Here is a 57,671-nt window from a genome sequence, read left to right as displayed (position 1 = left end):
ATTGATTTCGATTCGAAACAACATAATTGAAAGGACTATAGTTATTCCATCCATAAAGTGAGTAACCATTCCCCCAGCCATTGTTAAAATACATTCCCTGGTAACCGTAGCTCCAATATGGATTGTAATAAGGCCAAAACATACCATTATTAGAAAAATTATTATATGGAAATCCAAAGCCGGCAGACCCCCAACTATTCCAATAATCAAAGCTGTTAAACCCATAACGTAGACTAAATCTGGGTGAGTTATCAATTACATAAATATTATTATTTTCATTTTCAGACTTAGAAACTATTTCATTTTCATTTTGAGTTTCATTTGAAAAGTTTTTAAAATAATTTTCATAATAACTTGATGATTGATCATTTACCCTATTATTTTTCTCTTGTTTAGATGAGAATGATTTTTCGTTGTTGTAGATGCCATCCGTTGAATAATATGAAACACCTTCAAATGAACCACAGCTTGTTGATAAAAATAAAAGGGAAGGTATTGTAATAGAAAATAAATTTTGAAATAACTTGTTTTTATTCATAAAATTTTTTTTAGCTGCTCGGTTAAAAATAGTAATTTTGTATCAAACTAGTATTACATAAATATAAAGGCAAATTCTGTGCCAAAGAAAAAATGGCTGAAAAACTTACAACAAGAAATCAAGATTATTCCAAATGGTACAATGAGTTGGTAGTCAAAGCAAATTTAGCAGAATCATCTGCTGTAAGGGGTTGCATGGTAATTAAACCTTATGGATATGCAATTTGGGAAAAGATGCAAGCGGAGTTAGATAAGATGTTTAAAGCTTCTGGACATGAAAATGCGTATTTCCCTCTTTTTGTTCCAAAGAGTTTGTTTGAAGCTGAAGAAAAAAATGCTGAGGGTTTTGCTAAAGAATGTGCAATTGTTACTCATTATAGATTAAAGAATGATGAAGATAATCCCGGAAAATTAATAGTAGATCCAGACGCTAAGTTAGAGGAGGAATTAATTGTTCGTCCAACCTCAGAAGCAATAATTTGGAGTACCTACAAGAAATGGATTCAGTCATATCGAGATCTTCCGATATTAATAAATCAGTGGGCTAACGTTGTAAGATGGGAAATGAGAACACGACTGTTTTTACGAACCGCAGAATTTTTATGGCAGGAAGGCCATACTGCTCATGCAACAAAAAAAGAAGCTATTTTTGAAGCGCAGCAAATGAATGATATATATGCAGAATTTGCTCAAAAATTCATGGCCATGCCTGTAATTAAGGGTTTGAAGTCAGAATCAGAAAGATTTGCTGGTGCAATTGATACATATTGTATAGAAGCCTTAATGCAGGATGGAAAAGCTCTTCAAGCAGGAACAAGTCATTTTTTGGGTCAAAATTTCGCGAAGGCATTTGATGTTAAATTCGCAAATAAAGAAGGTAAATTAGATCATGTATGGGCAACATCATGGGGAGTTTCTACAAGATTGATGGGTGCGCTAATCATGACCCACAGTGATGATAACGGGCTTGTATTACCCCCTAATTTAGCACCAATCCAGGTGGTTATTGTACCGATTTTTAAAGGGGACGAAGAATTAAATAAAGTGTCAAATGTTGCAAATAAAATAAAAAATGAACTTGAGTCTAAGGGTATTAGTGTAAAATTTGATGATCGAGATAATTTTAAACCTGGTTTTAAATTTAATGAATACGAACTAAAGGGAGTCCCAATAAGATTAGCTATAGGCCCCAGAGATATTAAGAATGATTCCATTGAAGTCGTCAGAAGAGATACTTTAGAAAAAATTAAAATTAAAATATCCATTGTAGTTGAAACTGTTGAAAGTTTATTAAGAGAAATTCAAAAATCACTTTTCAACAATGCACTTGCATTCAGAGATAAAAAGATAACTCTTGTAGACTCGTTTGATGATTTTCAGAGTGTTTTGAGTAGTCATGGAGGTTTTATTTCTGCTCATTGGGATGGGACTATCGAGACTGAAGAGTTTATAAAAAAGAAAACTAAAGCAACAATTAGATGTATACCTTATAATAACAACTATGAGGATGGTATTTGTGTGTATTCTGGAAACCCTTCTAAACAAAGAGTTTTATTTGCGAAAGCTTACTAAATTTTTTAAATTATTCTCTGTAAAAAATATTTTTTTTAAATTTTAAATAGAAAAGTTGTTCAATTCTATTTTTGCGTTAAATTTGCAAACTGATTTACGGCCCGTTCGTCTATCGGTTAGGACGTTAGGTTTTCATCCTAGAAAGAGGGGTTCGACTCCCCTACGGGCTACAATAATTAAAAAATAAAAAAAATAATTTATGGCAAATCATAAATCCGCTTTAAAAAGAATACGTTCTAATGACAAAAAACGTTTACGCAATCGATTTCAACATAAAACAACACGTAACGCTATAAGAGTCTTTAAGGCTATTACAAAGAAAAAAGAGGCCCAAAAAGAGCTTCCAGTTGTTGCTTCATTGATTGATAAGTTAGCTAAGAAGAATATAATTCATTCAAATAAAGCAGCGAATCTTAAATCAAAACTTTCAATTTTCGCAGCGTCACTTTAAGAGTTCATCAAAAAATTTAAGAGTTCATTGAAATAAGAAACTCTTCATTATTTTCTGTTCTCTTGAATCTATCTATAATAAACTCCATAGCCTCAACAGGGTTCATGTCTGATAGATATTTACGCATTATCCACATTCTTTGAATAGTAGCCTCATCAAGCAATAAATCATCTCGTCTAGTACTCGAAGAAACTAAGTCAATTGCAGGAAATAATCTCCTATTTGATATTTTCCGATCAAGCTGAAGCTCCATGTTTCCTGTCCCCTTAAATTCTTCAAATATTACTTCGTCCATTTTTGATCCAGTATCAGTTAATGCAGTAGCAATTATTGATAAAGATCCACCATTTTCTATATTTCTTGCTGCTCCAAAAAATCTTTTAGGTTTGTGAAGTGCATTTGCATCTACGCCTCCACTAAGTATTTTTCCAGATGCAGGTTGTACTGTATTATAAGCTCTTGCCAGTCTGGTTAAAGAGTCAAGTAGGATAACTACATCGTGACCACATTCAACCAACCTTTTCGCTTTCTCAAGAACAACATTAGCAACTTTAACATGTCTATCAGCAGGTTCATCAAATGTTGAAGCAACAACTTCTCCATCAACATTTCTCTGCATATCAGTTACTTCCTCTGGCCTTTCGTCAATAAGTAAAATTATTTGATATACTTCTGGATGATTAGCGGCAATTGCATTTGCAATATCCTTTAAAAGCATGGTTTTCCCTGTTTTTGGTTGAGAAACAATCATACCTCTTTGTCCTTTTCCAATTGGTGAAAAAAGATCCATAATCCTTGTAGAAACTGTATTTTGCTTTTCAGCTAATTTAAATTTCTCTTGAGGGAATAATGGTGTAAGGTGTTCAAACGAAACCCTGTCACGAACTACTTTTGGATCAAGACCATTTATTGTATCTACTTTGATTAAAGGAAAGTATTTTTCACCATCTTTAGGAGGTCTAACCGCTCCTATTACCGTATCTCCAGTTTTTAAACCAAACAGTCTCACTTGTGATTGTGAAACATATACATCATCAGGAGAAGATAAATAATGATAATCAGATGATCTTAAAAATCCATAACCCTCCTGCATTTTTTCTAAAACCCCCTCTGTCTTAATAATTCCCTCGAATTCAAAATCAGGGGCACGGTATCTATTTCTGTTATCTTTATTGTGGTTTGGATCTTTTTTATGGTTTTTATTTTGAGAATGCGGTCTTGTTTTTTGATTTTCACTTTTTTTGTTAGCTTCATTTCTCACAAACTTTTTTGCATTTGGATTTTCATTAGAAACTTTTATTTTTGAACCTTCTGATGTTTCTGATTTATTTTCCTTTGGAATTCTAGGTATTCTTTTTTCTACTGTATTTTCATTTTTACCAAAATTAGAATTTGGAATAGGTTTTTGTTTTGTGTCTTTATCTATAACTTTTTCTTCATTTTCTGAAGGGTTAGCAGATTGGTGATCAACAATTTGATATACTAGATCCTGTTTTTTTTGAGAAGAGATACCTTTTAAACCAATTGATTTTGCAATTTCTTGAAGATCAGATAGTTTTTTACTTTTTAAAGCGTTGAGTTCGAACATAATTTTTTTGATATTTTCAAATCTTAATAGTGGGATTTGACATTCAAAACTTCTAAGTATTTGAGTTTTGATTTTCTGTCGATACAATATTACAAATTATTATTTTAATGTGCTTATATAAAAATGTAATTTTGTGCAAACATATTGATATGATTCAAAGAATTCAAAGTCTTTATATGGTATTTATTATTTTTATAAATGTCATTTATAAAATTGTTTTAGATACTTTTCAAATTTTTATATTTCCAGAATATTTGTTATTTATTAATGGTTCAATACCTATCTACGAGTATTTGATTCCCACAATATCAATTACATTGATTTCTATATTTTTTTTTAAAAAACGAAATATTCAGTTAATTTTAAATAAGATAAATATTTTTTATCAGCTTGTACTCATACTAATAACTCTCTACAATTTTTTAAGTTTAGATTTTTTTCATGTTATAGCAATCTCTAATATTATACTTCTCATTTTGGCCAATCTTGGAATTATTAATGATAAGGATCTAATTAAATCGTTAAATCGCTTCAGATAATACTAGATCTATTTCCTAGTTCAATGATAAAAAAATTATTGATTTTTTTATCATTGATTTCAAACTTTATCATTGTTCTCTTTTTATGAAATCCAATAACACCTGACGCTCCTGGGTTTAAATGAAGAAGATCATGTTTTTTATCCTTAACAACTTTTAGAATATGTGAATGCCCCGAAATGAAAATTTTGGGTTGATGCATGGATAATAACTTTGGAATTCTTTTTGAATACCTTCCAGGATACCCCCCAATATGAGTAATCATTATCGGAATGTTCTCGCAATTAAAAAAAATATTTTCTGAATAACTTTGTCTGATTATTTGGTTATCAATATTTCCATATACAGCTCGAACCATACTGTGTGATTTCAAACAATCTATTACATTTATATCTCCAATATCTCCTGCATGCCATACTTCATCTGACCATTTTGCATACTTAATAATACTTTCGTCAATATGACCATGGGAATCAGAGAGCAAAAGGATTTTTTTCATTTTCAAAAATAGAATAATTTATTTTCATTGATGAATAAGTTTTAATAGAATCAAATATATTTACAGGAAAAAAAATGCGGTATTTTATTGAGTTTTCATATAACGGTTCAGAGTTTCATGGTTGGCAACGACAAAACAATGCCCTAACTGTTCAACAAATACTTGAGGAATCACTGTCATTAATCCAAGGGGATCTTTTAACAGTAGTTGGAGCCGGAAGAACTGATTCTGGCGTTCATGCAAGATTAATGGTTGCTCATTTTGATGTTAATGAATTATCTTATGAAAAAATAAATTTTATATTCAAATTAAATCAGCTTTTACCAAAGTCTATCGTAATATTAGATTTAAGAAGCGTTAAATTAGAAGCTCATTCTCGTTTTGATGCTATTTCAAGAACATATTTTTATTATATCAGTCTAATTAAAAACCCTTTTGATTATCCTTTACACTATTTTTATAATGGAAAACTTGATTGGAAATTAATGAATCAAGCATCTGAAATTTTGACAAATCACAAAGATTTTAAGTGTTTTTCAAAGTCTAACACAGACGTTAAAACATTTTTATGTGATATTGACAAGGCAATATGGAATTTAAATGATAATGGAGCTGTTTTTGAAATAACTGCTAATAGGTTTTTGAGGAATATGGTTAGAGCTATCGTCGGTACTTTGATTGAAATAGGAAATGGTAAAAAGAATATTAATCAATTAGAAAAAATATTGGCAAGTAAAAAAAGAGCAAATGCTGGTTATTCAGCTCCTGCAAATGGACTATTTCTAACAAAAATCATATATCCAAATTCAATTTACTTAGATGACTAAAAATAAAGGTAAAATTTTTGATTTCAACTTGTTTAATAAGTTAATGGACTATGTAAACCCATATAGAAGCAGTTACTATCTAGTAATTCTTTTTGCAATTTGCTTGTCTTCATTTTCAATTTTAACACCATACTTACTTAAAATAACAGTTGATGATTATATAACGAAAAAAGATTATGATGGTATGCTTTTTTACCTAGGGCTTATGCTAGTAACTCTAATTCTTGAAGTTTGTTTTCAATTTCTTTTTGTTTTTTATGCAAATTTTTTAGGTCAGCGGGTGATTAAAGATTTAAGAGTTTCGTTATTTAACAAAATTATTAATTTTAAAATGTCATATTTTGACAACTCAGCTGTAGGAAGATTAGTAACTAGAGTAGTAAATGATATCGAAACAATTTCAAGTATTTTTTCTCAAGGGTTATTTATGATAATTGCGGACTTTTTAAAAATGTTATTAGTTATTGTAATTATGCTGATAGTGAATTGGAAGCTTTCTTTAATTGTTTTTTCAATTCTCCCTATAATTTTATATGCAACAAGATTGTTTCAAAAGTCAATGAAAGTAGCTTTTGAGGATGTAAGAAAAGAAGTTGCAAACCTAAATTCTTTTGTTCAAGAAAGAATTTCAGGAATGAAAATAGTTCAAATATTTCATAGAGAATTATTAGAATACAAATCATTTGAAGACATAAATAATAAACATAAAAATGCTTGGTTAAAAACAGTTTGGTTCAATTCTATTTTTTTTCCAGTTGCTGAAATATCTTCATCAATTACAATTGGATTATTAGTTTGGTATGGCGGAGTTAATGTTATTAGTGGGGGTGGAGTTACTCTGGGAGTAATTTTTCTTTTTATTCAAATGTCTCAAATGTTGTTTCGTCCCTTAAGACAAATAGCTGATAAATTTAATTCTCTTCAAATGGGTATGGTATCTTCATCAAGAATCTTTGAAATCTTAGAGACAGATAGTTCTATTTCAAATACTGGTATTTTATCTCCAAAGAAACTTAAGGGATCAATATCTTTTAAAGATGTCAGCTTTTCATACGTATCTAATGAACATGTTTTAAGGGGTATTAGCTTCAAAGTTAATCCTGGAGAGAAAATTGCTATTGTTGGCCCTACTGGTGCTGGAAAATCTTCAATTATAAATTTGCTTTCACGTTTTTATGAATATCAGAGCGGGCAGATTAAAATAGATGATATATCAATTGAAAAAATTAAATTAGATTCATTAAGAAAACATATATGTACCGTTAGTCAAGATGTATTTTTATTTGCTGCTTCAATATATGATAATATTACACTATTTAATTCCTCTATTAAAATAGAGAAAGTAGTTAATGCTGCAAAAGAAATAGGAGTTCACGAATTTATAAGTAAACTTCCAAAAGGATATTTTTATGATGTCAAAGAAAGAGGGGTGATGTTATCATCAGGACAAAGACAACTAATTGCTTTTTTGAGAGCCTATATTGCAAATCCTACAATTTTAGTTCTGGATGAAGCTACGTCTTCAATCGATACAGAATCAGAGAGCTTAATTCAAAAAGCTACTGCAAAAATAACAGAAGGTAAAACTTCCATAATAATAGCTCATCGACTTGAAACTATTCGAAAAGCTGACAAGATAATTGTGATGGATGAAGGCAAAATAATTGAGGAGGGTACTCACCGAGAACTCTTGAAAATAAATTCAGGAAAATATTCTCAACTTTATAATGTTCAATTTTCTACTTAATTAGATTGTTTTATAATTGAAATAAATTAATAACTTAAGTCTTCAATTATTAATTTGTTTAGCTCTCCTTGGGAATCATATTTTACAAAATCACCATCTTTGAAATAAGACATTTTACCGGTTTGCTCCGAAATAACTATGGCTGTTGCATCAGTTTTTTCACTAATACCCATACCTGCTTTATGTCTTAATCCAAATCTGTGAGCTAATTTTTTATTATCTGAAACTGGTAAAACTACTCGTGTTGCTGTAATATAGTTGTCTTTTATCACTATTGCTCCATCGTGAAGGGGAGCATTTTTAAAAAAAATAGTTTCTAAAATCTGGGATGATAAAAATATATTTACATCATCTCCAGTATTTTTTACAAAATCTAGATTTGTATTTCTCTCTAAAATTATAATTGCTCCAGTTTTTTCTTTGGACATTTTAATACACGAATCTAAAATCATCTTCACATCTGTTTCATTTTGAACTTGAGGTTGATTAAAAAATTTAAAATATTTTAAAACATTTTTTCGCGATGTAAAATTTGATGATCCAATTAAAAGAAGAAATTTTCGAATCTCTTGTTGAAAAACTACTATAAGAGCAAAAAAACCGACGCTTATAAAGTTTCCAAGAATATTGCTTAGAACATCCATATTAAGCAGATCAGTTAGCTTCCATATCATATAAACAATAACAATACCTAAAAAAATATTAATTGCTACTGTTCCTTTTACCAATCTATAAAGTGAGAATAATAGTAAAGCAACAAGACTGATATCAAAGAGATCAATGAAACTTATATTTAAAAAGTCAAGTGTTTCCAATTAATTAGTTTTTGTAAAAGTATAAAACTAACTCAGGGCTTGCAATAAATCTATACATTCTTTAGCGCTTTTAACATCATGAACTCTAAGTAAATTGGTCCCACCTTGTAATGCGAAAGCATGCAAAAATGTAGTTCCGTTTAGAGATTCTTCAGGTGAAATATCAAGATATTTCCATATCATTGATTTTCTTGATATACCAGATAAAATAGGGCAATCTAGAGATTGGAAGAGATGTATATTTTTTAATAAATCAAAATTATTTTTAATGGTTTTGCCAAATCCAAAACCTACATCTATAATAACATCATTAATACCATTATCATGTGCAATTCTAACTTTATCAGATAAGTGTAAAATTATTTCGGTAACAACATTATCATATTTAGGATTGGTTTGCATTGATTTTGAATCTCCTTTTCTATGCATTAATACAAAAGGAGAATCATATCTACCTACAACACTCAACATTTTTTCATCAAAATCTCCGCCAGAGATATCATTAATTATTGATGCCCCCATTTTTAAAGACTCCTCTGCTACCTCTGAACGAAAGGTGTCAATAGAAAACAAACAATCGGGAAATTCTATTAATAATTTTTCTAAAATTGGTAAAAGTCTTTGTTTTTCAATTTCTAAAGTTAATTCGTTTGCCCCTGGGGCAGTACTTATTGCTCCAACATCTACAAAAGAAGCACCTTCCTTTATTAATTTTTCACACTGCTTTAAAGATGAGTCGATTGAATCGTATTTTCCACCATCATAAAATGAATCAGGAGTAATATTTAAAATCCCCATAATTTTAGGGCTACTTAAATCAATTAACTGTCCTCGACAATTTAAAGTCATAGTTTAATATTTTGTTTTGATAACTTTTATAAAAGTTACTACTTTGTATTAAAAAATTTTAGAAATTTAGTATAAATTTTGTTCATGGTATCTACACAAGACCAATACATCGAAATAATAAGTAAATGTAAAGAATTGTTCACAAAAAAAATGAAGGATTATGGCTGTGCATGGCGTATTTTAAGGTTAGAATCCTTAACCGATCAAGTTTTTATTAAAGCTCAACGAATAAGGGGTATACAAACCAATAAAAAACAGAAAATATCCGAAGGTCAAGAAGACGAGTTTATAGGTATAATTAATTATTCTATTATGGCTCTAATCCAAATTGAACTTGGAGTTTCAGATCAGCCAGACCTTAATAATAAACAAGCACTCGATTTATATAACAAACACTCTAAAATTACATTCGATTTGATGCTTAAAAAAAATCATGATTATGGCGAAGCTTGGCGTGAGATGAGAGTCACGTCTTTAACGGATTTGATTTTACAAAAACTACTTAGAGTAAAACAAATTGAGGAAAACAATGGTAAGACTATTGTTTCCGAGGGTATTGACGCCAACTACCAGGACATGATTAATTATTCTGTTTTTGCAATGATTCACTTAAAAAATTAACAAACTATGAGGAAAAAAATTATTGCGGGTAACTGGAAAATGAATAATTCAAATATTGAAACTCTATCCCTATTAGATGAACTTTTAAAATGTAATTTTTCCAAAAAAGTAAGAATTATTGTTTCCCCTTCTTTCACGCAGTTGAGTCTTGTAAGTGAAAAATTAAAAAAATCTAATATTGAGGTTGCTTCACAAAATATGCACTCCGCTAATAAGGGAGCTTTTACCGGTGAAGTATCGTCTTTAATGATAAAAAGTTCAGATGTCTTTATTTGTATTCTTGGGCACTCTGAGAGAAGAACTTATTTTAATGAAACTAATGAGATATTAAAAGAAAAAGTTGACCAAGCAATAAAGGAAAATATAGAGATTATTTTTTGTGTTGGCGAAAAATTATCTGACAGAAAGTCTAAAAATCATTTTGAATATATAAAGCACCAATTAGAAAAAACAATTTTTCTCCAATCGAAAGATTCATTGAGAAATATTATAATTGCTTACGAACCCATATGGGCAATAGGAACTGGAGAGACAGCATCTCCTGAACAAGTTCAAGAAATGCATTTATACATACGAAATTTAATTTCAAAAAAGTACAATACAATTCTGGCAGATTCTGTCTCTATTCTTTATGGTGGAAGCGTAAAACCATCAAATGCAAATGATATTTTTTCTCAACCAGATGTAGATGGAGGATTAATAGGTGGAGCGTCTTTAAATTCAAAAGACTTTGCAGCGATAGTGAATGCATTGTAATGCCAATAAGATATCGTTTACTTTCATTTAATATAGATCCTATAAATATTGGTTCTGAAATTTTGATAGCGGAGTTGTCTGAACTTGGTTTTGACACTTTTGAAGAAAAAATCTATGGTGTTGATGCATGTTTATTGGATGAAAAATGGGAAACAAATCTCTTATCCAAACTCAGAATACTTTCAAATCCAAAATTTAAAATCACGTACTCTTCTAAAATAATTTATTCCAAAAACTGGAATAAGATTTGGGAAAGTAACTTTAAGCCTATTTTTATCAATAAAGATTGTGTTGTAAGAGCAGGCTTTCATGCTCCTTTAGGATTAAAATATGAAATTATAATTACTCCTAAAATGAGTTTTGGTACTGGCCATCATGAAACCACATCATTGGTCATGAATTATATTTTGGATCTTAAATTGGATGATTCAATTATTCTGGATATGGGCTGTGGAACAGGTGTTTTGAGTATTTTATCTGAAAAAAAAGGAGCAAAACATATTGATTCTATTGATATTGATCAATGGAGTTATGAAAACACCAAAGAAAACTCTCAATTAAATAATTGTAAATTTATTAATGTTTTTTGGGGAGATATAAATTTACTTTTAGAAAGTAAATACGATATTATTTTGGCTAATATTAATAAAAACATTATAATAAAGGATATTTCTATTTATAATAAACTGTTAAATCATAATGGTCAGTTAATTATAAGTGGTTTTTATGATTTTGATATAATTGATATTGATAAAAAAGCTAAGTCTTTAAATTTGAAATTAGTTTCTCAAAAAGTTAAAAATTCATGGGGATCAATACATTACATAAAACAATAAACTGTTCATCTCAGCCAAAAATTAATCCTGAGGAAAATATTGAACAAATTGTTCAAGTAAAAAGAGAACACGAGCTTATTTTGTATAATGATGAAGTAAATACCTTTGATCATGTTATAAATACTCTGATATCAGTTTGTGATCATTCGATTATGCAGGCTCAACAATGTACTTATATTGTTCATTTTTCAGGTAAGTGTGTAGTTAAAACTGGGCAAATAAAAGATTTAGAGCCTCGATGTATCTTGCTTCACGAAGCCAGCCTTTCGGCAGAAATAATTTAAGTGCTCTTTTCAAATTAAAAATTGTAATTTTATAAAAAATAACTTGTGAAACAATTAGCTTTTTTCTTTCTATTTCTTTTCGCTATTTATGCAAATGCTCAAATTATTGATAAAATGGACAAAACAATATATCAATTCACTGTTGAGGACTTATATGGTGAAAACTTTGATTTTTCAGATCTGAAAGGAAAAAAAATAATAATTGTTAATACTGCTTCAAAATGCGGTTTAACCCCACAATATAAGTCTCTACAGTCCTTATATGAAAAAAACAAAGATAACAACCTTGTTATTATTGGATTCCCATCTAATAATTTTTTGTGGCAAGAACCCGGTACAAACGAAGAAATTGCTGAATTTTGCAGGCAAAACTATGGGGTAACTTTTCCAATGATGAGTAAGATTTCAGTTTTAGGACCCAATCAACACCCGATTTATTCTTTCTTAACCAGTAAAGTTTTGAATGGAAATATTGATTCAGTTGTCACATGGAATTTTCAAAAGTTTTTAATTGATGAAAACGGATATGTTATAAAATCAATTTCACCCAGAAAACAAATAGACGATATTGAAGTCCTAAATTGGTTAAAAGGATAGTTATGAGTCAGAATAAAATTGAGACTATTTGTCTTCATTCTGGCACTCTAGAAGATCCAATTTATAAAGGTGCTATTTCACCTATTTATATGTCAACTGCATATCAATTTAATGATGTTGATGAAAAAAGATATCCTAGATACATAAACACTCCTAATCAAGAAGGTTTGTGTAAAAAAATTGCTGCTATCGAAGGAGGCGAACATTCTTTGATATTCGGATCAGGTATGGCAGCGGTTACTACCTCTTTATTGTCTCATCTTAGTTCTGGAGATCATGTTATTTTTTATAATGATATATATGGTGGAACAAGAAACTTGATTAAAAAGGAGTTTTCTAATTATAATATTTCTTACAGCTTTGCATCTGGATCAAATGTTGAAGATTTTAAAGCATGCATAAAGCATAATACAAAAGGAATATATATTGAAAGTCCCAGTAATCCATTACTTAAAATCGTTGATATGAAATCTATATCTGATTTAGCTAAGTCAAACGATTTGTGGACCATGATTGATAATACTTTTGCTAGTCCAATTAATCAAAATCCAATTGCTTTTGGTATTGACATTGTCATTCATAGTGCGACCAAATACTTAGGAGGACATAGCGATATTTCTGCTGGAGCAGTTATATCTTCTAAAAGTCATATTGATAAAATTTATGAATTAGCGAAGAATCTTGGAGGAACTATCAGCGAGTTTTCAGCTTGGCTCCTTGAAAGAAGTATAAAAACTCTTCCTATTCGAGTTCGTGAACAGAATAAAAATGCTATGGAGTTAGCATTATTTTTAGAGAAACACAATCTGATTTCAAAAGTTTATTATCCAGGATTAAAATCACATGATGATCATGAAATAGCAAAAAAACAAATGAGCGGTTTTGGAGGTATGCTTTCAATTGAATTAAGTTCTAAAATTGAAGCTAGTTTATTTTTAAAAAATCTTAAAATTATTAAACCAGTGATGAGTCTTGCTGGTGTTGAAAGCACTGCAAATTATCCAAAAATTACCTCTCATTATTCTCTTACTCAAGACGAAAGAATTAATCAAGGAATATCAGATCAATTAATTAGGTTGTCGGCTGGAATTGAATCTGTTGAGGATTTGAAAAATGATATTGATAACTCTCTAAAATTATCATTAAATGAAAGTTGATATTTTAGCTTTTGGTGCGCATCCTGATGATGTTGAGTTAGGCTGTGGGGGAACAATAGCCAAAAGTATTTATGAAAAAAAATCTGTAGGAATTATTGATTTGACTCAAGGTGAGATGGGAACAAATGGATCTGTTCAAATAAGACACGAAGAAGCAAATAAAGCAGCGACAATTTTAGGAGTTAATTTTAGAAAAAACTTAAAATTTAAAGATGTTTATTTTAAAAATGATGAGGCTCATCAAATAAAAATAATTGAATTAATTAGATTACATAAACCTGATATTGTTTTGTGTAATGCAACCCAAGACAGGCATATTGACCATGGAAGGGGGTCTGATTTAGTTTCTCATTCCTGTTTCTTGAGTGGGTTAAGTAAACTTGAAACATCTGATAATTTAGGTCATAAGCAAATACCTTGGAGGCCAAAAGTTGTATATCACTACATTCAATGGAATGAAATTGAACCAGATTTTGTTGTTGATGTATCTGGGTTTATAGATAAAAAAATTTTGGCTGTAAAAGCATTTTCAAGTCAATTCTATTCTTCTGACGATTCAAGAGAATCAACTCCTATTAGTTCTTTGAACTTTATTGAAAGTGTCAAATATAGATCTCTAAACTTAGGAAGAATAATTGGTGTAGAGGCTGGTGAAGGCTTTACTTCTGAGAGGTATCCTTCAGTTAAAAGTATTTCGGACTTGATTTAAAAATTATTTTAAGCAACACTTGTGTCCAAAATAAAATAGTTTAAATTTGCATCCCTAATGGTGGTTGTAGCTCAGCTGGTTAGAGCGCCTGGTTGTGGTCCAGGAGGTCGCCGGTTCGAACCCGGTCTTCCACCCAAGATTAACCTTCGAGAAATCGAAGGTTTTTTTGGTAAACGACAATCAATAAAATATATCATTTTAATTTGTGGATCAATATTTTTTGAAATTCATTTCGGAAAAGTGTGAAATTAAATTTAAGATTCTATTATTGATCTGAAAATATCAGGATCAGTAGCTCCTTCTGTTCCAAATAAAAGAACAATACTTTCTTTATTTAATCCTGTACTTTTAATAATATCTTCTTTTTTCATCAAGTCTAGAAGGCCTGCTAACCCTGCAACAGAGGATTCTCCGGCTTCTATTTGTGGTTTGTTTTTAAATAACAACTTCATGGTTTTTGGTATTAATTCGTCATTGATTGTTATAAAATGATCAACCGATTGATCTAAAATCTGCCAACCTAACAATGAAGGTTCTCCACATGATAATCCTGCCATAATTGTTTCTTCGGTGATATTATGTGATACCATTTTATTGTTTTTTGCACTTTTTATTAAGCAAGGTGCTCGTTCAGATTCAACTATTATAATTTTCATATTGGAATTATATTTTTGCCATAAATAACTACAAATGGATGCAGGAAAAGATCCAACTCCTGCTTGAAGAAATACATGTGTAGGAATTAACTTATTTTTAAATTGTTTATCTAATTCTTGCGCCATAACTGTATATCCAGCCATTATGTATTTTGGATACTTTGTGTATCCTTCGTATGATGTATCAGAAATTATATGCCAATTATTTTTAAACGCCTCCTTCTTACAAACATTTAATGATTCATCATAGTTTCCTAAAATTCGAACAACATTAGCACCAAGCTTTTCCATTGCTTCTTGACGTCCATTACTTACTTGTGAATGAACAAATATTTGACATTTACAACCAAAAATTTTTGCACCAAAAGCTATTGCCCTACCATGATTACCGTCCGTAGCAGTAGTCACTGTGTATTTTGAAATTAAATTTTTATAATCCCCATTTTTGATTTTATCAAACGTAACCTCATTACCAATTTCTTGTTTTAGTTGGTTGTGAATAAATTTTAAAACACCGTATGTTCCTCCAAGTGCTTTAAAACTTCCTAGACCAAATCTATCACTTTCATTTTTAAAGTAAATATCTTTCAAACCAATCTCAGTTGCAATATTTTCAAGCGATAGAAGTGGGGTAGGAGAATAATTATCCCACGTCTTTATTTCTTCATATGCCGATTTACAATCCTCTTTATTTAAGACAGACTTTAATTCTTCAGGATAACTACTTTTATTTTTTTTAGCATTTTTAAAGTATTGAATTAGCATCTAACTGTGGGATTTATTTTCTTAAAATTAAGAATTAATTCAAATAAAAAATATAAATTTACTTTCATTACACAATTATTATTAATTTATAAACTAATTTAAAATTTAAATAAAATGAAAAAAATATTATTTACTACTCTCATACTTTTATTTAGCTTGAGTTCATCTGCTCAAAACTTATATTGGCATAATATCTCAATAGAAGCTCCTCTTTCGGAAAGAGATCAGGTTGCAAGTCTAATTGACGGTTACTATTCAAGTATCGAGATTCCTAGTGATGTTAATGCCTCACTAAGAGTTATAACTTTTAAAGGGTCTAATGAAAAAGCAACTCATGAATTAAGTTTTTCATCTTTATCTGCAAAATCTTTAGCTGATTTTAGAAATTCATTAAAGGGTCCAGCTTGGGACTTGTATATATCTAAAATAACAAAATATATTAAAACAAATGCCAATGCAGGTAAAACTTTAATAAGAGCTGGGGTTTCAGATAAAGAACACGAAGTAGCTCAAAACTGGCAATTTAAAGTTAAAAATCCTGAAGCTTTTGTTGGTGCATTTTCTAATCTATTGAAGTCATTCAAACCTGACGGATATGTTTCAATTGGTCAAATTATCCATGGCACTCAAAATGGAGAAAATATGTATGTATACTCTTCATATAAGGACTTAGAGACGGCTTATAGTTTTGGAGCTAAAAACGAAAGTGAAGCTAAGGCTTGGAGTGAGTGGCTTAAGGCTATATCCAAAGAAGAATACACTAGAAGTACTACTTCTGTATTGGTAAAAAGCTGGTAAATTTTTTTACTTAATTATTAAACCCCCTTTTTGGGGTTTTTTAATTCCCAATATTTATAGAGCCAATTCCGTTTGTTGCCTCCCAAAAATTGTAAGATGAATATTCGTCTGCTCCTTTAAATGAAAACCATTCCGCTGCATTATTTATGGAAGTCCATTGATTATCAGTTAAAGGGTTATCAGTTAAAACAATAAGTAATAAGTCAAATTCTTTTTGAGAATCAGTCGAGCTTGGTGATCTTTCTCCAAGTAAACTTTCCAACTCAGCAGGTCCGAAGGTAAGCCTGTTAGCTGTAAAAGTAAATTTATTATTAGTTATCTCTAGTGAAGTGATATTATTAAATAAATCGAATTGATTGACAGAGTTAATAGATGTCATCCCCATTAAGTACAATTCTAATTCATTATAGGGAACACTATTTCCTCCATTTGCAAAAGGTCCAAAAGAATCAACAGAATACATATTATCACCGAACTCCTCTAAAGTACTTTGCTTAAAACCACCTAGTTGGCCCCTTGTACTTCCTCCAGTAAATCCCCAATGTCCATAATATGAATATGAGGTTAGATTGGAACCTGTTTGATCTACATTTTCTGTAGGTAAAGCATAGTTACCCCAATTATGCATTAATTCATGAAGTGCAGGTCCGTTTTGAAGAAAACTTAAACTAGACAATTGCATTACTGATTTTAATTTTCCCGATGATCCATAATTAGAAGTGTAGTTATAAATTCCACCACCAATTCCAGTAATATTATTAGATACTCCTACATTTTTTCCATAATAATTTATTCCTTCAGGAATCTCTTCTTCATTTAATACAAGAAATATAAAATCATATTTATCTGAAAATTCTTTATAAATATCTTTTACTATTGCCTCCCTATATGAAGCTTCTGAAAAATGATCCTCACTTTTCCAAGAACTGTATTCACTTGAAGCCATTAATAATGAAGAGACTTTATTACCGGAATAAGTTGTTATTAGGTGATCTGAATTTTGACTTGATACATTGTTAAAGTTTTCTTCTGAATCAATAACAACTTGTGAATCATTTTGTGCGTCATCATCACTACTACAAGATGAAATTATGATTAGAATGGTTAGAATAAAGTATACTTTATTAAGCTTCATTTTGATAATATTGTATTAAACTCTTAAAAAGATTTTCTTTTTGTATAATAAATATAAAAATATCCATTGAACTATCAATAAACAAAAGACATAAACAACGGAATCATAGGGTTCGCCAATTATATGAAATAACCATTTGAATATTGAATTTGTTGTATAATTCCAATTAATAAAAATTAATGACATATATATTAAAATTGAATTCATCCCAATAACTTTAAAGAAAAAAGCCCATTTATTATATCCTAAAACATCGATTAAGTAATAAAAAATTGACATAAGTATCATGCTTATACCCCCACACTGAAGAACAAATGAACTGGTCCATAAGTTTTTATTTATTGGAAAATATAAATTCCATATTTGAGCAATGATTATTAATATGGAACCAATTACAATTAACCCAATACTTGTTTTGTTTTCTTTACCTTTTTTGGAATTAATTAAAATGTTTCCAGTAAAAATACCTAAAAGTGCAGTTGATATGGCAGGAATAGTTGAAAACAGGCCTTCTGGATCATGTATTGTTAGAAACAGCTTTCCAGGCATTATAAGACGATCTAAGTATGAAATTATATTTCCTTCAATTGACAAATCTCCAGAGGAGAATCCAGGAGCAGAAAAAGATAAAAATATTCCCCAATAACCAATTAGTAGTGAAAAAAACCAAATAATTTGTGTTTTTTTATTTGCAAATAGATATATAATATTTGCAAACATGTATGCCAAACCAATTCTTCCAAGAACACTTCCAAACCTTATTTCTTCAATTGATTTTATTTCAAGGCCATTATTATAAATTACTCCGAGTAAAACAAGTATTAGTCCTCTTTTGACTACTTTCTTTAACAAATAGCTTTTCTTTTTACCTTTTGATATTTGATATCCAATAGAATATGGTGTTGCAACTCCTGATAAAAATAAAAATAAAGGAAAAATTAAATCATAAAACACAAAACCATTCCATTCGGGATGAGTAAACTGATTTGATAAGGAATTCCAAAAGGTATTGGATTTTATTTCAGACATTTTATGAAATATTTCTTCAGCACCTATAATCCAAAACATATCAAATCCTCGAAGGGCATCTAAAGAAAATAAACGCTTACCGTTTGTAAAATATTCCATTTCAGTTATTTATAATGAATTTTAAAATTTCAATAATAACAATATATCAATTTAAATTTATATGAATAATAAATCTTAATTAGATTCGAAATTTGATTTTGAATAAAAAATTATATATTTAGGATCCAATTAATCAAAATGAGAAGATGTATTTTAGATATTGAATTTCCGTCTGGCGTTAAGCACCTGTACATTAATGGCAAAAGATTTACTAAACAAGAGTTTTTAAAAGCCAAAGAATTAGAAGGGAGACGAGGAAAAAAAGGTAGATTTATTTCTGTAAATAAATAACATTAACTAATCAGTCTCCTTAATACATATTGGGAGTTTTTACTTAAACCAAATGAATGAATCAATAAAATATATTCTAATATTTTTGTTTTTCTCATGTTCATCTAATAATGAAAATGATAAACCCAATCAATACGAGTTTATAACAAAAAATAAAAAATTTATTGGTGAAATAAGTAAAAGTACATCAGGTAAATTTATTGAGTTAAGTAATGGTTTTACTTATTATGAATTAGCTAATGAAAATAAATCAGGACCAGTTTTGGTTTTAATTCACGGATTTTCAGTTCCTTCCTATATTTGGGAGCCTACTTACCAAAAAGCAAAAAATCTAGGTTACAAGGTTTTAAGATTTGATTTATTTGGGAGGGGTTATTCGGAAAATTTGGATACAGATTATACCGATGAATTATTTGCCTCACAAAGTTGGGAGCTTATGGATTCTCTTTCAATTAATAAGTCAGTTTTAATTGGACTTTCAAATGGGGGTAGGGTTATTTCAAAAATGGCACAAATTGATCCTGAAAGAGTTGAGAAGTTAGTTTATGTTTCCTCTAATGGATTTAATGATTTAACAGAAAAAAAAGATAAAACAGTTAGTCAAAACGAAATTCGTAATTATATAAATAATTATGAATCTATTTCCAAAGGTCAAAAAAATGATTTTAAAAATCCTGATCAATTTAAGGATTGGGATATAAAATACTCCGAACTTCAAAAATATAAAGGATTCGCTAAAGCCCTAATTTCAACTTTAAAAAATCATGTATCGTTAGATAGTATTCACACAGAACTAGCTAAAACAAATATTGATATTTATACACTTTGGGGTGAATATGATACAGTAGTTAATTATGATAAGTTTGAGGACAAGCTTAATAAAATGATTCCTAATAGGCAGGAGTTCTTTTTTAAATCTGCTGCACATCTCCCTCAAATGGAATCACCAAAGGAATTCAACGCTGTCTTGTTTGATTATATCCTTGATTCCACTGATAAAAAATAGGACAGAAATAATTCCTAGTATAATAAATTGTATGTAAGAAAAATATTTAGAGTTAATGTTAATAGGGCTTTTACTACCCAGATGAGATGCTATAATTGAAACAAAAACAAAAATTAAAAAAGCAATAACTATAAATACTATTCCGAGAATTAAAAATTGATATGTAATAGATAATTTATCATGAAAAATGAATTGAGGAAATAAACTAATAAAAAAAAACATAATCTTTGGGTTAGAAAGATTCATTATTAGTCCATCAAAAAAAGGATTATTTTTTTTCGAATTTACGGATTTAATAATCCTACTTATAGGTAATTCTTTATATGCTAGAAATCCAATGTAGACTGCTCCACATATTTTAATCCAATAATAAAATTCAGGAAACCCTTTTAAGATTAATGAAAGTCCAAAAGTGGAGGCTAGAGTATATATAAATAGTCCAGTAACTAATCCAAATGAAATTTTAAATCCGTATTTGTAACCTTTTTGTAGGCTTTGAGTTATAACAAAAATAATATCAGGACCTGGGCTAAAAGTAAGTATTAAAACCGTGATACAAAACAAAAGAAAAATTGAAATATCCATACTATGATGAAGAATATTACTTATTCAATTTGATTCTGTTTTTTTGATTTGCTAATTTCCATGCAGTATAAAAAATTAACTTACTACGTTTTGCTAATAAAGGATAATTAATTTTTTCAGGAGTATCTGTTGATTTATGATAATCGTTATGAGTCCCATTAAAATAAAAAATTATTGGAATATTTTTTTTTGCAAAATTATAATGGTCACTTCTGTAATAAAACCGATTTGGATCTTTTTCGTCGTTGAAAGTATAATCAATTTTGAGATTAATATAATCGTTATTAACTTTTTCAGAAAGTACGTGTAGTTCTTTACTTAGTCTATCAGAGCCTATTAAATAAATATAATTAGGGTCTTTGTCTTCTCTTTTTGGATCTATCCTACCTATCATATCAACATTTAGGTTAGCTACAGTCTTTTCAAGCGGATATAACGGATTTTTTGTGTAATATTTAGAGCCAAGTAATCCTTTTTCTTCTCCAGTAACATGAAGGAATACAATAGATCTTTTTGGACCATCCCCATCACTAACTGACTTTTGAAAGGCTTCTGCTATTTCTAATAAGGCAACAGTTCCCGAGCCATCGTCGTCTGCACCGTTAAATATTTCTTCATTATTTTTCCCTACATGGTCCAGATGAGCAGAGATAATAATGTATTCTTCTGGGATTTCACTTCCTGTTATTATTGAAACTACATTTTCAGTGCTAACTTTTTTATCTTTTATTTTAAGAATCATTTTTTGAAAAAAGTTATCAGTATTTTTAGCTGGAGAAATTTCTTGATTAATGTAATAATCTCTTAAAAAATCAACTGCAATTTTTTGACCTTTTTCACCAGTTTCTCTTCCTGAAAAATAATCAGAAGCATAAGTATATAATAGCCCCTTCAATTCCTCTGAGCTTATGCTTTCTGCATATTTTCTTGGATTAGTCTGGGCAGATATCATTAAATAAGAGAATGACAAAGTTGTAATAAAAATTTTTTTAATCATTTCACTAATCTATAACTTTCTTTAATACTTTTATTTATTGAATCCCATAAATTAATTCTCATTTGAAGTGCTTGTTTAGAAGCATTTATCACTTCTAACCATTTTGATTTTTCATTTCCACATAATTCTGTAATCATATTTAAGGCCATAGGTCCATGTTCATCTCCATCCAATTCAATATGTCTTTTGAAATAATACATTATATCATCTAGGGAGTTAGGATGTTTGTTTTGAAGTTGTTGTAAAAGTTTTACAAATAAATCAGGAAGTAGATCTTCTCTTCCAAAAGTAAATACAGCAGCTATTTTATGAATTTTATTTTCTTTTATTGTTGAAAATGAAAAATTAACAAACTCTTTAACTTCCTTAGGTATTTCTAATATACTTAGTGCATTATTTACACTTAAACCACTATTGATGTTATCTATAAAATTATTTATGTTATGTGTGCTAGCTCTAATACTTACCATTGAGTCGATATACATTTCAAAATGACTCATTGGAATGTTATTCTTGTTTATATCAGTTTCTTCTCCCCAAACAATTTCATTAATTAATCTTCCTGCTATTGGATGTTTCGAAGGGGTCCATGGTATATTAGTATTAGTTAGATCTATTTGAAGTTTTTTAACCAGTGACATAAAATCCCAAACAGCGAAAACATGCTGCTCCATAAAAATTCTTATATCACTAATTTTTTTTAAATTATTGTATAAATCATGGTTTACTAATTGCTTTTTTAATGGAGCTAATTCTTTTTCAATTCGAGTAATCATATAATTTTTATTTTCATGCAAATATAATTGATGATCTATTTATTTTAAAATAAAACTTTAAAATAATTCGCTGTTTACAAGATTTAATTTAAACCAATGTTCAATCAATATTTTGAAATTATTTTAGTCTAATTGATTTAGAATAAATACTAAATTTTAATTTTGTAAATTTGTATGCAATTATATTCTATATAAATTGCAAATGAAATCCAACAAAATTTTAGACCAAGGTTTAACATACGACGATGTGTTGTTAGTTCCTTCATTCTCAGATGTACTTCCCAGAGATGTATCAATCGTAAGTAACTTTACTAAAAAAATTAAACTTAACGTTCCCATATCTTCAGCTGCAATGGATACAGTAACGGAGAGTAAAATGGCAATTGCAATTGCACGTGAGGGAGGTATTGGTGTTCTTCACAAAAATATGACAGTAGCTCAACAAGCTGAAAAAGTTAGAAAAGTCAAACGTTCTGAGTCAGGGATGATATTAGATCCAGTTACTTTAACTTTAAATTCTCGTGTGTCTGACGCCAAATCATCAATGGAAAAACACAGTATTGGAGGAATACCAATCATTGATGAAATTGGAAAATTAGTGGGTATTGTCACTAATCGGGATCTTCGTTTTGAAAGGAACAATAAAAGACCTATAACTGAGGTTATGACTTCAAAAAACCTTGTAACCGTCAAGGAGGGAACTTCTTTGGATGATGCTGAGCAAATTCTTCAAAAGTATAAAATTGAAAAGCTTCCTGTGGTTGATTTGAACTATAAATTAGTTGGTTTAATCACATTTAGAGACATAACAAAACACAGTTCTAAGCCTATTGCTAATAAAGATAATTACGGTAGACTTAGAGTTGCAGCTGCAGTTGGGATAAGTGGGGATGTTATGGACAGGACTAAAGCACTAGTAAATGCCCAAGTTGATGCTATAGTTATTGATACAGCTCATGGACATACTAAAGGTGTTTCAGAGGTTGTTAAAAAAATTAAGTTAGCTTTTCCAGATTTAGAGCTTGTAGTTGGTAATATTGCTACGGCGGAGGCAGCTATTTATTTAGCTAATTTAGGAGTAGACGCTGTTAAGGTGGGAATTGGTCCAGGGTCCATATGTACTACTCGTATTATTGCCGGTGTAGGATATCCTCAGTTTACAGCTATTTTGAATGTTTCCAAAGCGCTTGAAGGAACTGGAATTCCTGTTATTGCTGATGGAGGAATTAGATACACTGGAGATATTCCAAAGGCTCTTGCAGCCGGAGCTGATTGTGTTATGTTAGGTTCTTTATTGGCTGGTACAAAAGAGTCTCCTGGAGAAACTATAATATATGAAGGGAGAAAATTTAAATCTTACAGAGGTATGGGCTCGATTGAAGCAATGGAAAAAGGATCTAAGGATAGATATTTTCAAGATATAGAATCAGACTTAAATAAACTTGTTCCTGAGGGTATTGTCGGAAAAGTTCCATACAAAGGCGATTTATATGAAAGTATTCATCAATTTATTGGTGGGCTTAGGGCAGGGATGGGTTATTGTGGAGCAAAGGATATAGAGTCATTAAAAAATAATAGTAGTTTTGTTCAAATTACTTCTTCAGGAATTCGTGAAAGTCATCCTCATAACATTAGTATAACAAAAGAGGCGCCAAATTACAGCAGATAGGATTTTATGCTATAATCTTGAAAATTTTCACTGTATTATTGGAATGAATTTGAATTATAAACATGTTACCGGTTTTAAGATACATGGGTATATTTTTGGTAAAATTTAAATCGGACAATTCTTTTGAAAATATTTCATTTCCGATAATTGAGTAAACAGTTATTTTAGTAAGTCCTTCAAAACCATTAACTTGCAATACTCCATTTTTATAAAAAACGCTTTGAATAGAACTTTCAGTAGAATTTTGAAAATAAAATGCTTGGCATGGTTGAAAAGTACCAAAGGAAAATAAAAAAATATAAATAAATAATTTTGTTCTCACCCTCAATTATTTCTTGCAATTTACAAATTTTTATTTATGTCATAAATGTCTGTAAAACAAGTTATTACAATTTTATAATGTATGTATTTTTGAATACTTGTTCTTACTTTATAAAATTTTACAGACTTTTGCTTTCCATTATGTAATATTTATAAATAATTAAATGAAATTAAGGAGAACCATTATATTATTAATTATCCTATTTATATATGGATGTAATGAATTAAATAATTCAGTTAATAACCAACTAATAGCTAGAGTTGATAATAATTACTTGTACAAATCTGATATTGAAAAATTTAATTTAAAATTTTCATCAGAATCAGATAGTATTATCAAAACCCATAATTTTATTAATGAATGGGCAAAAACACTTTTGCTGCTTGATAGATCCGTTTTAAATATTGATGATGAAAATAAAAAAGCACTCGATAAATTAGTTAATCAATACAAAATAGACCTTTATAATAACAGCTATAAATCATCTATAATTAAGTCTCAAATAGATACATTAATAACTGTAAATCAATTGCAAGAATTTTACGCTAATAATAGCTCTATTTTTCTATTAAAAGAGCCTTTATTTAAATATAGATTTATAGAATTTCCAAAATATAATATTAATAGGTACGAGATCAAAGAGCGTTTTAATAGAAATTCTGATTTAGATAAAATATTTCTTGACTCTTTGTCATTTCAGTTTTCTAACTCATTCAGAAATGACAGTGTATGGTTTTCACAAAAAACACTTGTTAATAATATTCCATTTCTTTCATCTGATGATTTGTTAGATATAAAAAAATCACAATTATTTGAAGTTGAAGATACAATCCAAGTATATTTGCTTAAAATAAAAGATTTTTTATCTAAAAATAAAATAGCTCCATTATCATCAGTTGAGAATACGATTAGGAACATTGTTTTTAATCAACGAAAGCTAGAATTTTTAAAAAACTTTGATCAAGAAATTATAAATGATGCAATACAAAATAAAAAATTTGAAATATATAGATAAATTTTTGTTGATAATATTGATGTTTAACTTGAATGTTTTTTCCCAATCTGTTAAATCAAAAATTAAGGTTGACGGTGTAGCTTCAGTTATAGGAGATTTTGTGATACTTGACTCAGATATTGATAGAATGTATGTTGATATGGAATCTCAAGGGCTATCTGTTAAAGATGTTACAAGATGTGAGCTTATATCTAAATTAATGGAAGATAAACTGTATGCTCACCATGCAATTCAAGACAGTCTGGAGGTCAGCGATCAAGAGATATATGATTATGTTGGTCAAAGTATTGATTACTTTACTGAACAGCTTGGAAGTATAGAAAAGGTATTAGAATTTTATAATAAAGCTGATGAAGCTAGTTTCAGAGATGAATTATTTGAGATAAATAAAATTCAAAAACTATCTGCAAATATGCAAGAAAATATTATTGAAAAAATATCTATTACCCCTGAAGAAGTTAGAGAGTTTTTTGAATCCATTCCTAATAATGATTTACCCATATTTGGAACTGAACTTGAAATAGCCCAGATTGTAATGTCCCCCTTAGTTTCTAAAGAGGAAGAAACTAGAATTATAAATCAACTTAAATCATTTAAAGTTGACATTTTAGAAGGTGGATCTAGTTTTGCATCTAAAGCAATCTTATATTCACAAGACCCAGGTTCTCGATCTAGTGGTGGAAAATACACACTTCAAAGAAAAAGACCGAGAATGGTCAAGGAATTCAGAGATATTGCTTTCAGGCTGCCAGAGGGAGACATTTCTGAACCTTTTAAAAGTGATTTTGGGTGGCATTTGCTTAAGGTTGATAAAATTAGAGGGCAGGAGGTGGATGTCAGGCATATACTTTTGACCCCAAGAATTGACGATAATGATCTCCTGCAAACAAAAAATACTATGGATACTTTGCGTAAAAGAATTGTTGATGGAGAAATTAGCTTTCGAGATGCCGCTTTATATTTTTCCTCTGAAAAAGAAACAAAGAATAATGGTGGAGTTTTAATTAACCCAATAACTGCCGATACTCGTTTTGAATTAACGAAAATAGATCCAGTATTATATAATCAAATAAGATACCTTAAGGATAACGAGATTTCTGTTCCATTAGTAGAAGAGGACAAGTCTGGTATAAAAAAATACAAAATTTTAAAGGTAACCAACAGGTTTGATGAACATGCTGCTGATTATTCAAGTGATTATATCAAAATTAAAGAACTTGCACTTAAAAAAAAGAAACTAGATGCAGTTGAAAAATGGATGAAAGATAAAATCATATCAACATATGTTAACATCAATCAGGATTACAGATCTTGTAGCTCAAGATATAACTGGTTGAAAAAATGATTTATTTAAAATATTTCAGGGGCACCCAAAGCATTCCAAAACACTCACCACCATCTTTATGTATATTTTTGTGATGCATTTTATGAGCCCGTCTTAATCCTTTTGCATATCTATTATTCACTTTTCTAAATATCTTGAATCTTTGATGAATAAAAATATCATGAACTATAAAGTAAGAAAGTCCATATGTAAAAATTCCAATTCCAATTGGAAGCCCTGCCCAAAAAGAATGCTCCCCCCAAGCATAAACATTTAAAATACTTACAACTGCATAAAAAATAAAAAATAAATCATTTCTCTCAAACCATGAATCGTGATTTTTTTTGTGATGATCTTTATGTAGATTCCACAAAAAACCATGCATAATATACTTGTGACTAAACCACGCCATAAATTCCATAACTAAGTAGGTGATAAAAAACGTTAAAAAAAATAATAATATTTTTGTCATTTCACAATAGGTTTAATTTAAATTTAATATAAGACTTTGCTAAAACAGCTATTTTCTGATAGTTGGGTACGCGGATTCTGGTTTTTTTAATTTTTAATGAGGGTGTATTTTTTAATTTTTTTAAAAGTTTATTATAATATTTAAATGCAGTATAAACCCCAAATCTAGCCTCTTTTGGTAATTGAAATATTCCATCTAAAGCTGATTTAAAATCTTCTTCGATTTCTAGAATTATTTTATTTTTAGATTCTTCATCAAACTTATCCACATTTACACCTGGGAAATATATGCGATTTAATCCTTCATAATCAAGATTTAAATCTCTTAAAAAATTAACTTTTTGAAAAGCAGAACCTAATGACATTGCTGGCGTCTTAAGTTTAGAATAATAGTTTGGATCGCCTTTGACAAATACAGTTAGACACATTAACCCTACAACATCTGCTGATCCGTAAATATACTCTTTGTATTCATCATCTGTTTGGTATATTTTTTTTTCTAAATCCCATCTCATACTTTTCATAAAAGCTTTGATTAGATTTTTGTCTATATCATATTTATTTACTGTTTTTTGAAAAGAATTTAATACTGGGTTAAGGCTAATGTTCTCATCTATTGATAAAAAAAGATCATTTTCAAATCTGTTAAGTAAATCTTCTTTAGGATAGTCATGAAATGTATCAACAATCTCATCGGCAAAACGAACAAAACCGTAGATATTGTAGATATCCTGTCTTATTGACTTGTGCAGCAGTCTTGTTGCCATGGAAAACGAAGTGCTATAAAGCTTAGTGACATTCTGGCTGCATTGTTCCGAGACTACATCAAAAGTTTTTTTCATAATTATTAAAAAAATAATTCAATATAAATTTACAAAAAATGAAAATTAAAATAAGAGAAATAGAATTAAATGTGCGCACGAGAAGACTCGAACTTCCACGGGATATAATTCCCACTAGGCCCTCAACCTAGCACGTCTACCAATTCCGTCACGTGCGCGCTATGTGACTTGACTGGGGCTCGAACCCAGGACCCTCTCCTTAAAAGGGAGATGCTCTACCAGCTGAGCTATCAAGTCAATTTTTAGGGTGCAAATATAGTGTCTATAAATTGAATATTCAATATTATTTTGTTTTAAATTTGTAGGTATTAATAATGCTATTTTGAAAAAAAAAATTGTTTTAATTGGTTACATGGGGTCCGGTAAATCGTCAGTAGGTAAAGAACTTTCAGAAATATATAAGAGTTCTTTTGTGGATTTGGATGATGAAATTGTTAAAGTTGAAAAAAAATCAATTGATAAACTATTTAGTGAAAATGGAGAGTTATATTTTAGGAAATTAGAATATGAATGTTTAAAAAAAATATTAAAATTACCCGAATTTACAATCTTTTCTCTGGGAGGAGGAACTCCATGTTATTTTGACACTGCTGAAATGTTAAGTAATAATAATTTTATTGAGACGGTTTTTTTAAGGACAAGTATTAATATTTTAACAAAGAGGCTATTTAAAGAAACTAATGATAGACCAAAAATTAAGCACATAAACTCCAAAGAGGAACTACAAAAAAAAATTGGCAAAGATTTATTTGAGAGAAATTACTTTTATAATAAATCTAAGCATACTATTGACACTGACAACAAGTCTGTTTTTGAAGTTGCAAATGAAATTAAGCTTAGCTTAAAAAAACACCTTCCTTTTTTGGAGAACCCAACACGACTTTAATGTGTTCTTTTATGGAGGTTGATAATGAAATTCCTTTAAAATCTGCTTTTATTGGAAATTTTTTATGATTCCGATTCACTAAAACTACGGTTTGAATCTTATTTAAAGGAACACTTAAAAATGAATTCACTGCGTACAAAAGTGTTGATCCACTATTTAAAACGTCATCTATAATAATTATTGTTTTATTTTTGAGGTATTTAACTTCAGTAGATATTTTAATTTTATTTCTTGGATTCAATTTATCCATTTCTAGTTGAATTTGATTCACATCAATTTTACTTATCTTTTTCAAATAATCTCCAATACGATTACTTATAATTATTCCATTACTTGATATTCCAACTAGGTAGATTTCTTTCAAGTCAATATTTGACTCATATATTTGAAAAGCTATTCTTCTAGTAGCATTTTTTATATTTTCTTGATCTAGTATTTTATTTTCTTTCATTTAGTTTAGTATCAAATATTTATTTTTTATCTTTTTTAAATTCATCTATTTCTCTTCGATCTTTTTTTGTTGGCCTACCTAATCCTTTACTTCTCTGGGTAGTTTTAGCTAAATTTTGCTTTTCTATATTTTTATGAGCATCACCTTCTGTCAAATCTTGACGATAAATATCTATAATTTTAGCTCCAACTCTTGATTTAGGTATATCTAAAATTTTAATTCTATAATTTATTTGATTTTTTCTAACAGAGATTATATCTTGAGTTAATATATCTCTTGAGGGTTTTAGGATTTTATCGTTTAGACGTATATGTCCCTTTTTACATGCATTCGAAGCCATTGATCTTGACTTATACAATCTCAAGCACCAAAGTAACAGGTCAATTCGCATTTTAAAACTTGATTAAAATTTACACAAAAATAAAGTAAAATTGTATCTTGCGTTGGAATTTTAATGTATGAAAATTAATTATTTAATACTAGGTTTTGCTTTAATATTGTGTTTTTTTGGTTGTAAAAAATCTGAAAATGAAATAGAAGAAGTAGTTATAAGGAGTGCTGCAGTTCAATCTTCTGATGATGATATTGAACTAAGAAGTTACTTGCTGAGTCATTTTTATAACTATGATGATTTTAATTCAAAACCAGATGACTATTCCTTAAAAATAGTTATAGACTCTCTTTCAGGTGATAATATCGATAAAACTCCACTTATTGAAATGGTTAAAGAACAGATCCTAACTGTAAAACAAGATGGAGTAGACATACCACATAAATTATATTACTTAGTAGCTAGACAAGGAAATTCTTCAAAACCAACTAATATTGATTCAACTTTTGTTACATATAGTGGTAGTCTAATTGATGGCTCTGTTTTTGATTTTCGTGACTTACCCTTATGGTTTGATCTAGCTCAAGTTGTTCAGGGATTTAGAATGGGAATTACAAATTTTAATGCGGGAAGTTATTCTGTTAATAATAATGGAACAATAAATTTTGAAGGTTTTGGGCAAGGTGTTATGTTTTTCCCTTCTGGTCTTGGTTATTTTAGTAACACAAACTCAGGTATTCCTCAATATTCGCCATTAATTTTCAAAGTTTCGTTATTAACAACTAATATCTCTGATCATGACAATGATGGAATTCCTTCTTATCTCGAGGATATTGATCTTGATGGTGAGCCGTTAAATGATGATACTGATGGAGATGGCAACATCAATTTATACGATGCTGACGATGATGGAGATGGAATACTAACAATTAATGAGATTGACAAAGATGATAACGGTATAATTGATGATACCGATGAAGATGGAATTCCTGATTATTTAGATCCAAATATTACTAATTAATTCGATAGGAAAAACCCATAGACAATAGGGAGGCTCTCGTGTCAATTTTGGCTACATTTAAATTACTTTCATTAAGTAATTTTGTTTCTAATGAATTTAAGCCTCTTTCATACCTTAAATCGAATTGAAGTTTACCCAGATGAACACGTGTACCAATATTAATCCCCATAGTTGTTTTGCCTTTAACTTCGTCTAGGTTAAATGTATTACTCTTTTCATTTAAAACATACTGAAAAGATGGACCAATATAAGCGCTTAGAAATGGCATAATTTTATATCCAACAGTAATAGGTAATTCAATTTTTTCTTGAATTAAATCATTGCTATTTTTTATTTTACTAAATTGAAGTTCTGTTCTTAAATTGATTAGAAGAAGGTCAATAGAAGCGTAACTCCCTATAAAAAAACCTTGAAAATCATTTTTAGTAATTTTATTTTCAAAAGCATCAGAAATTATTGAAAAATTTGAACTATTATTTAAATTAACTCCAGCTTTAAATCCATAATCAATTTGAGAAAAAATTGATAATGGAAAAAATAAAAATAGTTTTAAGTAAAATTTTTTCATTTGAACAATTTTCTTTTTAGAACCTTTTCAACCTTATTAATTATATTCTTTTTACTTAAACCATATTTTTCCATCAATTGACTTGGAGTTCCGGATTCTCCAAAAGTATCATTAGTTCCAACAAATTCTTGAGGAGAAGGGAAATTTAAAGAAAGTGTTCTTGAAACACTCTCACCTAGTCCACCGATAATATTATGTTCTTCGGCGGTAACAACAGCCCTTGTTTTAGATACTGAATTGATTATAATTTCTTCATCTAGTGGCTTAATGGTATGAATATTAATAACTTCAGCTGAAATGCCTTTTTCAAATAAATATTCAGCAGCTTTAAGAGACTCCCAAACTAAATGACCAGTTGCAATAATTGTAACGTCAGAACCCTCAGTCATTAATATTCCTTTGCCAATTTGAAATATATCTTTATCTGGAGTAAAGTTTGGAACTTTAGGTCTTCCAAATCTTAAATAAACGGGACCAATATGATCTGCTATAGCCAGTGTTGCTGCTTTTGTTTGGTTAAAATCACATGTATTTATGACAGTCATACCTGGAAGCATTTTCATAAGACCAATATCTTCAAGTATTTGATGAGTGGCTCCATCTTCTCCCAAAGTGACTCCTGCATGTGAAGCACAAATTTTTACATTTTTACTTGAATATGCAATTGATTGTCTTATTTGATCATAAACTCTTCCAGTTGAAAAATTTGCAAATGTCCCTGTAAAAGGTATTTTACCTCCGATAGTTAATCCAGCTGCGATACCCATCATATTTGCTTCTGCTATACCTATTTGAAAAAATCTTTTAGGATTTTCTTCTAAGAATTGATCCATTTTAAGCGAGCCAATTAAATCTGCACAAAGTGCAACAACATTAGGTTTAGTTCTTCCAAGCTCCGTTAAACCAGCTCCAAATCCAGATCTTGTATCGTTTGCTCCAGTATCTATATATTTCCTCATAATTTTTTAATAATCTCCCAGTGTTACAGGGTTCTGTGAAAGTGCTTGTTTTAATTGATCGTCATTTGGAGCTTTTCCATGCCAAGCATGGGTGTTCATCATAAAATCAACTCCGTTACCCATTTCTGTTTTCATCAAAATAGCTACTGGAACTCCATTACCAAGATTATTTTTGGCCTCAATTATTTTAGATATTATTAACTCAATATTATTACCTTCATTTAATTCTAGTGTTTTCCAACCAAAAGATTCAAATTTTGACTTTAGATTTCCCATGTTAAGAACTTCGTCAGTTGAACCATCAATTTGTTTACCATTTAAATCTATGGTTGCAATAACATTATCAACTCCTTTAGCTGCTGCATACATTAAAGCTTCCCAGTTTTGGCCTTCTTGAAGCTCTCCATCCCCCATTAAAACAAACACTGTTTTAGGATCTTTGTTTATCTTTTTACTTAATGCTGCACCAATAGCAACCGATAACCCTTGACCAAGAGAACCTGAAGCAACTCTTATTCCTGGGAGTCCTTCATGTGTGGTTGGATGACCTTGGAGTCTTGAATTAATTAATCTAAATGTGTTGAGTTCCTCAATTGGAAAATATCCATTCCTAGACAAGACACTATAAAAAACAGGGGAAATATGTCCATTGGATAAGAAAAATAGATCCTCATTAACACCATTTATATTGAATTTTGGATCATGATCCATGATTTCATTGTAAAGCACAACTAAGAATTCTGCACACCCCAAAGATCCCCCAGGATGCCCAGAATTAACTTTATGAACCATTCTTAAAATATCCCTTCTTACCTGCTGAACAAAGGATTTTAAAGTTAATGTATCTGTCATTTAAATTTGTATATGTTCATAACAATATTACATTAAATGATGTCATTGGCAAAGTTCTAGCTTTGGTAATTTTGAGAGTTTATAACTAATTAATTAACATTATAATTTATCTACATTATAGATTAATACATTTGTAACTTAATTTTTCTAATGAAATTTGAATTACAACATACAGATATCCATTCTAAAGCAAGAGCAGGTAATGTTTTTACAGATCACGGAAAAATTGAAACTCCAATTTTTATGCCAGTTGGAACTTCTGCAACTGTAAAAGGTGTTCATCAACGCGAATTAGAGAACGATATTAAGCCAGATATTATATTAGCAAATACTTATCACCTTTATTTAAGACCAACCATAAAAATTATTGAAGCTGCTGGTGGAATTCATAAGTTTATGAATTGGAATAAACCAATCCTCACCGACTCCGGTGGATATCAAGTCTATTCTTTATCAGCTAATCGAAAAATTAAAGAGGAAGGGGTTAAGTTCAAATCTCATATTGATGGTTCATTTCATTTTTTCACTCCTGAAAATGCTATATCTATACAAAGGAAAATTGGGGCTGATATAATTATGGCATTTGATGAATGCACACCTTATCCATGCGATTTTCAGTATGCGAAAACATCTATGCAAAGAACACATCGTTGGCTTGACCGTTGTTTATTACAAGATATTAAAGAGAAATTTTTTTATAGTTACTCTCAGACACTTTTTCCAATAATTCAAGGAAGTGTATACAAGGATCTAAGGAAAGAATCTGCTGAATATATTTCTAATAAAAATGCTTTTGGAAATGCAATTGGTGGATTGTCAGTTGGAGAGCCTGCAGAGGAAATGTATGAAATGACAGAGGTAGTTACTGCAATTTTACCCAAGGATAAACCTAGATATCTCATGGGTGTTGGAACACCGATAAATTTACTCGAAAACATTTCTTTAGGAATTGACATGTTTGACTGTGTAATGCCTACAAGAAATGCTAGGAATGGAATGATTTTTACTGCAAATGGTACTATAAATATCAAAAATAAAAAATGGGAGCTAGATTTTTCATTTTTGGATTCAGATAATTATTGTTTTGTTGATATTACATATTCTAAGTCATATGTTAGACATCTTTTTACTGTGAATGAGATGCTTGGTAAACAAATATGTTCAATTCATAATCTTGCTTTTTACATTTGGTTGGTTCGAGAATCTAGAAAACATATATTAGCTGGAGATTTTGTAAAATGGAAAAAAAAGATGGTTAAACAATTAGATCAACGTCTCTAGAATGAAGCTCATTGATTGGTATATTATAAAAAGATATTTAGGAACCTTCTTTGTAATGCTTCTAATGTTCATTCCAATTGGAATAATGGTAGACATTGCAGAAAAGATAGATAAGTTCAAGGAAAATGAAGTTCCCTCTAGCGCACTTTTTAGTTATTATATAGATTTTACTGGATATTTTGCAAATCTTTTATTCCCCATATTTCTTTTTCTTTCTGTTATCTGGTTTACTTCAAAATTAGCTACCAATACTGAAATTATAGCAATTTTGAGTTCTGGAATTTCATTTACTAGATTTTTGAGACCATTTATTATATCTGCATCTTTTATTGCAACTATAGCGTTTGTAATGGGAATGTTTATTGTTCCAAATTCCAATAGGGGGTTCAATGAATTTTTATTTAAATATATTAAAAAGAAAAACGAGAGAAATACATCCTACTTGTTTAAACAAATTAATCCAAAGGAGTTTATTTATGTGAGTAGCTATAATCCTCTTAGAAAAAGAGCTAATAATTTTACTCTTGAAAAGTTTGAAAATCAAAAGTTAGAAATTAAAATAACAGCCGAAAGCATTCGTTGGGTTGAGAAAGATTCAACTTTTAGACTCTCCAACTATTCAAAGAGAACTATTAATGGAGATAAGGAGTATTTTGAAAAGCAGAATATTAAGGATACTATTTTTGATTTTAAAGTAGATGATCTTGCTCCAGTAAACTACAAGGCTGAAACTTTAACAATGTTTGATTTAAACGATTTTATTAATAAAGAAAGGGAAAGTGGATCTGTTTCCATTAATTCCCACTTATTAGTCAGATATAAAAGATATAGCTTGCCACTTGCATCTTTTATTTTAACTATAATTGCTGTCTCGATGTCTTCATTCAAAAAAAGAGGAGGGATGGGAGTTAATTTGGCTTTTGGGATTACTCTTGGGTTTGTTTTTATTTTTTTCGATAAAATATTTGGAGTATTAGTTACTAAGTCAAATTTCTCTCCTTTTTTAGGTGCATGGCTACCATTAATATTTTTTGGTATTTTGGCTATCTATTTATTAAATTATGCAAAACGATAGTACTAAAGATTTAATACATTTTCATTTTTTAGTTTTTCTTTGGGGTTTTACATCAATTTTAGGGGCATTAATTAAATTAAATTCAATTCAAATTGTTTGGCATCGCATGTTTATCGCACATGTTTTGGTTGGCATTTATCTATTTATTTATAATAGAAAGATGTTTTTTATAAATAGAAAATACATAATTAAATTAATTTTAGCAGGCATTTTAATTTCAACCCATTGGGTAGCTTTTTTTTATGCTATAAAAATATCTGGTGTTTCTTTAACATTATCTATAATGGCATCTGGGGCTTTTATGACTTCATTAATTGAGCCACTAGTTTTTAAAAGAAAATTTTTAATAAAAGAGTTATTATTTGGTTCAGTTACATTGGTGGGATTAATAATAATTTTCAGGGCAGAGTTTGATCAATATTTAGCAATATCTATCGCTTTTTTAGCAACAATTTTAAGCGTAATTTTTACACTTATAAATAGTAGTTTAGTTAAAGAAAAACTTTCTCCACTATCAATTACTTTTTATGAACTTTTCATTGGATGGATTACAATCTCTATTTATATAGTATTTAACACTAATCAATTAGATACACTATTTATGTTTTCGATATCCGATATGTTTTTATTATTAATTTTAGGTTCTATTTGTACTGCCTATGCCCATGTTGGTTCTGTAAAAGTAATGCGAAATTTATCTCCTTTTTCATTTATGATTATAATAAATCTTGAGCCTGTTTATGCAGTGATTTTATCTTTACTGTTTTTTGGAAAAAATGAATTAATGAGTTTTGACTTTTATATCGGATTTTCTTTAATTTTGACGGCTATACTATTAGACAGTTTAGATAAACGTAAAACTAGATTAAAGAAATTAACAGAAAAGAATTTACATTTGTAAATATTACACTGCAAGAATATGGAATATTTAGATTTTGAAGAACCCATAAAGGATCTTCATGAACAGATAAAAAAATGTAAAGACATAGGGAATGAAAGTTCAGTGATACCTGTGGACTTTTGGAGTCAAAATTAGAAGTAACCAAAAAAGAAATTTATTCTAATTTAACTGCTTGGCAAAGGGTTCAATTATCAAGACACCCTTCAAGACCTTACACTCTTGATTATATAAAATACTTGACCAATGGTACTTTTCTTGAATTACATGGAGATAGAAATATTGGAGATGACAAGGCAATGATTGGGGGCTTGGGTAAAATAGATCATCAATCTTTTATGTTCATTGGAACCCAAAAAGGATATAACACAAAGACAAGGCAATATCGCAATTTTGGTATGGCAAACCCAGAAGGTTACAGAAAATCCTTAAGACTTATGCATTCTGCAGAAAAATTTAATATTCCTATAATATGTTTTATTGATACTCCAGGTGCATTTCCTGGTCTTGAAGCTGAAGAAAGAGGTCAAGGTGAGGCAATCGCCAAAAATATTATAGGTATGATGTCCATAAAGGTTCCTATTATTGTTATTGTTATTGGGGAAGGTGCTTCTGGGGGTGCTCTAGGAATAGGTGTGGGAGATAGAGTTTTTATGCTCGAAAACACATGGTATTCTGTAATATCCCCAGAATCATGTTCTTCAATATTATGGAGAAGTTGGAAGTATAAAGAAGCAGCAGCTGAAGCATTAAAGTTGACTCCAAATGATATGCTGGATGCTAAGTTAATAGATAAGATAATTAAAGAACCTCTAGGAGGAGCTCATTATGACAGGATATCTACTTTTAATTCTGTTAAAAAAGAAATACTAAACACATTTCAAAAATTAAAAAAAATAGAGTTTAGAAAAAGAATTGATTTAAGAAGAAATAAATTTTCAAATATGGGAGTTTATGTAGAATCTAAATAGTAATCCTTGCCTTATTAACAAGTTTTATAAGTTATCAACTAAATCACTGTTGACATTTGATTTTGAAATAAAACTCTCATTCCATAAATCAATATTACTTTTGATTTATGGAAGAAAAAAAGTCCCTTTTTAAAACTATTAAACCAAATACTACTATTGTTAATCTTGAGCAGGCAAAACTGCCCCCACAAGCTCTTGATTTAGAGGAAGCGGTTCTAGGTGCTATGTTAATTGATAAAAAAGGTGTTGATGAAGTAATTGATATTTTACAGCCTGAAGCTTTTTATAAAACTGCACATCAATATATTTTTGAAGAAATATTATTATTGTTTGAATCTACAAGTCCAATCGACTTACTTACTGTTTCATCCGCACTTCGAAAGGCAGGAAGACTTGATGTCATTGGGGGTGATTATTATTTAGTTCAATTAACTCAAAAAGTTGCAAGTTCTGCTCATATTGAATTTCATGCTAGAATTATTTTGCAAAAACATATTCAAAGAAGTCTTATTAAAATTTCAAGTGAAATAATTGAAAAATCATACAAGGATTCAACAGATGTTTTAGAACTCTTAGATGAAGCCGAATCTAAACTATATGATGTAACCCAAGGAAATATTAAAAGATCTTTTTCTTCTGCCCAAAGTTTAGTTATTGAGGCCAAAAAGAAAATTGAAGATATTGCAAGTCGTGAAGGTTTGAGCGGAATTAGTAGTGGATTTGATGAGATTGATAAATTGACCTCAGGTTGGCAGCCAAGTGATTTAATAATAATTGCTGCAAGACCTGGAATGGGTAAAACAGCATTAACATTGTCTATGGCCAGAAACATTGCAGTTGGAAGACAAGTTCCCGTAGCATTTTTCTCATTGGAAATGTCATCAGTGCAATTAATCACTAGACTGATTTCTGCTGAAACTGGACTATCTTCAGAAAAGTTAAGAACAGGTAAATTAGCTCAACACGAATGGCAACAGTTAAACGTAAAGGTTAGTGATTTGGAAAAGGCTCCATTATACATCGATGACTCTCCTTCACTATCAATTTTTGAATTAAGAGCAAAGGCTAGAAGATTATCTAGACTTCACGGAATCAAATTAATTGTTATTGACTATTTACAATTAATGACGGCTGCAACTAATAATAAATCAGGGAATAGAGAGCAAGAAATTTCAACAATTTCAAGAAATTTAAAAGCTCTTGCAAAGGAACTGGATACCCCAGTAATTGCTCTTTCCCAATTATCAAGAGCTGTTGAGACAAGAGGTGGTACTAAAAGGCCTCAATTATCAGACCTTAGAGAGTCAGGAGCTATAGAACAGGATGCTGACATTGTTTCTTTTATTTATCGTCCTGAGTATTACGGAATAGACGAATGGGACGACGAGGAAAGAAGTCCTTCAGATGGGCAGGCTGAATTTATTGTAGCGAAACACAGAAATGGAGGTTTAGATAACATAAGACTTAAATTTATTGCTCATCTTGGTAAGTTTGAAAATGTTTCAGATTTTGATTCATCTTCTGAATTTGAGTCAAAAATGAATATTGAAAATAATACCATCTCAAAAAAAAACATTCCTAATGCTAATGATGCATTCGGAAATTCTTACAATGATTCAAATATAGATGATACTCCTTTTTAAAGTATTAAGCTATATATGAAAAATATTTCATTCGCCTCCGGTCCTGCAATAGTGATAACTGCTGCTTTTATAGGTCCAGGAAGTTTAACTATTTGTGCTATTGCTGGTGTTGATTTTGGATATGAACTACTTTGGGCTGTTTTACTTTCGTGCCTCATAACAATTTTTTTTCAAAACACTATTGCTAATTTAAGTTTTAAAACAGGTAAGGGTTTAGTTGAATTGCTCAATGATAAGTTAAAGAATTCAGTATTTCGTTATTTAGTTATATCATTTGTTTTAATTTCAATTTTCTTTGGAAATGCAGCCTACGAAGCTGGAAATATTACTGGAGCCTATATTGGGTTAGAGAATCTTATTAAACTATCATCTCTTCAATATAAGGAAATCTCAACAAGTGTTTTACTTCTAATAATTACAACAATTATTATGATTATTGTATGGAGAGATAACAATAGGTTAATTAAAAATATTTTAGGTGTTACAGTTCTTATGATGAGTATATCATTTTTAATAGCATCAATACTAACAAAACCAGACATATATATAATATTAGATAGTTTTCTCACACCAAGATGGAGACCTGAATCTTGGAAAACTATTGTTGCAGTTTTAGGAACGACTGTAGTTCCTTATAATTTATTTTTACATGCAGCGCTTGTAAAGAAGGACAAGAATAGTTTGAATATTTCATATTTGAGAAGAGATACATTTATAGCTGTAGCTTTTGGAGGTATAATTTCATCATCAATTATAATTGCGGCAGCTGGATCTAATATTGATGAAATACAATCAATAAATGATTTAGGAAATTCATTGAGTAAATTATACGGATCTAACTCAAGTATATTAATTTCAATTGGACTTTTTTGTGCGGGTTTAAGTTCAGCTATCACTGCTCCAATTGCAGCTGGATATGTAGTTGAAGAATCTCTTAAAAATTTTAAATACAAAAATATATTTAAAAAAATAGCTATATATATTGTTGTTTTTACAGGTTTAGTGTTTGCAAAATCTGGATATCAACCCATTGAATTAATAAGAATAGCTCAAATTGCAAATGGATTATTACTTCCTTTAATTACTTTGTTTGTTAGTATCTTATGTTTGCCAAAAAAAAATGACTTTTTGATTTTAAAAATTAGATTCTTAATTATCATCATTTTGTTTATACTTTTTACATTTCTAGCTTTTAAGGTTTTATTTTTATAGTTTAATAAAATTAATTAAAAACTGATGCAAATAAATATTGATCTAGGTGAGGGAGGTAAATATGATTTGAGTTTTATGCCTCACATTACTAGTTGTAGTATAGCTTGTGGAGGTCATTATGGAACAGTTCAAACAATTAAAAACACTATATCTTTAGCTTTAAGTCATGGTGTTAATGTTGGGTCACATCCTTCATATCCAGACAAAGAAAACTTTGGTAGAAAATCTATGAATTTAAAGTTAAATGATTTTCAAGATTCAATTAAAAGTCAGTTGTTAAAATTTAAACAAGCTCTTGTTTTTTTTAATACTAAATGGCACCATTGCAAAGCCCATGGAGCTTTGTATAATGATATTGCTGAAAACGGAAAATTAACCCAAGCATATCTTGAAGTTTTATGTGAATTTCCAGAAATCAACTTTCTAATTCTACCTGCTTCAAAGCCAATTGTTAAACAGGCAAAAAAAATGAGGTTTAATGTTCTTAATGAAGTGTTTTCAGATAGAAAATACAATGAATCATTTTCTTTAATTCCACGGAATGAAAAACACTCAGTTATAGAATCATCTGACGAGTTTTCCGATAATTTAAATCGTTTATTAAATCAAAATATTCTTCTTTCAAATGGTTTTATAAAAAAAATATCATATGATACTATCTGTCTTCACAGTGATACCCCAAAGTCAAAAAAATTTCTTAAAATAATTAAGAATATAGTTTCTGAAAAAAAGTTATGATGCATTTTAAAACTAATTTTAAGTTATTTGGAGAAAAAGTAATAATTGTTGATATAAATAAATATATAAATAATCCTGTTTCTTTAGCATGGCGCTCTGAGCTTTGTGTTTCTCTTCAGAATGAATTTCAAAATATATTAAATGATGTTGTATTTACATTATCTGAAATAACTATTTTTTTAAAAATTACTCCAGAAAAATTTCATTTACAACAAATTCATAAATTTATAATAAATTTTTCTTTAAATAAAAAAAATATAATTAGAACTTTGTGGGAAGTTACTGCTTGCTTTGATCAAATTTATTGTGAAAATATTTTAATTAACAATAAGAAAAAATTAATTTCTCACCAGTGCTATATCTCAGAATTTTTAAATTGTAATTTTGAAGTTCATCATTATGGCTTTTTACCTGGTTTTATTTATTTGTCTGGACTTCCATCAAAACTACATTTAAGTAGAAAAGCTACTCCTGAAAAAAATATTCTCCCAGGCACTATATCAGTTGGAGAATCTTATGTAGGTGTTTACCCTCAGAACAGTCCAGGAGGCTGGAACAGAATAGGAAGAACAAACCACTCTTTTTTTAACAAAAAGAGTACTCCACCCTGTTTTGTTTTGCCTGGTGATAAAATTAAATTTACTTCTATTGATATTGATGAATATCAAAGGGAAATGAATAACATAAATACTAAAATTTTAAAATCACAACAATTTGAAATCGTTTTTTAAAGTAATTGATCCTGGGTTTTATACTTCTATTCAAGACCAAGGCCGCTATGGTTTCAGAAGATTTGGATTCCCTGTATCGGGTCCAATGGATTCTATTTCTTATAAAAATGCTAACCACTTAGTTGGAAATTTATATAATGAAGCTGTTTTAGAATCTACATTAAAAGGACCCAAATTACTATTTTCAGCACCCACAATTGTTGCTGTAAGTGGTGCAATGACATCTATTTTCAAAAATGACAAACCTGTTGAGTTAAATAAATCTTTTTTTTGTGATCTAGGCGATACTCTAGAGTTAGGTTTCGTTGAAAAAGGTTTTAGAAATTATATAAGCTTTAAAGGCGGGATTATACAAAACAAGATTTTTGGTAGTTATTCTCAATACCATCCAATTACAGAATATAGTAAAATACAAAAGGGAGAAAATATTAAATTCAAATCATTAAATACTCATGAAAATAAATTTAAAAATCCAAAAATAAATAATTTGTATTTAAATACTAATTTAAAAGTATTTGAAGGTCCCTATTGGGATAAATTGAATAATAGCTTGAAAAATAAAATATTAAAAACAGAATTTAAAATTGGTTCTAATGACAGAATGGCATATAGATTATCAGGAAAAGGTATTTTGGTAAATAAAATTGTATCACATAGTGCTTCTGTTATTCCAGGAACAGTTCAATTAACTCCTTCGGGAGATTTAATTATTGTTATGCGAGATGGACAGGTTACTGGAGGTTATCCTAGAATATTACAATTAACTGAAAAATCACAATCAATTTTATCTCAAATTAGTACAGGTAAAATAGTTAGTTTTGAAATTAATGAATACGATAGGTTTCATCATTGGGAATTCTAAACCTTTTGCCATAAACGCCCTCATTTTTTCTAATACCACATCCAATTACCATACTTATTTCAGTTTTTGATGGAATGTTTAAGTTTTTTTTAATTCTATTAGAATCAAAACCTTCCATAGGGCATGTGTCGTATCCAATCCCTGCCATACTAATCATAAATGTTTGTGCCGCCAAGGCAGCACTCTTATGAACAATCACTCTAACGTCACTATTTCCAACCTCTTGGTACATAGGTTTGAATAGACTTATGGTTTTTACATACAATTTTTTAAAAACACCTTTTATTCCATAAAAATCAGAATAAATCATTGGTACTAATTTTTCATAATAATAAAGTGCTTTTTCTCTTTTGACTGGATCTAAATTTTTTATTTTTGATAAAGAAGTTTTGATATTATTCAAGTTAGAATTCAATCTTTTTTTCCACAAATCTCTTCTAACCACAACAATCAAAAACTGTTCAGCTGTTTTTGCTGCTGGCTGATTGAAGCAAGATATTGCAATTTCTTTCTTTTTCTTTTTGGAAACTATATGATGAAACTCCCATAGCTGCATATTGCTACTTGAGGGGGCTAAATGTGCCTGTTCAATACATTTTTTCACCTTATTTACATCAATCTGCTTTTCAGGATCATAAACACGAACAGATCTTCTAAAATCTATTGCTTGACTAACCGATTTTTCTTGCATACTGATGACACATTCTATTTTAAAAAGGATTATTTTTGTTGCAAATATGATAAATTTTTAAATATATTTTAAAATTATAATGAGATTAATTTATTTGAGTCGCAGCTTATCAAATGTATAATTTATTGATTTATATGTTGTTAAGTGTAAATTGTGCATTTTGGATATAGTTTTGAATTATTACATAATTTTATCTAATATCCTGTTCTAATTAATTTTATATAATAATTTAAATTATGAGTTTAAATAAATACAGTCATCAAGTTACTCAGGATTCAACTCAACCTGCTGCTCAAGCAATGCTTCATGCTATTGGACTGACAGACGATGATTTCAAAAAACCATTGATTGGTATCGCAAGTACAGGATATGAAGGTAACCCTTGTAATATGCATTTGAATGACCTTTCTGTACACGTCAAAAAGGGTATTGAGGTTGATAAAAACATGATTGGTTTAATTTTTAATACAATTGGTGTAAGTGATGGAATATCAATGGGAACTCCAGGTATGAGATTTTCTCTTCCTTCAAGAGATGTGATTGCAGATTCAATTGAAACAGTGGTTCAGGCTATGTCCTATGATGCTCTTGCAACTGTAGTTGGATGTGACAAAAATATGCCTGGTGCGTTAATAGCAATGATTAGACTAGATAGACCAAGTATTCTTGTTTATGGAGGTACAATTTCTTCAGGATGTCATAATGGAAAAGAGTTGGATGTTGTATCTGCTTTTGAAGCTTGGGGAGAGAGAGTTGCTGGAACAATTGATCAAAATGAATATAAAAATATAATTAAAAAAGCTTGTCCTGGAGCGGGAGCTTGTGGTGGAATGTATACAGCAAATACTATGGCGTCAGCTATAGAAGCATTGGGGATGTCTTTACCTTATAACTCATCTAATCCTGCTGTAAGTCAAGAAAAAATATCTGAATGTAATTTAGTTGGTAGTTCTATTTATAACCTTCTTAAAATGGATCTTAAGCCTTCTGAAATCATAACAAAAAAATCACTTATCAATGCATTAAGATTAATATCTGTATTGGGAGGGTCGACAAATGCTGTTCTTCATTTTTTAGCAATAGCCAAAGCTGCAGATATTGATTTAACTATTGAAGATTTTCAAAAGGTTAGTGATAATACTCCTTTTTTAGCTGATTTGAAACCAAGTGGAAAATATCTAATGAAAGATTTGCATTCAATTGGTGGAGTTCCTGCTGTTTTGAAATACATGCTGGATAATGATATGCTTTATGGAGAATGTTTGACTGTTACTGGTAAAACTTTAGCAGAAAATTTAAAAAACACTCCATCTTTAAAGAAAAATCAAGATATAATCAGACCATTGAATAACCCCATAAAACCTACAGGTCATATTCGTATTTTGAAAGGTAACCTAGCCCCGGGAGGGTCTGTTGCGAAAATAACTGGAAAAGAAGGTCTAATTTTTAAGGGTCCTGCAAAAGTTTTTAATGGTGAATATGATGCTAACGATGGTATATCATCTGGAATAGTAATAAAAGGAGATGTTGTTGTGATTCGTTATGAGGGTCCAAAAGGAGGTCCTGGTATGCCCGAAATGCTTAAACCTACCGCAGCTATAATGGGAGCTGGACTAGGAAAAAATGTTGCTTTAATTACCGATGGAAGGTTTTCTGGAGGAACCCATGGATTTGTAGTTGGTCATATTGTTCCTGAAGCTCAAGAGGGAGGACCAATAGCTTACATCGAAAATGGTGATATTATAACAATTAATGCTGAATCAAATTCAATAAGTGTTGATTTATCTGATAATCAGATCCTTACAAGAAAGTCAAAATGGGTTAAGCCAGAATATAAATTTAAAAAGGGCGTTCTTTATAAGTATATTAAAAACGTTAGTAATGCATCAAGTGGATGCGTAACAGATGAAAATTTATAATGAAAAAAATTAAACCAATAAAAATTTCAGGAGCAGAAGCTGTAATACGGTGTCTCCTTGCGGAGAATGTTGATCTAATTTATGGCTATCCTGGTGGAGCAATAATGCCAATCTACGATGAATTGTACAAGTTTCAAGATAAGCTACAGCACATTTTAACACGTCATGAACAAGGAGCTGCTCATGCTGCTCAAGGTTTTGCAAGGACCTCAGGAAAGGTGGGTGTAGCTATTGCTACCTCAGGACCTGGAGCTACCAACTTAGTTACCGGAATTGCTGATGCTCAAATTGATTCCACTCCCATGGTATGTATCACTGGTCAGGTTGCATCTCACTTATTAGGATCTGATGCTTTCCAAGAAACAGATATTATAGGAATTTCAACCCCTGTAACTAAATGGAATTATCAAATAACTAAATCAAGTGAAATACCACATATATTGGCAAAAGCTTTCTACATAGCCAAATCTGGCAGACCAGGGCCAGTTCTTATAGACATTACTAAAGATGCTCAGTTTGAGGAATTTGATTTTAAATATGAGCATTGTCTTGGAATAAGAAGCTATAAGCCAATTCCTGAAACTAGTTCAGATTCATTAAAACAAGCAGCCGAACTTATTAATAAAGCAAAAAAACCAATGCTTGTCTGGGGTCAGGGTGTTATATTGGGCAGAGCCGAAGAAGCACTTAAAAAATTCATTGAGATTTCTGGAATTCCAGCAGTTTGGACTATATTAGGTTTGTCAGCTATACCTACAGCTCATCCCTTAAATAAGGGTATGGTTGGTATGCATGGGAATTATGGACCAAATATTTTAACCAATGAATGTGATGTTTTAATTGCTGTTGGTATGAGGTTTGACGATAGGGTAACAGGTAATCTTGAGAGTTATGCTAAACAGGCAAAAGTGATTCACTTTGAAATTGATCCTGCTGAAATTAATAAAAATGTATATGCAGATGTTCCGATTCTAGGTGACTGCAAAACTAGCTTGGAGAAAATTATTCCAATGATAAATTTAGGTTCTCATGATTCATGGATTAAACGCTTTGATTCTTTAATGGAAATTGAAATTGATAAAGTTATTAAAAATGAAATGTTTCCAACAAAAGAGGGACTAACGATGGCCGAATCAATTCAGGCTATTAATAAGTTCACTAAAGGAGATGCAGTTATAGTTACCGATGTTGGTCAGCATCAAATGGTAACTTGTCGATATGCAAATTTTAATAATTCTAAAAGTAACATTACCTCTGGTGGCCTAGGAACTATGGGTTTTGCACTACCTGCTGCAATTGGCGCGAAAATGGGAGCTCCTAATCGAGAAGTAATAGCTGTCATCGGAGATGGAGGGTATCAAATGACGATACAAGAATTAGGAACTATCTTCCAAAATAAAACTGCTGTTAAAATTGTTGTTTTGAATAATGATTTTCTTGGAATGGTTAGACAATGGCAACAAATGTTTTTTGATAAACGATATGCTTCAACTGAAATGGTAAATCCAGATTTTGTAGCTATTGCAAAAGGTTATTTTATTGATGCTGAAAGGGTTAGTAAGAGAAGTGATCTTGAGGCTGCTGTCTCTAAAATGATATCTTCAGATAAACCTTATTTTTTAGAAATTTGTGTTGAAAAGGAAGCCAATGTTTTTCCAATGATACCAACCGGTGCGTCAGTCTCAGATATAAGATTATCATAAAATGAATACAAAAGAAACATATACCATATCAATATATTCAGAAAACAACATAGGATTGTTAAATAGAATTTCTGCGATATTTTTAAAACGTCATATTAATATTGAAAGTTTTTCTACATCTTTATCAGAAATAGAAAATGTTTTTAGATTTATTATTGTTGTTAATATTGATCCCGACCAAATAAAAAAAATCATTCTACAAATAGAAAAACAAGTTGACGTTATTAAAGCTTTTCATCATACTGATGACGAGACTATTTTTCAAGAATCTGCTTTATATAAAGTAAAATCTAGCTCTCTTTTTGAAGAAAGGCATATTCAAAATATTATAAAAAAGAGTCATGCAAACATAGTAACTGTATCTCCAGAGTTTTTTGTTATCGAAAAAACTGGATTTAGAGATGAAACAGAAGAACTTCGTAAAGATTTACTTGAATATGGCTTGCTTCAATTTGTTAGATCTGGACGAATTTCAGTAACAAAATCAAAAATGGAAATTTCAGAAATTTTAAATACATTCAATAAAATTAATTAAAAATGGAAAATTATTTTAATCGACTATCGTTAAGGGAGAAACTTCAACAGCTCGGAAAGTGCAGATTTATGGAGTCATCAGAATTTTCAGAAGGTATTTCAGTTTTATTGAGTAAAAATATCGTAATCGTTGGTTGTGGAGCTCAGGGTTTAAATCAAGGATTAAACATGAGAGATTCTGGTTTAAATATTTCATATGCACTTAGGCAATCGGCAATTGATCAAAAAAGAATTTCATATAAAAACGCAGAAGAAAATAATTTTAAAGTTGGAAATTATAACGAGATGATTCCTGACGCGGATCTTGTAATTAATTTAACTCCAGATAAAAATCATACATCTGTTATTGATGAAGTAATGCCTTTAATGAAAAAAGATTCAACTATTTCGTATTCACATGGTTTTAATATTGTAGAAGAAGGGAAAGAAATAAGAAAGGATCTTACCGTAATTATGGTTGCTCCTAAATGCCCTGGATCTGAGGTTCGTGAGGAATATAAGCGTGGTTTTGGGGTTCCAACTTTAATAGCTGTTCATCCCGAAAATGACCCAAATGGTAATGGGTTAGAACAGGCAAAAGCTTATGCTGTTTCTACTGGAGGTAATAGGGCTGGTGTTTTAGAATCTTCGTTTGTGGCTGAAGTTAAATCTGATTTAATGGGAGAACAAACAATTCTTTGTGGAGTTTTACAAACAGGAAGTATTTTGTGTTTTGATAAAATGATATCTGAAGGAATTGATCCTCATTATGCTTCCAACCTCATTCAGTATGGTTGGGAGATTATTACAGAAGCATTAAAGCATGGTGGAATAACTAATATGATGGATAGATTGTCTAATCCATCTAAGGTTAAAGCATTTGAGCTTTCTGAAGAGTTGAAACAAATCTTAGAACCTTTATTCAATAAGCATATGGATGATATAATGTCTGGTCATTTTTCAAAGACAATGATGGAGGATTGGAAAAATGATGATCAAAATCTTTTGAAATGGAGATCTGCAACTTCTGAAACAACTTTTGAGAAAACTGATCCATTATCCCAAAAGATAGATGATCAAGAGTATTTTGACAACTGCACTTTGATGGTGGCATTTGTTCGTGCTGGCGTTGAATTAGCATTTGACACTATGGTTGCTGCTGGTATTAAAGAGGAATCTGCTTATTATGAATCTTTGCATGAAACTCCATTAATTGCAAATACAATAGCAAGAAAAAAATTATTTGAAATGAATCGTGTTATTTCAGATACTGCTGAGTATGGTTGTTATTTATTTGATCACGCTGCAAAGCCCTTATTAAAAGAATTTATGAGAACGATCTCTACTGATGTTATTGGTAAGCCCTATATTTCCTGTGATAACATTGTAGATAACCAAAAATTAATTGCCATAAATGAAATGATCCGTTTTCATCCAATTGAAATAATTGGATATGATCTTCGTGAGTCAATGACCTCTATGAAGAAAATATAAATAAATGAATTTATCATTATCTCTTTCTGGAGTTATATCAGCCGCTAAGACGTTACATGGTATAGCAGTTAAAACTCCATTTCAATTTAATCCAAGGTTGTCAAAAAATTTAGCTTGTAATGTTTATGTTAAAAGAGAGGATTTACAGATAGTTAGATCCTTTAAAATAAGAGGAGCATACAATAAAATCAGTTCAATTGCTGATAAAGCTAGAAAAACGGGTGTTATATGTGCAAGCGCTGGGAATCATGCTCAAGGTTTTGCTTTTGCTTGTAATTCATTAAAGATTTACGGTATAGTTTATATGCCTATAACTACTCCAAAGCAAAAAATCGCTCAAGTAAAAGTTTTTGGCGATAAGTACATAACTGTTAAATTGATTGGAGACTTTTACGATGATTGCCAATCTATTGCTATTGAAATTGCAAAAAATTCAGATAAAATATATATTCATGCTTTTGATGATTTAAAGGTCATAGAAGGCCAGGGAACTTCAGCATTAGAAATTATTGATCAAGCTAAAAAAAAACTTGATTATTTATTTGTTCCTATTGGAGGAGGAGGTTTGGTTTCAGGAGTTTTGACAGTTTTTAAAGAATTATCTCCAAATACAAAAATCATTGGACTGGAGCCTTCGGGAGCTCCATCAATGTCGAAATCATTAAACGATGGATTAGTTCAGGAATTGATTCACATAGATAAGTTTGTAGATGGAGCTGCAGTCAAAAAAGTTGGAAATTTACCATTTGAATATTGCAAAAACTTTCTTGATGATATAATACAAGTTCCAGAAGGTAAAATATGTCAAACAATTCTTGATTTGTATAATAAGGAAGGAATAGTTTCTGAACCAGCAGGAGCTCTTTCGATTGCAGGTTTGGAAATATATAAAGGAGATTTAAAAAACAAGGAGATAGGAGTTTTTATATGTGGTGGCAATAACGATATTTTTAGAACTCCTGAAATAAAAGAAAGAGCTTTATTATATGCAAAACTTAAACACTATTTTATTATTAAATTTCCACAGAGATCAGGAGCATTAAAAGATTTTTTAAATAATGTTTTAGGTCCAAATGATGATATTACTTTTTTTGAATATTCTAAGAAAAATAGTCGTAACAATGCTCCTGCAGTAATTGGTATAGAATTAAAAAATAAAGATGATTTTAATCCTCTTTTAGAAAGGATGAAAAAGCATAATTTTTATGGGGAATATTTGAACAATAAACCTGATTTATTGCAAATATGGCTGAAATAGTTTCGTGTTTCCTACATTAAATTCGTATTAAAGATTGCATTTGCCAATAATCTATTTGTTCCGTACCAAAAAGCTCTAAATTGAGTATTGTCTGTGAACATTATGACTTTACCCTTTCCATATCTTTTGATTTTAAACGGTACGCTATTCTTCAAAACTTTCAAGTTTACATTCGATATGTAACCACTCATAAGAGGCTCATTTGTGTACCGAATAGGGTTGTTGAATTTATCTTTTTCTGGGGACATAAAAATTGTTGAATTCCTAAAATGAGGGATAGTATAATTGGAAATACCAAAATTGATAGGGTGACTTCTGTCTATATTTGTATTAAATATGGCCCCACTTATTAATTGGGCACCAAAATGATTTCTTTTTTGATCGAAATTAACTTTTGATGGTTTTAAATCATTTTTAATAAAATCAATTTTGATAATTTCGTTTTCATTCAACCACTTTATTGATGATCTATAGGCAATTAAATTCCCGCCGTTATCAATAAAGTTCTTAATTTGACTTGCATTTATTTTATTTCCTGTATAATCAGGAAGTATTATGTGTGAGTACCTTGAAAGATCAAACATTTTTAGATTGTTAACGTCAATTTTTGTAATTGAAATATCATATTTAGTGTCTAAAAGATGCCATATTTCTCCAGCATCATAACTTCGTATTCCATCGCCTACAATTAGTGCAATTTTAGGTTGTTTTACAGTTAAGAAGTTTCTTGATCCTAGATCTATACCATCTTCAGTTAGTCCTGTTGAAACACCTTTGACATTAATTGAACTTTCAGAAGCTATTTTTTTTACTTCTTTATAAATTTCATTAACACTCAACACTTGATTTTGAACAGGTATTAAATATGTTCCATAATCAAATTTTTCTCCATTAAGTATAAAAGGCTTTAAACCTATTTTGACTCTAACACCTTTTTCTATCAAGTAATTTATTGCTTTTGGTGCATAATAGCTATTTCCCTCAAAAAGATAAGCATATGTAGATTTTTTATCAATATATCCTTTTGGGAAAACTAATTTTTCTACTTTACTACCTATTAATTTTTCGGAATTCTCAAAATGATAATTAACGTTAAATGCCAATGGGAATGTCCAAGCAGATATATCGTAAAACAAACTATCAGAAAATTTTGTTTGAGTATCAAACATTGCTCTGATTAATTTATATTTTTTTTGATTTAGAGGTATTATATAACTATTATCTTTTGAAAAATTATACCCATTTCTCAGTTGTGTTTTTTTGAGTCTATGAATTTTTATGTCGTGAATATTTAAAATCTCAGCTAAATGATACGTTGTAGCAGGATCTTTTGGGGCTTCAAAAATTATTGCTTTTGTCTTATCTTTTTCAGCTAAAATCCTATTATCATTATAAAAGTCTCTGTAATAGCTTAAAATTTCAACTCTCATTTCATTTGCTGCTTTTAATGTTGAAAAGGCTGCTGTAAGTTGATTTCTTATAGTGAAAGGGAAAGTTAGTATACCGTTATCACTTTCTTGAATATGGCCTCGTGAGCTTGCTTGTTCAAACAAAATCCCAATACTTCCGTTTACATCAGGGTACGCAGATCCTTTTCCATAATAAAAATCATCATAATCTTCCTCAGAATAATATAATGAACCAATTTTATTTAGTGCATCAGCGTGAAAATTTCCAATTTTTTTTGTTAATTTTTGATTCATAATTGGAGTTAAAGGATGAACTCTTGAATTGATACCTGGTTGAAAAAAGAAACTTGAATTTGTCCCCATTTCATGATGATCTGTTAATATGTTTGGAATCCAATTTGCAAATGTCTTAATTCGTGCTTTTGACTCGGGAAGTTGAGCGGGAAGCCAATCTCTATTTAAATCAAACCAATAATGATTTGTTCGACCTCTAGGCCAATTTTCATTATACTCTCGATCTTGATTATCGGGATTTAAATTCATATTTCTGTTACTGTTCGCCCATTGAGAAAATCTTTGAAGACCATCAGGATTATAGCTAGGATCAAATAAAATAACGGTATTTTTTAAGATTTTTTTTGTTTCATCTGATTCACTGGCCGCTAAATGATAAGCCGCTAAAATGCCAGCATTTGCTCCACTAGGTTCGTTGCCATGAATAGAAAATCCTTGATAGACAATGATAGGAAGGTTTTTAATATCCAACTTATCACTTCCAAATTCGGTTAGTTCAATATGAGATTTTTTAATTGATTCAATATTACTGTGGTTATCTGGATCAGTAATTGTTAATAATAGGATGGGTCTTCCTTCAAATGTTGTTCCCCTATCTTCAATAGAAATACGATCTGAAGTTGAAGCTAATCTGTACATGTAATTAACTAATTTGTCGTGACTTACATGCCATTCGCCAACCTGATGACCCAATACACTGTGTGGAGTAGGGATTCCCTGGTTATATTCGACATCTTTACTCAAATAATAATCCTGAGCAACTTGGGCTGAAGTCTGATAATTGAAAAATAAAAATATTAAAAAAATTTTTAAAAAATTAATCATGTTACGAGTTTTAGATGACTTTGGATTAATAGGTGATATTTAAAATAATATAGGGTTAATATTATACTTCATTAAAGTCAACATCTGAAAATCCTGAACTTTCTTCATCGTTTTCCAAAGAATTATTTTTTGGTAAATAATTTTTTTGATGTCTGTCACTAATTACTTCTAAACCTTTTTCAGAAATTATGAAATCAGTCATTTCTTCAAAATTATTTCTAAAATCTATAAAATCCTCTTTGTATAAATATATTTTGTGTTTTTTAAAGTGAAAAGTACCATCATCGTTTGTAAACTTTTTACTTTCAGTTACGGTTAAATAATAGTCTCCAGCTTTAGTTTCTTTGACATCAAAAAAGTATGTTCTTCTTCCAGCTCTTTGAATTTTAGAAAATATTTCTTTATGTTCTCCTTCTACAAACATATTTTTTTATTTAATTATTATTCAAAAATGCAATAATTTTTTAACATTACAAATTAATTATTTTGTTTAGACTGTTGATAATCAAATAGTTTATTGTAATATGTTTTATTTTTAATTAATTCCTCATGAGTTCCTTCTTCAATTATATTTCCATCTTTTAGAACTATTATATTATCTGCAGATTTAATTGATGAAACCCTGTGACTAACTATTAATGTAGTTTTATTTTTATTAAATGATTCGAGATTTTTTAAAATAACTTCTTCAGTATCAGTGTCAACCGAGGATAAACAGTCGTCTAGTAAAATTATTTCTGGATTCTTAATTAGTGCTCTTGCAATTGAAATTCTTTGAATCTGACCACCGGAAAGAGTTATTCCCCTTTCACCCAAAACTGTATTATATCCATTTTTTAGTTTTTTAATTTCTTGATCAATTGAAGCGAATTTTGCAGCACTTTCAATTTCAATATTTCCAGCTTCATTATTACCAAATTTAATATTATCAATAATAGATTCTGAAAATAAAAACGGATTTTGCGGAACATAGCCAATACTTTTTCTTAATTCATACAAATTAAAATTTTTCAGATTAGAACCATCAATTAAAACGTCACCTTGCGTAGGGTCATATAGTCTAACTATTAATTCTAATAATGATGTCTTTCCGGACCCTACCGATCCCAAAATCCCAGTAGTCTTTCCAGCAAAGATTGTAAATGTAACGTTGTTTAATGCTTTTATATTACTCTCAGGATAGGTTAGAGATACATTTTTAAACATAATTTCTCCTTTCGTAATTTTAGAATTTCCGATTCCATTTTTGATCTTTGGAATTTCTTTCAAAAAATCATTAATTCTTTTTTGTGATGCCTCTGCTTGTTGAACTATTGAAGTTAACCATCCAACTACTGTTACTGGCCATGTTAACATGTTAACATAAATAATGAACTCTGCGAGAATACCTATTTCAATTTCTCCATTTATATATTGAGATCCTCCAATTAATATAACTATAAGATTTGAAATACCAATTAAAAATAACATTAGAGGAAAAAACCATGCTTGTAAAGTCACTAGTTTCATGTTTTTATCTTTGGCAGTATTTGATATGGTGTTAAAATTTGAAAGAAGTGAGGAGGTTAAATTGTAAGATTTTACAATATTAATACCTGTAAAAACCTCCTGACTAAAAGATGATAATGTTGATAACATTTCTTGTACAACGGTACTCCTATTATGTATAGCTTTATTAAGTTTGAATATCATAAATGAAAGAATTGGAAGAGGTAATAGTGCGTAAAATGTCAATTTTGGTGCAACTGATAGCATATAAGCTATAACAATAACAAAAAGTGCAATAGTGTTAATGCTATACATGATTGCTGGCCCAAAATACATGCGTACTTTTCCTACATCCTCGCCAATTCTATTCATTAAATCACCAGTTCTATTATTTTTGTAAAAACTTTGACTTAAATTTTGATATTGAATGAAAATCTCATTTTTTAGGTCATATTCAATATACCTTGAAACATTAATTATTGCTTGCCTCATTAAAAATGTAAAAAAACCTGAAATCAGAGCTGTTCCAATAATTATAGTAATATTTATTAATAGTGTTCTTTTAAGGGATGCTAGATCTATTAATGATTTGGTTTCAAAATAATATTCAACAGCTGTGAGTGAATTACCGATTAGTCTGGGTGCGATTAAAGAAAATATCCTTGCAATAACAGTTATGAAAAAACCAAAAACTAATTTTTTCCAATATTTTAAGAGGTATTTGTTTAGATATTTTAATTCTTTCATTAAAAGTAAATATTCATTACAAAGTTAATCAAATGAATATGTTCAGAAGATAATTTCATTAATATACTTCACGTTTAAAAATTTAAAAATAAAAGAACATTAATTGGTCTTTTTGATTAAATTTGCAATCCCTTTGTTGAAATGGAATCTTGAGGGAATTTTTTATTATAAACCACTACTGATGTTTTCAAATTAATAGGATTCCAGAACACAGTATACAAAAAGAAACATTATGGCAAAAAAAGCTAGTCCAAAAAAAGTCTCAGAAATTGATCAAATTGGTGAACAATCAATAATCCAATCAAAACCAACAACCAACACAGCAGAAGATTTTCTATCTAACTTTAATTGGCACAATTATCAAGAAGGTATTGATATTATTGATGACAAACAATTAAAAGAATTTGAGTCTTTAGTTAAGGAAAATTTTGTAGATACCGCAGATGTAGATGTTATTGAGGGTAAGGTTGTTTATATGACAGATAGAGAAGCTATTATTGATATTAATGCAAAATCTGAAGGTGTTATATCATTAAATGAATTTAGATATAATCCAAGTTTGAAAGTTGGTGATAAAGTTGAAGTTATAGTTGATGTTAGGGAAGATAGGACAGGACAATTAATTCTATCTCATAGAAAGGCACGAGTAATAAAAGCATGGGACAGAGTTAATAGTGCTCACGACACTGGTGAAGTTGTTAATGGTTTTGTTAAATGCAGAACTAAAGGTGGAATGATTGTTGATGTATTTGGAATTGAGGCTTTTTTACCTGGATCTCAAATCGATGTTAAACCAATTAGAGACTACGATCAGTATGTTGACAAGACTATGGAATTTAAGGTTGTTAAAATTAATCATGAGTTTAAAAATATAGTTGTTTCACATAAAGCCCTTATTGAATCTGACATTGAAGAACAGAAAAAAGAAATTATAGGTCAATTAGAAAAAGGACAAGTGCTTGAAGGCTCAGTCAAGAATATTACTTCTTATGGAGTTTTTATTGATTTAGGCGGGGTTGATGGACTAATTCACATAACTGATTTATCTTGGAGCAGAATCAATCATCCTAGTGAAATTCTTGAGTTAGATCAAAAACTTAATGTTGTTATTCTTGACTTCGATGATAATAAATCTAGAATACAACTTGGATTAAAGCAATTAAGTACCCATCCATGGGACAGTCTGAATGACTCTGTCAAAGAGGGTGAAAAAATTAAAGGAAAAGTTGTAGTTATTGCTGATTATGGTGCATTTATCGAAATAGAAGAAGGAGTTGAAGGATTAGTTCATGTTTCAGAAATGTCTTGGTCTACTCATTTAAGATCAGCTCAAGATTTTGTTAAGGTTGGAGATGTAGTTGAAGCAGTTATTCTTACACTTGATCGAGATTCAAGAAAAATGTCACTAGGAATCAAGCAACTAAGCCAAGATCCTTGGACTGATATAACAGGAAAATATCCGCTAAAATCCAAACATCAAGGTATAGTTAGAAACTTTACCAACTTTGGTGTTTTTATCGAATTAGAAGAAGGTATTGACGGATTAGTATACATTTCTGATCTTTCTTGGACTAAGAAAATTAAGCATCCATCAGAAATTTTATCTATCGGGGATTCAATAGATGTTATTGTTCTAGAATTAGATGTAGAAGGTCGTAAGTTAAGTCTTGGCCACAAGCAAACAAAAGACAACCCTTGGGACAAGTATGAAAAAGAATTTGCTTTGGACACAATACATACTGCATCTTTATCAGAAATTGTAGATAAAGGAGCCACTATATCCTTTAATGATGATATTACAGCTTTTGTTCCTTCTCGTTACTTAGAAAAAGAAGACGGTTCGAAGTTAGAAAAGGGAGAAGAAGTTAGCTTTAAAATTATTGAATTTAATAAGGAATTTAAAAGGGTTTTAGCCTCTCACACCTCAGTTTTTAAAGAACAAGAGCGTAAAAATATAAAGAAGGCAACAAAGCATGTCAAAGCGACCAATAACGAAAAAACTACCTTGGGAGATTTAGATGCTCTGGCTGATCTAAAGCAAAAAATGGATGATAAATAATATATTTAATTATAATCCTCATAAAACCACTTCATTTGAAGTGGTTTTTTTTTTCCATTTATTAATTTGGTATTTTTGTAATTATATTTAAAAGAATGTTGAATAGGATTTTACTTAACGATTTAAAAATTAATGTTTTATTAAACAGGCTAACATGTCAACTTCTTGAATATCATGGAGATTTTTCAAATACAGTTTTAATTGGACTTCAACCAAGAGGTGTAAATTTACTGGATCGAATTGTTTTCCTACTCAATAATAAATATGGGATTAAAAACATTAAAGTAGGAAAGTTGGATACTACTTTTTACAGAGATGATTTTAGAAGATCTGAGAAAATCCACTTTGCTAAATCGACTGATTTAAAATTTGAGGTTGAAGAAAAGAAAGTTGTCTTGATCGATGATGTCCTATTTACAGGACGAAGTGTAAGAGCTGCTTTGACAGCCATTGACTATTATGGTCGACCATCAATTATTGAATTATTAGTTTTAATCGATAGAAGATTTTCACGACATCTTCCAATTCAACCAGATTATCTTGGTGTTCAAATTGATGCTATAGAAGGTGATAAAGTAAGAGTTGAATGGAAGTCAAACTCGAAAAATGATTGTGTTTATATTGAAAA

General features: G+C 29.8%; 56 protein-coding genes, 4 tRNA genes and 1 pseudogene. 38 read left to right on the top strand and 23 right to left on the bottom strand.

Going from position 1 to position 57,671, the window contains the following annotated elements:
• Positions 1 to 630 precede the first annotated feature (630 nt).
• From proS to rpsT, 3 genes are all read left to right on the top strand, one after another.
• Positions 631 to 2,109: a proline--tRNA ligase gene (gene proS / locus AC3ATN_RS04050; RefSeq protein ID WP_487531952.1), complete on the top strand. Its 1,479-nt coding sequence runs from the start codon at positions 631 to 633 to the stop codon at positions 2,107 to 2,109.
• A gap of 98 nt (positions 2,110 to 2,207) precedes the next feature.
• Positions 2,208 to 2,279: transfer RNA gene (locus tag AC3ATN_RS04045), tRNA-Glu, on the top strand.
• A 29-nt stretch (positions 2,280 to 2,308) separates the two neighbouring features.
• A complete protein-coding gene (gene rpsT, locus AC3ATN_RS04040) occupies positions 2,309 to 2,560 on the top strand; it encodes a 30S ribosomal protein S20 (RefSeq protein WP_487531951.1) in 252 nt (83 codons plus the stop codon).
• A 16-nt stretch (positions 2,561 to 2,576) separates the two neighbouring features.
• On the opposite strand, the gene rho is transcribed toward rpsT, so the two are convergent.
• Positions 2,577 to 4,148 (bottom strand): transcription termination factor Rho, encoded by a 1,572-nt coding sequence (gene rho / locus AC3ATN_RS04035; RefSeq protein ID WP_487531950.1) that lies wholly within the window; start codon positions 4,146 to 4,148, stop codon positions 2,577 to 2,579.
• 107 nt (positions 4,149 to 4,255) lie between these two features.
• On the opposite strand from rho, the gene AC3ATN_RS04030 reads away from it, so the two are divergent.
• Complete coding sequence (locus AC3ATN_RS04030; protein ID WP_487531949.1) at positions 4,256 to 4,687, top strand: DUF4293 family protein; 432 nt, start codon at positions 4,256 to 4,258, stop codon at positions 4,685 to 4,687.
• Here the strand turns inward: AC3ATN_RS04030 and AC3ATN_RS04025 are convergent.
• Positions 4,680 to 5,186, bottom strand: a complete 507-nt coding sequence (locus AC3ATN_RS04025) for a metallophosphoesterase family protein (protein ID WP_487531948.1) — start codon at positions 5,184 to 5,186, stop codon at positions 4,680 to 4,682. The two genes, AC3ATN_RS04030 and AC3ATN_RS04025, sit on opposite strands and share 8 nt — an antisense overlap.
• Before the next feature lie 74 nt (positions 5,187 to 5,260).
• Between AC3ATN_RS04025 and truA the strand changes: the two genes are divergently transcribed.
• Positions 5,261 to 6,013, top strand: coding sequence for a tRNA pseudouridine(38-40) synthase TruA (gene truA, locus AC3ATN_RS04020; RefSeq protein WP_487531947.1), 753 nt, complete (start codon positions 5,261 to 5,263; stop codon positions 6,011 to 6,013).
• A complete protein-coding gene (locus tag AC3ATN_RS04015; protein WP_487531946.1) occupies positions 6,006 to 7,760 on the top strand; it encodes an ABC transporter ATP-binding protein in 1,755 nt (584 codons plus the stop codon). Before truA ends, AC3ATN_RS04015 begins: the two co-directional genes overlap by 8 nt.
• Positions 7,761 to 7,786: 26 nt before the next feature.
• On the opposite strand, the gene AC3ATN_RS04010 is transcribed toward AC3ATN_RS04015, so the two are convergent.
• Positions 7,787 to 8,575, bottom strand: coding sequence for a diadenylate cyclase (locus AC3ATN_RS04010; protein WP_487531945.1), 789 nt, complete (start codon positions 8,573 to 8,575; stop codon positions 7,787 to 7,789).
• Positions 8,576 to 8,602: 27 nt separating this feature from the next.
• Positions 8,603 to 9,424 (bottom strand): dihydropteroate synthase, encoded by an 822-nt coding sequence (folP, locus tag AC3ATN_RS04005; RefSeq protein WP_487531944.1) that lies wholly within the window; start codon positions 9,422 to 9,424, stop codon positions 8,603 to 8,605.
• An 84-nt stretch (positions 9,425 to 9,508) separates the two neighbouring features.
• Here folP and AC3ATN_RS04000 point away from each other — a divergent pair, with 84 nt between their 5' ends.
• From AC3ATN_RS04000 to AC3ATN_RS03965, 8 genes are all read left to right on the top strand, one after another.
• Complete coding sequence (locus tag AC3ATN_RS04000) at positions 9,509 to 10,045, top strand: DUF1599 domain-containing protein (protein WP_487531943.1); 537 nt, start codon at positions 9,509 to 9,511, stop codon at positions 10,043 to 10,045.
• Between the two features lie 6 nt (positions 10,046 to 10,051).
• Positions 10,052 to 10,801 carry a triose-phosphate isomerase gene (tpiA, locus tag AC3ATN_RS03995; protein ID WP_487531942.1) on the top strand — a complete coding sequence of 250 codons (750 nt, stop codon included), beginning with the start codon at positions 10,052 to 10,054 and terminating at the stop codon, positions 10,799 to 10,801.
• On the top strand, positions 10,801 to 11,637 hold the full coding sequence (gene prmA / locus AC3ATN_RS03990) for a 50S ribosomal protein L11 methyltransferase (RefSeq protein WP_487531941.1): 837 nt from the start codon (positions 10,801 to 10,803) through the stop codon (positions 11,635 to 11,637). The genes tpiA and prmA overlap by 1 nt, the downstream gene beginning before the upstream one ends.
• Complete coding sequence (locus AC3ATN_RS03985) at positions 11,607 to 11,921, top strand: ATP-dependent Clp protease adaptor ClpS (RefSeq protein ID WP_487531940.1); 315 nt, start codon at positions 11,607 to 11,609, stop codon at positions 11,919 to 11,921. The genes prmA and AC3ATN_RS03985 overlap by 31 nt, the downstream gene beginning before the upstream one ends.
• A gap of 45 nt (positions 11,922 to 11,966) precedes the next feature.
• Entirely contained in the window at positions 11,967 to 12,518 is a 552-nt protein-coding gene (locus tag AC3ATN_RS03980; RefSeq protein ID WP_487531939.1) for a glutathione peroxidase, read from the top strand.
• A gap of 2 nt (positions 12,519 to 12,520) precedes the next feature.
• Positions 12,521 to 13,675, top strand: a complete 1,155-nt coding sequence (locus AC3ATN_RS03975) for a trans-sulfuration enzyme family protein (protein WP_487531938.1) — start codon at positions 12,521 to 12,523, stop codon at positions 13,673 to 13,675.
• Positions 13,665 to 14,384 carry a bacillithiol biosynthesis deacetylase BshB1 gene (bshB1, locus tag AC3ATN_RS03970; RefSeq protein ID WP_487531937.1) on the top strand — a complete coding sequence of 240 codons (720 nt, stop codon included), beginning with the start codon at positions 13,665 to 13,667 and terminating at the stop codon, positions 14,382 to 14,384. Before AC3ATN_RS03975 ends, bshB1 begins: the two co-directional genes overlap by 11 nt.
• 59 nt (positions 14,385 to 14,443) lie before the next feature.
• A tRNA-His gene (locus AC3ATN_RS03965) sits at positions 14,444 to 14,519 on the top strand.
• A gap of 119 nt (positions 14,520 to 14,638) precedes the next feature.
• Here the strand turns inward: AC3ATN_RS03965 and AC3ATN_RS03960 are convergent.
• Entirely contained in the window at positions 14,639 to 15,805 is a 1,167-nt protein-coding gene (locus AC3ATN_RS03960; RefSeq protein ID WP_487531936.1) for a diaminopropionate ammonia-lyase, read from the bottom strand.
• A 114-nt stretch (positions 15,806 to 15,919) separates the two neighbouring features.
• Between AC3ATN_RS03960 and AC3ATN_RS03955 the strand changes: the two genes are divergently transcribed.
• Positions 15,920 to 16,603, top strand: a complete 684-nt coding sequence (locus tag AC3ATN_RS03955; protein WP_487531935.1) for a hypothetical protein — start codon at positions 15,920 to 15,922, stop codon at positions 16,601 to 16,603.
• A gap of 40 nt (positions 16,604 to 16,643) precedes the next feature.
• Here AC3ATN_RS03955 and AC3ATN_RS03950 read toward each other — a convergent pair whose 3' ends face one another.
• Positions 16,644 to 17,738 (bottom strand): hypothetical protein, encoded by a 1,095-nt coding sequence (locus tag AC3ATN_RS03950; protein WP_487531934.1) that lies wholly within the window; start codon positions 17,736 to 17,738, stop codon positions 16,644 to 16,646.
• Between the two features lie 15 nt (positions 17,739 to 17,753).
• A complete protein-coding gene (locus tag AC3ATN_RS03945; protein WP_487531933.1) occupies positions 17,754 to 18,866 on the bottom strand; it encodes an acyltransferase family protein in 1,113 nt (370 codons plus the stop codon).
• A gap of 138 nt (positions 18,867 to 19,004) precedes the next feature.
• On the opposite strand from AC3ATN_RS03945, the gene AC3ATN_RS03940 reads away from it, so the two are divergent.
• Both AC3ATN_RS03940 and AC3ATN_RS03935 read left to right on the top strand, forming a co-directional pair.
• Entirely contained in the window at positions 19,005 to 19,157 is a 153-nt protein-coding gene (locus tag AC3ATN_RS03940; RefSeq protein ID WP_487531932.1) for a hypothetical protein, read from the top strand.
• Positions 19,158 to 19,209: 52 nt separating this feature from the next.
• A complete protein-coding gene (locus tag AC3ATN_RS03935; protein ID WP_487531931.1) occupies positions 19,210 to 20,163 on the top strand; it encodes an alpha/beta fold hydrolase in 954 nt (317 codons plus the stop codon).
• Here the strand turns inward: AC3ATN_RS03935 and AC3ATN_RS03930 are convergent.
• From AC3ATN_RS03930 to AC3ATN_RS03920, 3 genes are read right to left on the bottom strand one after another with little or no spacing between them, the layout of a single operon-like run.
• Entirely contained in the window at positions 20,101 to 20,748 is a 648-nt protein-coding gene (locus AC3ATN_RS03930) for a LysE family translocator (RefSeq protein ID WP_487531930.1), read from the bottom strand. The two genes, AC3ATN_RS03935 and AC3ATN_RS03930, sit on opposite strands and share 63 nt — an antisense overlap.
• A 16-nt stretch (positions 20,749 to 20,764) precedes the next feature.
• Positions 20,765 to 21,742: a M28 family metallopeptidase gene (locus tag AC3ATN_RS03925; RefSeq protein ID WP_487531968.1), complete on the bottom strand. Its 978-nt coding sequence runs from the start codon at positions 21,740 to 21,742 to the stop codon at positions 20,765 to 20,767.
• A complete protein-coding gene (locus tag AC3ATN_RS03920) occupies positions 21,742 to 22,521 on the bottom strand; it encodes a DUF3050 domain-containing protein (protein ID WP_487531929.1) in 780 nt (259 codons plus the stop codon). Before AC3ATN_RS03920 ends, AC3ATN_RS03925 begins: the two co-directional genes overlap by 1 nt.
• A gap of 202 nt (positions 22,522 to 22,723) precedes the next feature.
• On the opposite strand from AC3ATN_RS03920, the gene guaB reads away from it, so the two are divergent.
• The 3 genes from guaB (at position 22,724) to AC3ATN_RS03905 (ending at position 26,872) form a co-directional block, all read left to right on the top strand.
• The gene (gene guaB / locus AC3ATN_RS03915) at positions 22,724 to 24,190 is read left to right on the top strand and encodes an IMP dehydrogenase (RefSeq protein WP_487531928.1); all 1,467 of its coding nucleotides are present in this window, start codon (positions 22,724 to 22,726) and stop codon (positions 24,188 to 24,190) included.
• Between the two features lie 485 nt (positions 24,191 to 24,675).
• A complete protein-coding gene (locus AC3ATN_RS03910; RefSeq protein WP_487531927.1) occupies positions 24,676 to 25,527 on the top strand; it encodes a peptidyl-prolyl cis-trans isomerase in 852 nt (283 codons plus the stop codon).
• Positions 25,511 to 26,872, top strand: a complete 1,362-nt coding sequence (locus tag AC3ATN_RS03905; RefSeq protein ID WP_487531926.1) for a peptidylprolyl isomerase — start codon at positions 25,511 to 25,513, stop codon at positions 26,870 to 26,872. Before AC3ATN_RS03910 ends, AC3ATN_RS03905 begins: the two co-directional genes overlap by 17 nt.
• Before the next feature lies 1 nt (position 26,873).
• Here AC3ATN_RS03905 and AC3ATN_RS03900 read toward each other — a convergent pair whose 3' ends face one another.
• The 4 genes from AC3ATN_RS03900 to AC3ATN_RS03885 all read right to left on the bottom strand — a co-directional run bounded on the left by AC3ATN_RS03900 (position 26,874) and on the right by AC3ATN_RS03885 (position 28,401).
• Positions 26,874 to 27,263, bottom strand: coding sequence for a sterol desaturase family protein (locus AC3ATN_RS03900; RefSeq protein WP_487531925.1), 390 nt, complete (start codon positions 27,261 to 27,263; stop codon positions 26,874 to 26,876).
• A 61-nt stretch (positions 27,264 to 27,324) separates the two neighbouring features.
• Complete coding sequence (locus AC3ATN_RS03895; RefSeq protein WP_487531924.1) at positions 27,325 to 28,164, bottom strand: phytoene/squalene synthase family protein; 840 nt, start codon at positions 28,162 to 28,164, stop codon at positions 27,325 to 27,327.
• Between the two features lie 72 nt (positions 28,165 to 28,236).
• Positions 28,237 to 28,322, bottom strand: a tRNA-Leu gene (locus AC3ATN_RS03890).
• Between the two features lie 6 nt (positions 28,323 to 28,328).
• A tRNA-Lys gene (locus AC3ATN_RS03885) sits at positions 28,329 to 28,401 on the bottom strand.
• A gap of 85 nt (positions 28,402 to 28,486) precedes the next feature.
• Here AC3ATN_RS03885 and AC3ATN_RS03880 point away from each other — a divergent pair.
• On the top strand, positions 28,487 to 29,050 hold the full coding sequence (locus AC3ATN_RS03880; protein ID WP_487531923.1) for a shikimate kinase: 564 nt from the start codon (positions 28,487 to 28,489) through the stop codon (positions 29,048 to 29,050).
• On the opposite strand, the gene AC3ATN_RS03875 is transcribed toward AC3ATN_RS03880, so the two are convergent.
• Positions 29,001 to 29,501, bottom strand: a complete 501-nt coding sequence (locus AC3ATN_RS03875; RefSeq protein WP_487531922.1) for a phosphoribosyltransferase family protein — start codon at positions 29,499 to 29,501, stop codon at positions 29,001 to 29,003. The genes AC3ATN_RS03880 and AC3ATN_RS03875 overlap by 50 nt on opposite strands.
• 19 nt (positions 29,502 to 29,520) lie before the next feature.
• Entirely contained in the window at positions 29,521 to 29,892 is a 372-nt protein-coding gene (locus AC3ATN_RS03870; protein ID WP_487531921.1) for an RNA-binding S4 domain-containing protein, read from the bottom strand.
• Between the two features lie 67 nt (positions 29,893 to 29,959).
• Between AC3ATN_RS03870 and AC3ATN_RS03865 the strand changes: the two genes are divergently transcribed.
• On the top strand, positions 29,960 to 30,853 hold the full coding sequence (locus AC3ATN_RS03865) for an FKBP-type peptidyl-prolyl cis-trans isomerase (RefSeq protein ID WP_487531920.1): 894 nt from the start codon (positions 29,960 to 29,962) through the stop codon (positions 30,851 to 30,853).
• Here AC3ATN_RS03865 and AC3ATN_RS03860 read toward each other — a convergent pair.
• From AC3ATN_RS03860 to AC3ATN_RS03850, 3 genes are read right to left on the bottom strand one after another with little or no spacing between them, the layout of a single operon-like run.
• Complete coding sequence (locus AC3ATN_RS03860) at positions 30,846 to 31,421, bottom strand: outer membrane beta-barrel protein (protein WP_487531919.1); 576 nt, start codon at positions 31,419 to 31,421, stop codon at positions 30,846 to 30,848. The genes AC3ATN_RS03865 and AC3ATN_RS03860 overlap by 8 nt on opposite strands.
• Positions 31,418 to 32,380 carry a transketolase family protein gene (locus tag AC3ATN_RS03855; RefSeq protein ID WP_487531918.1) on the bottom strand — a complete coding sequence of 321 codons (963 nt, stop codon included), beginning with the start codon at positions 32,378 to 32,380 and terminating at the stop codon, positions 31,418 to 31,420. The genes AC3ATN_RS03860 and AC3ATN_RS03855 overlap by 4 nt, the downstream gene beginning before the upstream one ends.
• A 6-nt stretch (positions 32,381 to 32,386) precedes the next feature.
• Complete coding sequence (locus tag AC3ATN_RS03850; RefSeq protein ID WP_487531917.1) at positions 32,387 to 33,232, bottom strand: transketolase; 846 nt, start codon at positions 33,230 to 33,232, stop codon at positions 32,387 to 32,389.
• A gap of 150 nt (positions 33,233 to 33,382) precedes the next feature.
• Here AC3ATN_RS03850 and tgt point away from each other — a divergent pair, with 150 nt between their 5' ends.
• The 9 genes and pseudogenes from tgt to AC3ATN_RS03805 all read left to right on the top strand — a co-directional run bounded on the left by tgt (position 33,383) and on the right by AC3ATN_RS03805 (position 42,643).
• Positions 33,383 to 34,513, top strand: a complete 1,131-nt coding sequence (gene tgt / locus AC3ATN_RS03845) for a tRNA guanosine(34) transglycosylase Tgt (protein ID WP_487531916.1) — start codon at positions 33,383 to 33,385, stop codon at positions 34,511 to 34,513.
• Between the two features lies 1 nt (position 34,514).
• Positions 34,515 to 35,588: an LptF/LptG family permease gene (locus tag AC3ATN_RS03840; protein WP_487531915.1), complete on the top strand. Its 1,074-nt coding sequence runs from the start codon at positions 34,515 to 34,517 to the stop codon at positions 35,586 to 35,588.
• Positions 35,575 to 36,489 (top strand): DMT family transporter, encoded by a 915-nt coding sequence (locus AC3ATN_RS03835; RefSeq protein ID WP_487531914.1) that lies wholly within the window; start codon positions 35,575 to 35,577, stop codon positions 36,487 to 36,489. The genes AC3ATN_RS03840 and AC3ATN_RS03835 overlap by 14 nt, the downstream gene beginning before the upstream one ends.
• An 18-nt stretch (positions 36,490 to 36,507) precedes the next feature.
• A pseudogene (locus AC3ATN_RS03830) lies at positions 36,508 to 37,457 on the top strand (acetyl-CoA carboxylase carboxyltransferase subunit alpha).
• Between the two features lie 107 nt (positions 37,458 to 37,564).
• Positions 37,565 to 39,100, top strand: coding sequence for a replicative DNA helicase (dnaB, locus tag AC3ATN_RS03825; RefSeq protein ID WP_487531913.1), 1,536 nt, complete (start codon positions 37,565 to 37,567; stop codon positions 39,098 to 39,100).
• Between the two features lie 15 nt (positions 39,101 to 39,115).
• Complete coding sequence (locus AC3ATN_RS03820) at positions 39,116 to 40,312, top strand: Nramp family divalent metal transporter (protein ID WP_487531912.1); 1,197 nt, start codon at positions 39,116 to 39,118, stop codon at positions 40,310 to 40,312.
• A gap of 24 nt (positions 40,313 to 40,336) precedes the next feature.
• Complete coding sequence (locus AC3ATN_RS03815; RefSeq protein WP_487531911.1) at positions 40,337 to 41,050, top strand: LamB/YcsF family protein; 714 nt, start codon at positions 40,337 to 40,339, stop codon at positions 41,048 to 41,050.
• A complete protein-coding gene (locus AC3ATN_RS03810) occupies positions 41,047 to 41,781 on the top strand; it encodes a carboxyltransferase domain-containing protein (protein WP_487531910.1) in 735 nt (244 codons plus the stop codon). The genes AC3ATN_RS03815 and AC3ATN_RS03810 overlap by 4 nt, the downstream gene beginning before the upstream one ends.
• On the top strand, positions 41,765 to 42,643 hold the full coding sequence (locus tag AC3ATN_RS03805) for a 5-oxoprolinase subunit C family protein (protein ID WP_487531909.1): 879 nt from the start codon (positions 41,765 to 41,767) through the stop codon (positions 42,641 to 42,643). The genes AC3ATN_RS03810 and AC3ATN_RS03805 overlap by 17 nt, the downstream gene beginning before the upstream one ends.
• Here the strand turns inward: AC3ATN_RS03805 and AC3ATN_RS03800 are convergent.
• On the bottom strand, positions 42,606 to 43,334 hold the full coding sequence (locus tag AC3ATN_RS03800; protein WP_487531908.1) for a nitroreductase family protein: 729 nt from the start codon (positions 43,332 to 43,334) through the stop codon (positions 42,606 to 42,608). The genes AC3ATN_RS03805 and AC3ATN_RS03800 overlap by 38 nt on opposite strands.
• Positions 43,335 to 43,570: 236 nt before the next feature.
• Here AC3ATN_RS03800 and ilvD point away from each other — a divergent pair, with 236 nt between their 5' ends.
• The 5 genes from ilvD to ilvA are packed head-to-tail and all read left to right on the top strand — an operon-like array spanning position 43,571 to position 50,221.
• Complete coding sequence (gene ilvD, locus AC3ATN_RS03795; RefSeq protein ID WP_487531907.1) at positions 43,571 to 45,253, top strand: dihydroxy-acid dehydratase; 1,683 nt, start codon at positions 43,571 to 43,573, stop codon at positions 45,251 to 45,253.
• On the top strand, positions 45,253 to 46,956 hold the full coding sequence (gene ilvB / locus AC3ATN_RS03790; RefSeq protein WP_487531906.1) for a biosynthetic-type acetolactate synthase large subunit: 1,704 nt from the start codon (positions 45,253 to 45,255) through the stop codon (positions 46,954 to 46,956). The genes ilvD and ilvB overlap by 1 nt, the downstream gene beginning before the upstream one ends.
• A gap of 1 nt (position 46,957) precedes the next feature.
• Positions 46,958 to 47,491: an acetolactate synthase small subunit gene (gene ilvN / locus AC3ATN_RS03785; protein ID WP_487531905.1), complete on the top strand. Its 534-nt coding sequence runs from the start codon at positions 46,958 to 46,960 to the stop codon at positions 47,489 to 47,491.
• 2 nt (positions 47,492 to 47,493) lie between these two features.
• Entirely contained in the window at positions 47,494 to 48,963 is a 1,470-nt protein-coding gene (gene ilvC, locus AC3ATN_RS03780) for a ketol-acid reductoisomerase (protein WP_487531904.1), read from the top strand.
• A gap of 4 nt (positions 48,964 to 48,967) precedes the next feature.
• On the top strand, positions 48,968 to 50,221 hold the full coding sequence (gene ilvA, locus AC3ATN_RS03775) for a threonine ammonia-lyase IlvA (RefSeq protein ID WP_487531903.1): 1,254 nt from the start codon (positions 48,968 to 48,970) through the stop codon (positions 50,219 to 50,221).
• Between the two features lie 11 nt (positions 50,222 to 50,232).
• Here the strand turns inward: ilvA and AC3ATN_RS03770 are convergent, their stop codons facing one another.
• The 3 genes from AC3ATN_RS03770 to AC3ATN_RS03760 all read right to left on the bottom strand — a co-directional run bounded on the left by AC3ATN_RS03770 (position 50,233) and on the right by AC3ATN_RS03760 (position 54,984).
• On the bottom strand, positions 50,233 to 52,749 hold the full coding sequence (locus AC3ATN_RS03770; RefSeq protein ID WP_487531902.1) for a M14 family metallopeptidase: 2,517 nt from the start codon (positions 52,747 to 52,749) through the stop codon (positions 50,233 to 50,235).
• Between the two features lie 61 nt (positions 52,750 to 52,810).
• Complete coding sequence (locus AC3ATN_RS03765; protein WP_487531901.1) at positions 52,811 to 53,173, bottom strand: PUR family DNA/RNA-binding protein; 363 nt, start codon at positions 53,171 to 53,173, stop codon at positions 52,811 to 52,813.
• Between the two features lie 53 nt (positions 53,174 to 53,226).
• Complete coding sequence (locus tag AC3ATN_RS03760; protein ID WP_487531900.1) at positions 53,227 to 54,984, bottom strand: ABC transporter ATP-binding protein; 1,758 nt, start codon at positions 54,982 to 54,984, stop codon at positions 53,227 to 53,229.
• Between the two features lie 232 nt (positions 54,985 to 55,216).
• Between AC3ATN_RS03760 and rpsA the strand changes: the two genes are divergently transcribed.
• A complete protein-coding gene (rpsA, locus tag AC3ATN_RS03755) occupies positions 55,217 to 57,043 on the top strand; it encodes a 30S ribosomal protein S1 (protein ID WP_487531899.1) in 1,827 nt (608 codons plus the stop codon).
• Between the two features lie 95 nt (positions 57,044 to 57,138).
• Positions 57,139 to 57,671 (top strand): bifunctional pyr operon transcriptional regulator/uracil phosphoribosyltransferase PyrR (gene pyrR / locus AC3ATN_RS03750; protein ID WP_487531898.1); only part of this gene is annotated, 533 nt, incomplete at its 3' end.

It is taken from the genome of Candidatus Marivariicella sp., from assembly GCF_983056325.1.
This window is presented reverse-complemented; position numbering and strand designations above follow the sequence as displayed.

Coding starts and splice junctions, on each gene's coding strand:
- proS (WP_487531952.1), top strand. CDS start 631: ATGGCTGAAAAACTTACAACAAGAAATCAAGATTATTCCAAATGGTAC.
- rpsT (WP_487531951.1), top strand. CDS start 2,309: ATGGCAAATCATAAATCCGCTTTAAAAAGAATACGTTCTAATGACAAA.
- rho (WP_487531950.1), bottom strand. CDS start 4,148: ATGTTCGAACTCAACGCTTTAAAAAGTAAAAAACTATCTGATCTTCAA.
- AC3ATN_RS04030 (WP_487531949.1), top strand. CDS start 4,256: ATGTGCTTATATAAAAATGTAATTTTGTGCAAACATATTGATATGATT.
- AC3ATN_RS04025 (WP_487531948.1), bottom strand. CDS start 5,186: ATGAAAAAAATCCTTTTGCTCTCTGATTCCCATGGTCATATTGACGAA.
- truA (WP_487531947.1), top strand. CDS start 5,261: ATGCGGTATTTTATTGAGTTTTCATATAACGGTTCAGAGTTTCATGGT.
- AC3ATN_RS04015 (WP_487531946.1), top strand. CDS start 6,006: ATGACTAAAAATAAAGGTAAAATTTTTGATTTCAACTTGTTTAATAAG.
- folP (WP_487531944.1), bottom strand. CDS start 9,424: ATGACTTTAAATTGTCGAGGACAGTTAATTGATTTAAGTAGCCCTAAA.
- AC3ATN_RS04000 (WP_487531943.1), top strand. CDS start 9,509: ATGGTATCTACACAAGACCAATACATCGAAATAATAAGTAAATGTAAA.
- tpiA (WP_487531942.1), top strand. CDS start 10,052: ATGAGGAAAAAAATTATTGCGGGTAACTGGAAAATGAATAATTCAAAT.
- prmA (WP_487531941.1), top strand. CDS start 10,801: ATGCCAATAAGATATCGTTTACTTTCATTTAATATAGATCCTATAAAT.
- AC3ATN_RS03985 (WP_487531940.1), top strand. CDS start 11,607: ATGGGGATCAATACATTACATAAAACAATAAACTGTTCATCTCAGCCA.
- AC3ATN_RS03975 (WP_487531938.1), top strand. CDS start 12,521: ATGAGTCAGAATAAAATTGAGACTATTTGTCTTCATTCTGGCACTCTA.
- bshB1 (WP_487531937.1), top strand. CDS start 13,665: ATGAAAGTTGATATTTTAGCTTTTGGTGCGCATCCTGATGATGTTGAG.
- AC3ATN_RS03960 (WP_487531936.1), bottom strand. CDS start 15,805: ATGCTAATTCAATACTTTAAAAATGCTAAAAAAAATAAAAGTAGTTAT.
- AC3ATN_RS03955 (WP_487531935.1), top strand. CDS start 15,920: ATGAAAAAAATATTATTTACTACTCTCATACTTTTATTTAGCTTGAGT.
- AC3ATN_RS03950 (WP_487531934.1), bottom strand. CDS start 17,738: ATGAAGCTTAATAAAGTATACTTTATTCTAACCATTCTAATCATAATT.
- AC3ATN_RS03945 (WP_487531933.1), bottom strand. CDS start 18,866: ATGGAATATTTTACAAACGGTAAGCGTTTATTTTCTTTAGATGCCCTT.
- AC3ATN_RS03940 (WP_487531932.1), top strand. CDS start 19,005: ATGAGAAGATGTATTTTAGATATTGAATTTCCGTCTGGCGTTAAGCAC.
- AC3ATN_RS03935 (WP_487531931.1), top strand. CDS start 19,210: ATGAATGAATCAATAAAATATATTCTAATATTTTTGTTTTTCTCATGT.
- AC3ATN_RS03930 (WP_487531930.1), bottom strand. CDS start 20,748: ATGGATATTTCAATTTTTCTTTTGTTTTGTATCACGGTTTTAATACTT.
- AC3ATN_RS03920 (WP_487531929.1), bottom strand. CDS start 22,521: ATGATTACTCGAATTGAAAAAGAATTAGCTCCATTAAAAAAGCAATTA.
- guaB (WP_487531928.1), top strand. CDS start 22,724: ATGAAATCCAACAAAATTTTAGACCAAGGTTTAACATACGACGATGTG.
- AC3ATN_RS03910 (WP_487531927.1), top strand. CDS start 24,676: ATGAAATTAAGGAGAACCATTATATTATTAATTATCCTATTTATATAT.
- AC3ATN_RS03900 (WP_487531925.1), bottom strand. CDS start 27,263: ATGGCGTGGTTTAGTCACAAGTATATTATGCATGGTTTTTTGTGGAAT.
- AC3ATN_RS03895 (WP_487531924.1), bottom strand. CDS start 28,164: ATGAAAAAAACTTTTGATGTAGTCTCGGAACAATGCAGCCAGAATGTC.
- AC3ATN_RS03875 (WP_487531922.1), bottom strand. CDS start 29,501: ATGAAAGAAAATAAAATACTAGATCAAGAAAATATAAAAAATGCTACT.
- AC3ATN_RS03870 (WP_487531921.1), bottom strand. CDS start 29,892: ATGCGAATTGACCTGTTACTTTGGTGCTTGAGATTGTATAAGTCAAGA.
- AC3ATN_RS03865 (WP_487531920.1), top strand. CDS start 29,960: ATGAAAATTAATTATTTAATACTAGGTTTTGCTTTAATATTGTGTTTT.
- AC3ATN_RS03860 (WP_487531919.1), bottom strand. CDS start 31,421: ATGAAAAAATTTTACTTAAAACTATTTTTATTTTTTCCATTATCAATT.
- AC3ATN_RS03855 (WP_487531918.1), bottom strand. CDS start 32,380: ATGAGGAAATATATAGATACTGGAGCAAACGATACAAGATCTGGATTT.
- AC3ATN_RS03850 (WP_487531917.1), bottom strand. CDS start 33,232: ATGACAGATACATTAACTTTAAAATCCTTTGTTCAGCAGGTAAGAAGG.
- tgt (WP_487531916.1), top strand. CDS start 33,383: ATGAAATTTGAATTACAACATACAGATATCCATTCTAAAGCAAGAGCA.
- AC3ATN_RS03840 (WP_487531915.1), top strand. CDS start 34,515: ATGAAGCTCATTGATTGGTATATTATAAAAAGATATTTAGGAACCTTC.
- AC3ATN_RS03835 (WP_487531914.1), top strand. CDS start 35,575: ATGCAAAACGATAGTACTAAAGATTTAATACATTTTCATTTTTTAGTT.
- dnaB (WP_487531913.1), top strand. CDS start 37,565: ATGGAAGAAAAAAAGTCCCTTTTTAAAACTATTAAACCAAATACTACT.
- AC3ATN_RS03820 (WP_487531912.1), top strand. CDS start 39,116: ATGAAAAATATTTCATTCGCCTCCGGTCCTGCAATAGTGATAACTGCT.
- AC3ATN_RS03815 (WP_487531911.1), top strand. CDS start 40,337: ATGCAAATAAATATTGATCTAGGTGAGGGAGGTAAATATGATTTGAGT.
- AC3ATN_RS03810 (WP_487531910.1), top strand. CDS start 41,047: ATGATGCATTTTAAAACTAATTTTAAGTTATTTGGAGAAAAAGTAATA.
- AC3ATN_RS03800 (WP_487531908.1), bottom strand. CDS start 43,334: ATGCAAGAAAAATCGGTTAGTCAAGCAATAGATTTTAGAAGATCTGTT.
- ilvD (WP_487531907.1), top strand. CDS start 43,571: ATGAGTTTAAATAAATACAGTCATCAAGTTACTCAGGATTCAACTCAA.
- ilvB (WP_487531906.1), top strand. CDS start 45,253: ATGAAAAAAATTAAACCAATAAAAATTTCAGGAGCAGAAGCTGTAATA.
- ilvN (WP_487531905.1), top strand. CDS start 46,958: ATGAATACAAAAGAAACATATACCATATCAATATATTCAGAAAACAAC.
- ilvC (WP_487531904.1), top strand. CDS start 47,494: ATGGAAAATTATTTTAATCGACTATCGTTAAGGGAGAAACTTCAACAG.
- ilvA (WP_487531903.1), top strand. CDS start 48,968: ATGAATTTATCATTATCTCTTTCTGGAGTTATATCAGCCGCTAAGACG.
- AC3ATN_RS03770 (WP_487531902.1), bottom strand. CDS start 52,749: ATGATTAATTTTTTAAAAATTTTTTTAATATTTTTATTTTTCAATTAT.
- AC3ATN_RS03765 (WP_487531901.1), bottom strand. CDS start 53,173: ATGTTTGTAGAAGGAGAACATAAAGAAATATTTTCTAAAATTCAAAGA.
- AC3ATN_RS03760 (WP_487531900.1), bottom strand. CDS start 54,984: ATGAAAGAATTAAAATATCTAAACAAATACCTCTTAAAATATTGGAAA.
- rpsA (WP_487531899.1), top strand. CDS start 55,217: ATGGCAAAAAAAGCTAGTCCAAAAAAAGTCTCAGAAATTGATCAAATT.